The sequence below is a fragment of the Streptomyces sp. NPDC018833 genome (assembly GCF_044390825.1).
GTDB lineage: Bacteria > Actinomycetota > Actinomycetes > Streptomycetales > Streptomycetaceae > Streptomyces.
Genome location: NZ_JBIRZM010000020.1, coordinates 57002 through 113634, shown reverse-complemented (window position 1 = coordinate 113634; position 56633 = coordinate 57002). Strand labels below are relative to the sequence as shown.

The 56633-nt window shown below is 72.1% G+C and carries 49 protein-coding genes, 1 tRNA gene and 5 pseudogenes (2 of these 55 running past the window's edge); 24 read left to right on the top strand and 31 right to left on the bottom strand.

Features of this window, described 5'->3' with window-relative positions:
- Positions 1–487: the 5' end (the start) of a protein kinase gene (locus ACH5AF_RS30845; protein WP_398906200.1), read on the bottom strand. It extends 515 nt beyond the left edge of the window; the window shows 487 of its 1002 coding nt (coding positions 1–487); the start codon lies at positions 485–487; the stop codon falls past the left edge of the window.
- Positions 488–770: 283 nt separating this feature from the next.
- Here ACH5AF_RS30845 and ACH5AF_RS30840 point away from each other — a divergent pair, with 283 nt between their 5' ends.
- Positions 771–1034: a hypothetical protein gene (locus tag ACH5AF_RS30840; RefSeq protein WP_215186798.1), complete on the top strand. Its 264-nt coding sequence runs from the start codon at positions 771–773 to the stop codon at positions 1032–1034.
- 42 nt (positions 1035–1076) lie between these two features.
- Here ACH5AF_RS30840 and ACH5AF_RS30835 read toward each other — a convergent pair whose 3' ends face one another.
- The 4 genes from ACH5AF_RS30835 to hmgA form a co-directional block, all read right to left on the bottom strand.
- Positions 1077–2273, bottom strand: a complete 1197-nt coding sequence (locus tag ACH5AF_RS30835; RefSeq protein WP_398906197.1) for a CaiB/BaiF CoA transferase family protein — start codon at positions 2271–2273, stop codon at positions 1077–1079.
- Between the two features lie 304 nt (positions 2274–2577).
- A complete protein-coding gene (locus ACH5AF_RS30830; protein WP_398906195.1) occupies positions 2578–3798 on the bottom strand; it encodes a type ISP restriction/modification enzyme in 1221 nt (406 codons plus the stop codon).
- A gap of 14 nt (positions 3799–3812) precedes the next feature.
- Complete coding sequence (locus tag ACH5AF_RS30825) at positions 3813–4565, bottom strand: GntR family transcriptional regulator (protein ID WP_398906192.1); 753 nt, start codon at positions 4563–4565, stop codon at positions 3813–3815.
- Between the two features lie 24 nt (positions 4566–4589).
- The gene (gene hmgA / locus ACH5AF_RS30820; RefSeq protein WP_398906190.1) at positions 4590–5927 is read right to left on the bottom strand and encodes a homogentisate 1,2-dioxygenase; all 1338 of its coding nucleotides are present in this window, start codon (positions 5925–5927) and stop codon (positions 4590–4592) included.
- Between the two features lie 99 nt (positions 5928–6026).
- Between hmgA and ACH5AF_RS30815 the strand changes: the two genes are divergently transcribed.
- From ACH5AF_RS30815 to ACH5AF_RS30785, 7 genes and pseudogenes are all read left to right on the top strand, one after another.
- On the top strand, positions 6027–6659 hold the full coding sequence (locus ACH5AF_RS30815) for a TetR family transcriptional regulator (RefSeq protein ID WP_398906242.1): 633 nt from the start codon (positions 6027–6029) through the stop codon (positions 6657–6659).
- A 529-nt stretch (positions 6660–7188) separates the two neighbouring features.
- The gene (locus ACH5AF_RS30810; protein ID WP_398906189.1) at positions 7189–9435 is read left to right on the top strand and encodes a molybdopterin oxidoreductase family protein; all 2247 of its coding nucleotides are present in this window, start codon (positions 7189–7191) and stop codon (positions 9433–9435) included.
- 118 nt (positions 9436–9553) lie between these two features.
- Positions 9554–10969: a CitMHS family transporter gene (locus ACH5AF_RS30805; protein ID WP_398906188.1), complete on the top strand. Its 1416-nt coding sequence runs from the start codon at positions 9554–9556 to the stop codon at positions 10967–10969.
- Between the two features lie 70 nt (positions 10970–11039).
- Positions 11040–11673: pseudogene (locus ACH5AF_RS30800) on the top strand (MFS transporter); the annotation flags it as partial.
- A gap of 219 nt (positions 11674–11892) precedes the next feature.
- A complete protein-coding gene (locus ACH5AF_RS30795; protein WP_398906187.1) occupies positions 11893–13287 on the top strand; it encodes an aldehyde dehydrogenase family protein in 1395 nt (464 codons plus the stop codon).
- Between the two features lie 17 nt (positions 13288–13304).
- Positions 13305–14384 (top strand): zinc-binding dehydrogenase, encoded by a 1080-nt coding sequence (locus tag ACH5AF_RS30790; RefSeq protein WP_398906185.1) that lies wholly within the window; start codon positions 13305–13307, stop codon positions 14382–14384.
- Positions 14385–14754: 370 nt separating this feature from the next.
- On the top strand, positions 14755–16119 hold the full coding sequence (locus tag ACH5AF_RS30785; RefSeq protein WP_398906183.1) for an MFS transporter: 1365 nt from the start codon (positions 14755–14757) through the stop codon (positions 16117–16119).
- Here the strand turns inward: ACH5AF_RS30785 and ACH5AF_RS30780 are convergent.
- The 3 genes from ACH5AF_RS30780 to ACH5AF_RS30770 form a co-directional block, all read right to left on the bottom strand.
- On the bottom strand, positions 16040–17026 hold the full coding sequence (locus ACH5AF_RS30780; protein WP_398906181.1) for a DMT family transporter: 987 nt from the start codon (positions 17024–17026) through the stop codon (positions 16040–16042). The two genes, ACH5AF_RS30785 and ACH5AF_RS30780, sit on opposite strands and share 80 nt — an antisense overlap.
- A 162-nt stretch (positions 17027–17188) precedes the next feature.
- Positions 17189–17908: an ArsR/SmtB family transcription factor gene (locus tag ACH5AF_RS30775; RefSeq protein ID WP_398906180.1), complete on the bottom strand. Its 720-nt coding sequence runs from the start codon at positions 17906–17908 to the stop codon at positions 17189–17191.
- Between the two features lie 14 nt (positions 17909–17922).
- The gene (locus ACH5AF_RS30770) at positions 17923–18579 is read right to left on the bottom strand and encodes a TetR/AcrR family transcriptional regulator (protein ID WP_398906178.1); all 657 of its coding nucleotides are present in this window, start codon (positions 18577–18579) and stop codon (positions 17923–17925) included.
- 63 nt (positions 18580–18642) lie between these two features.
- Here ACH5AF_RS30770 and ACH5AF_RS30765 point away from each other — a divergent pair, with 63 nt between their 5' ends.
- The 3 genes from ACH5AF_RS30765 to ACH5AF_RS30755 all read left to right on the top strand — a co-directional run bounded on the left by ACH5AF_RS30765 (position 18643) and on the right by ACH5AF_RS30755 (position 20847).
- Positions 18643–19794: an acyl-CoA dehydrogenase family protein gene (locus ACH5AF_RS30765; RefSeq protein ID WP_398906177.1), complete on the top strand. Its 1152-nt coding sequence runs from the start codon at positions 18643–18645 to the stop codon at positions 19792–19794.
- 83 nt (positions 19795–19877) lie between these two features.
- Positions 19878–20165: a YiaA/YiaB family inner membrane protein gene (locus ACH5AF_RS30760; RefSeq protein ID WP_398906176.1), complete on the top strand. Its 288-nt coding sequence runs from the start codon at positions 19878–19880 to the stop codon at positions 20163–20165.
- Positions 20166–20220: 55 nt separating this feature from the next.
- Positions 20221–20847 carry a TetR/AcrR family transcriptional regulator gene (locus tag ACH5AF_RS30755; RefSeq protein WP_398906175.1) on the top strand — a complete coding sequence of 209 codons (627 nt, stop codon included), beginning with the start codon at positions 20221–20223 and terminating at the stop codon, positions 20845–20847.
- On the opposite strand, the gene ACH5AF_RS30750 is transcribed toward ACH5AF_RS30755, so the two are convergent.
- Positions 20835–21296: a MaoC family dehydratase gene (locus tag ACH5AF_RS30750; protein WP_398906173.1), complete on the bottom strand. Its 462-nt coding sequence runs from the start codon at positions 21294–21296 to the stop codon at positions 20835–20837. The genes ACH5AF_RS30755 and ACH5AF_RS30750 overlap by 13 nt on opposite strands.
- 108 nt (positions 21297–21404) lie before the next feature.
- Between ACH5AF_RS30750 and soxR the strand changes: the two genes are divergently transcribed.
- Positions 21405–21884 carry a redox-sensitive transcriptional activator SoxR gene (soxR, locus tag ACH5AF_RS30745; RefSeq protein ID WP_398906172.1) on the top strand — a complete coding sequence of 160 codons (480 nt, stop codon included), beginning with the start codon at positions 21405–21407 and terminating at the stop codon, positions 21882–21884.
- A 741-nt stretch (positions 21885–22625) separates the two neighbouring features.
- Here the strand turns inward: soxR and ACH5AF_RS30740 are convergent.
- The 5 genes and pseudogenes from ACH5AF_RS30740 to ACH5AF_RS30720 all read right to left on the bottom strand — a co-directional run bounded on the left by ACH5AF_RS30740 (position 22626) and on the right by ACH5AF_RS30720 (position 29103).
- On the bottom strand, positions 22626–23699 hold the full coding sequence (locus ACH5AF_RS30740; RefSeq protein WP_398906171.1) for an RNA ligase (ATP): 1074 nt from the start codon (positions 23697–23699) through the stop codon (positions 22626–22628).
- Between the two features lie 667 nt (positions 23700–24366).
- Entirely contained in the window at positions 24367–24978 is a 612-nt protein-coding gene (locus tag ACH5AF_RS30735; protein ID WP_398906170.1) for a hypothetical protein, read from the bottom strand.
- A gap of 114 nt (positions 24979–25092) precedes the next feature.
- The gene (locus tag ACH5AF_RS30730) at positions 25093–26385 is read right to left on the bottom strand and encodes a serine-threonine protein kinase (protein ID WP_398906168.1); all 1293 of its coding nucleotides are present in this window, start codon (positions 26383–26385) and stop codon (positions 25093–25095) included.
- A gap of 74 nt (positions 26386–26459) precedes the next feature.
- Positions 26460–27529: pseudogene (locus tag ACH5AF_RS30725) on the bottom strand (erythromycin esterase family protein).
- 332 nt (positions 27530–27861) lie between these two features.
- Positions 27862–29103 carry an exo-beta-N-acetylmuramidase NamZ domain-containing protein gene (locus tag ACH5AF_RS30720; protein WP_398906167.1) on the bottom strand — a complete coding sequence of 414 codons (1242 nt, stop codon included), beginning with the start codon at positions 29101–29103 and terminating at the stop codon, positions 27862–27864.
- A gap of 198 nt (positions 29104–29301) precedes the next feature.
- On the opposite strand from ACH5AF_RS30720, the gene ACH5AF_RS30715 reads away from it, so the two are divergent.
- Genes ACH5AF_RS30715 through ACH5AF_RS30705 form a run of 3 tightly spaced genes read left to right on the top strand, consistent with a single transcriptional unit; the run spans position 29302 to position 32344 of the window.
- Positions 29302–30066, top strand: a complete 765-nt coding sequence (locus tag ACH5AF_RS30715; RefSeq protein ID WP_398906165.1) for an SDR family oxidoreductase — start codon at positions 29302–29304, stop codon at positions 30064–30066.
- Positions 30063–31715: an AMP-binding protein gene (locus ACH5AF_RS30710; protein ID WP_398906163.1), complete on the top strand. Its 1653-nt coding sequence runs from the start codon at positions 30063–30065 to the stop codon at positions 31713–31715. The genes ACH5AF_RS30715 and ACH5AF_RS30710 overlap by 4 nt, the downstream gene beginning before the upstream one ends.
- Positions 31716–31750: 35 nt before the next feature.
- Positions 31751–32344, top strand: a complete 594-nt coding sequence (locus ACH5AF_RS30705; RefSeq protein WP_215186773.1) for a TetR/AcrR family transcriptional regulator — start codon at positions 31751–31753, stop codon at positions 32342–32344.
- A gap of 1109 nt (positions 32345–33453) precedes the next feature.
- On the opposite strand, the gene ACH5AF_RS30700 is transcribed toward ACH5AF_RS30705, so the two are convergent.
- From ACH5AF_RS30700 to ACH5AF_RS30660, 9 genes and pseudogenes are all read right to left on the bottom strand, one after another.
- Positions 33454–34668: an acyl-CoA dehydrogenase family protein gene (locus tag ACH5AF_RS30700; protein ID WP_398906161.1), complete on the bottom strand. Its 1215-nt coding sequence runs from the start codon at positions 34666–34668 to the stop codon at positions 33454–33456.
- Between the two features lie 7 nt (positions 34669–34675).
- Positions 34676–35695: a phosphotransferase family protein gene (locus ACH5AF_RS30695; protein ID WP_398906160.1), complete on the bottom strand. Its 1020-nt coding sequence runs from the start codon at positions 35693–35695 to the stop codon at positions 34676–34678.
- A gap of 178 nt (positions 35696–35873) precedes the next feature.
- Entirely contained in the window at positions 35874–36788 is a 915-nt protein-coding gene (locus ACH5AF_RS30690) for an MBL fold metallo-hydrolase (RefSeq protein ID WP_398906159.1), read from the bottom strand.
- Between the two features lie 87 nt (positions 36789–36875).
- On the bottom strand, positions 36876–37172 hold the full coding sequence (locus ACH5AF_RS30685) for a hypothetical protein (protein ID WP_398906158.1): 297 nt from the start codon (positions 37170–37172) through the stop codon (positions 36876–36878).
- Between the two features lie 137 nt (positions 37173–37309).
- Positions 37310–37606, bottom strand: coding sequence for a DUF202 domain-containing protein (locus tag ACH5AF_RS30680; RefSeq protein WP_398906157.1), 297 nt, complete (start codon positions 37604–37606; stop codon positions 37310–37312).
- Positions 37603–37992 (bottom strand): YidH family protein, encoded by a 390-nt coding sequence (locus ACH5AF_RS30675; protein WP_398906155.1) that lies wholly within the window; start codon positions 37990–37992, stop codon positions 37603–37605. Before ACH5AF_RS30675 ends, ACH5AF_RS30680 begins: the two co-directional genes overlap by 4 nt.
- 22 nt (positions 37993–38014) lie before the next feature.
- Positions 38015–38545, bottom strand: coding sequence for an NUDIX hydrolase (locus ACH5AF_RS30670; protein WP_398906154.1), 531 nt, complete (start codon positions 38543–38545; stop codon positions 38015–38017).
- A 60-nt stretch (positions 38546–38605) separates the two neighbouring features.
- Positions 38606–38782 (bottom strand): hypothetical protein, encoded by a 177-nt coding sequence (locus ACH5AF_RS30665; protein ID WP_398906153.1) that lies wholly within the window; start codon positions 38780–38782, stop codon positions 38606–38608.
- Between the two features lie 743 nt (positions 38783–39525).
- Positions 39526–40083 (bottom strand): annotated as a pseudogene (locus ACH5AF_RS30660) (M14 family zinc carboxypeptidase); the annotation flags it as partial.
- An 86-nt stretch (positions 40084–40169) separates the two neighbouring features.
- On the opposite strand from ACH5AF_RS30660, the gene ACH5AF_RS30655 reads away from it, so the two are divergent.
- Both ACH5AF_RS30655 and ACH5AF_RS30650 read left to right on the top strand, forming a co-directional pair.
- A complete protein-coding gene (locus ACH5AF_RS30655; protein WP_398906240.1) occupies positions 40170–40835 on the top strand; it encodes a molybdopterin-dependent oxidoreductase in 666 nt (221 codons plus the stop codon).
- Positions 40777–41439 carry a cytochrome b/b6 domain-containing protein gene (locus tag ACH5AF_RS30650; protein WP_398906152.1) on the top strand — a complete coding sequence of 221 codons (663 nt, stop codon included), beginning with the start codon at positions 40777–40779 and terminating at the stop codon, positions 41437–41439. The genes ACH5AF_RS30655 and ACH5AF_RS30650 overlap by 59 nt, the downstream gene beginning before the upstream one ends.
- Here the strand turns inward: ACH5AF_RS30650 and ACH5AF_RS30645 are convergent.
- Both ACH5AF_RS30645 and ACH5AF_RS30640 read right to left on the bottom strand, forming a co-directional pair.
- A pseudogene (locus ACH5AF_RS30645) lies at positions 41425–41567 on the bottom strand (gluconate transporter); the annotation flags it as partial. The gene ACH5AF_RS30650 and the pseudogene ACH5AF_RS30645 overlap by 15 nt on opposite strands.
- Before the next feature lie 320 nt (positions 41568–41887).
- The gene (locus ACH5AF_RS30640; protein ID WP_398906151.1) at positions 41888–42412 is read right to left on the bottom strand and encodes a gluconokinase; all 525 of its coding nucleotides are present in this window, start codon (positions 42410–42412) and stop codon (positions 41888–41890) included.
- Positions 42413–42562: 150 nt separating this feature from the next.
- Between ACH5AF_RS30640 and ACH5AF_RS30635 the strand changes: the two are divergent.
- Positions 42563–43191, top strand: a pseudogene (locus ACH5AF_RS30635) (FadR/GntR family transcriptional regulator); the annotation flags it as partial.
- 92 nt (positions 43192–43283) lie between these two features.
- Here the strand turns inward: ACH5AF_RS30635 and phsA are convergent.
- Positions 43284–45155 (bottom strand): O-aminophenol oxidase PhsA, encoded by a 1872-nt coding sequence (gene phsA / locus ACH5AF_RS30630; RefSeq protein ID WP_398906150.1) that lies wholly within the window; start codon positions 45153–45155, stop codon positions 43284–43286.
- 211 nt (positions 45156–45366) lie between these two features.
- On the opposite strand from phsA, the gene ACH5AF_RS30625 reads away from it, so the two are divergent.
- Positions 45367–46455, top strand: a complete 1089-nt coding sequence (locus ACH5AF_RS30625) for an S-(hydroxymethyl)mycothiol dehydrogenase (protein ID WP_398906148.1) — start codon at positions 45367–45369, stop codon at positions 46453–46455.
- On the opposite strand, the gene ACH5AF_RS30620 is transcribed toward ACH5AF_RS30625, so the two are convergent.
- Entirely contained in the window at positions 46456–47379 is a 924-nt protein-coding gene (locus ACH5AF_RS30620) for a pseudouridine synthase (protein WP_398906146.1), read from the bottom strand.
- Positions 47380–47560: 181 nt separating this feature from the next.
- Positions 47561–47648, bottom strand: a tRNA-Leu gene (locus tag ACH5AF_RS30615).
- A 184-nt stretch (positions 47649–47832) separates the two neighbouring features.
- On the opposite strand from ACH5AF_RS30615, the gene ACH5AF_RS30610 reads away from it, so the two are divergent.
- The 3 genes from ACH5AF_RS30610 to ACH5AF_RS30600 all read left to right on the top strand — a co-directional run bounded on the left by ACH5AF_RS30610 (position 47833) and on the right by ACH5AF_RS30600 (position 50514).
- Positions 47833–49158 (top strand): M20/M25/M40 family metallo-hydrolase, encoded by a 1326-nt coding sequence (locus ACH5AF_RS30610; protein ID WP_398906144.1) that lies wholly within the window; start codon positions 47833–47835, stop codon positions 49156–49158.
- A gap of 167 nt (positions 49159–49325) precedes the next feature.
- Positions 49326–49559 carry a chaplin gene (locus ACH5AF_RS30605; protein WP_398906239.1) on the top strand — a complete coding sequence of 78 codons (234 nt, stop codon included), beginning with the start codon at positions 49326–49328 and terminating at the stop codon, positions 49557–49559.
- A 139-nt stretch (positions 49560–49698) separates the two neighbouring features.
- Positions 49699–50514 carry a chaplin family protein gene (locus tag ACH5AF_RS30600; protein ID WP_398906142.1) on the top strand — a complete coding sequence of 272 codons (816 nt, stop codon included), beginning with the start codon at positions 49699–49701 and terminating at the stop codon, positions 50512–50514.
- 83 nt (positions 50515–50597) lie between these two features.
- Here ACH5AF_RS30600 and ACH5AF_RS30595 read toward each other — a convergent pair whose 3' ends face one another.
- Entirely contained in the window at positions 50598–50786 is a 189-nt protein-coding gene (locus tag ACH5AF_RS30595; RefSeq protein ID WP_215186758.1) for a DUF5703 family protein, read from the bottom strand.
- Positions 50787–50833: 47 nt separating this feature from the next.
- On the opposite strand from ACH5AF_RS30595, the gene ACH5AF_RS30590 reads away from it, so the two are divergent.
- A complete protein-coding gene (locus ACH5AF_RS30590) occupies positions 50834–51493 on the top strand; it encodes a hypothetical protein (protein ID WP_398906140.1) in 660 nt (219 codons plus the stop codon).
- A 165-nt stretch (positions 51494–51658) separates the two neighbouring features.
- Here ACH5AF_RS30590 and ACH5AF_RS30585 read toward each other — a convergent pair whose 3' ends face one another.
- Both ACH5AF_RS30585 and ACH5AF_RS30580 read right to left on the bottom strand, forming a co-directional pair.
- Positions 51659–53998: a helix-hairpin-helix domain-containing protein gene (locus ACH5AF_RS30585; RefSeq protein ID WP_398906237.1), complete on the bottom strand. Its 2340-nt coding sequence runs from the start codon at positions 53996–53998 to the stop codon at positions 51659–51661.
- Positions 53999–54534: 536 nt separating this feature from the next.
- A complete protein-coding gene (locus ACH5AF_RS30580) occupies positions 54535–55518 on the bottom strand; it encodes an aldo/keto reductase (RefSeq protein WP_398906138.1) in 984 nt (327 codons plus the stop codon).
- A 127-nt stretch (positions 55519–55645) separates the two neighbouring features.
- Between ACH5AF_RS30580 and ACH5AF_RS30575 the strand changes: the two genes are divergently transcribed.
- Positions 55646–56633, top strand: partial view of an LLM class F420-dependent oxidoreductase gene (locus ACH5AF_RS30575; RefSeq protein WP_398906137.1) — the 5' portion only. It continues 62 nt past the right edge of the window; the window shows 988 of its 1050 coding nt (coding positions 1–988); it begins with the start codon at positions 55646–55648; the stop codon falls past the right edge of the window.

Genomic DNA, 56633 nt, shown 5'->3' with positions numbered 1-56633 from the left:
CGGCGAAGCCGGTGAGCATCACCCGGCCGTCGTTGGCGATCAGGACGTTGGCCGCTCGTACGTCGTGGTGCACCACGCCCGCCGCATGCGCCGCGCGCAGGGCGGCCACGGTCTCGGCCCCGAGGTGCGCGGCCCGGGCGGGCGGCATCGGCCCTTCCGCCTCCAGTACGTCCGACAGGGCGAGACCGCGCACGAGCTCCATCACGATCCAGGGGCGGCTGTCGTCGGTGGCCACGTCGTGGACGGCCACCACGTTGCGGTGCGAGACGCGTCCCGCGGCCCGGGCGGCCCGCTCCAGCCGTCCGTACAGCTCACGCTGCGCCGTGGCGTCGAGACCGGCCGGGGCGCGGACCTCCTTGACCGCCACCTCGCGTCCCAGCAGTTCGTCGCGCGCCAGCCACGCCACGCCCGTACGGCCCTCCCCGAGCGGCTCGACCAGGCGGTAGCGCTCCGCAATCAGCCGGCCGGCTCCCGGCGGTCCGCTCATGCCGTGCCCCCTGTCCGCAATCGGCGCCCAACACGGTGAAAACCACTCGAAGTTAGCTCAACTGCCGGGCATATGACACTGGTTGATCGGCCATCAGTTCCGGCCAGGTCCACGTGGCCGGAAAAGGTCGATCCAACTCCCCCTGGAATCAGTCGCATTCGGAGAGTAATCGCCAACCCCCGTCCGAGTGCGGTGAATCATGCCGACGGGATACACGGGTGTCCCGCCGGGGAGATAGGGTTAATGTGCCCGGGCCGGGTGTCTTGTACGGGTGGGGAGTGACATGGATCAGATAACAGTTCGCAGCAGGGCTCGTGTGCCTGCCATCACGTGCGGAAGCGTAGAGACCAGTTCGCGTCTCGACCGCCACCTTTCGGTGCTCGGCGGCCCCGCCGTCCCGCAGCGCGAGGCCGCCGAGGCGACCCTGTTGATGCGTGAGCTGACCTCGCGCGACGTGCGGCACAGCCGCGCGAGCAAGAGCGCGCGCGTCTCGCTGTTCGCTCCGCTGCGGCGGCTGCGGCGTTCCCTGTTCGGCAGCCGCGGCTGACCAACCCCCCGGCCCGACCCCACCTCCTTCGCGCGGCCCCGCTCAGGCGACCACGCCGTCCCGGCGCAGCGCCGCCGCGGCCTCATCCGTCATCCCCATGGCCCGCAGCAGCGCGTCGGTGTGCTCGCCGAGTGAAGGGATCGCCCCCATCCGTGCCGGCGCCCCGCCCGGCAGCGTGATCGGGGGCAGCAGCGCCCGCAGTGGTCCGGCAGGCGAGTCGACCTCGCGCCAGCGGTCGCGGGCAGCCAGCTGCGGATGATTCGCCACGTCCGTCACGGTGTTCAGGCGCGCGCAGGCGATGCCGGCGGCCTCCAGCCGGTCGATCGCCTCCCCCGTCGGCAGCCTCCCCAGGGCCTCGGCCACCGCCGCGTCCGTCCGCTTCCGGTTCGCCGTCCGCGCGGTGTTGGTGGCGAAGTCCGGATCGAGCGCCAGCTCCGGCCGCTCCAGGACCCGTTCGGCGAGCCTGCGCCACTCGCGGTCGTTCTGGACGGACAGGAGCACCTGGCCGCCGTCGGCGGTGTCGTACGCGTCGTACGGGGAGATGACGGCGTGCGCGACACCCGTGCGCGCCGGTGCTTCACCTCCATGCATCCCGTGGTGCAGCGGATGCCCCATCCATTCGGCCAGCGACTCCAGCATCGAGATCTCCACCGGACCGCCGCGGCCCGTCGTACCGCGCCGCAGCAGCGCCGCCAGCACGCCCGAGAAGGCGTACATCGCGGCGGCGATGTCGGCCGCCGGGACGCCCGCCTTCACCGGCTCGGCCTTCGTCCCCGTCACCGAGACCAGACCGGCCTCGCACTGCACGAGCATGTCGTACGCCCGCTTGTGGGCGTACGGGCCGCCCGAGCCGTAGCCGGAGATGTCGACGGCGATCAGGCGAGGGTGCCGTGCGCACAGGGCGGCGGCGTCCAGGCCGAGCCGGGCCGCCGCGCCCTGGGCGAGGTTCTGCACGAACACATCGGCGCCCGCGACGAGCCGGTGCACGATGTCCAGTCCGCGCGGGTCCTTGAGATCGACGGCGATGGACTCCTTGCCGCGGTTGCACCAGACGAAGTGCGAGGCGAGCCCGCGGGCCGCGGTGTCGTAGCCGCGGGCGAAGTCACCGCCCTCCGGGCGCTCCACCTTGATCACGCGGGCGCCGAGGTCGGCGAGCTGGCGCGTGGCGAACGGCGCCGAGACGGCTTGTTCGACGGCGACGACCGTGATGCCGTCCAGGGGCAGTGGCTGTTGGCTCATAGGCCGTGTCTAATATGCAGCCACCATCTTTGTCACCCCTGAGGATCATGAAAACGGTCTCCGGCGACTTCGACGTCGTGTCCCCTTGACGAACCGTCCCGGTCCTGACGAGCCCTTTCCGGCCCTGGCCAGCCCTCCCTTCCGGACGAGACCATTCCGGCCCTGGTAACCGTCCCGGTCCTGACGAGCCCATTCCGGCCCTGGTAACCGTCCCGGTCCTGACGAGCCCTTTCAGTCCAACCGCCTGGTGATCGATTCGCTGGCCGGACCGGCCGGGCAGCCGAAGGGGCGCGGTGGAGGCGGGTCACAGCAGGGCGAACTGGCCCTCCGGGCCCTCCTCCGCATGGTCCAGTACCGACGCCGGCCGCCGCGCCGCTCCCGGCGGCGGCAGCACACCCGCCGCCCGCAGCTCCGCCGCCCCGATCCGCTTCCCCTCGGCCAACCGCCCCCGTTCCGGCTCAAGTTCAGCCAGCAGGGCCAGCACCGTGATCAGCTCCAGGAGCTCGGACGTCCACTCCTGCGGCCAGGCCGCAGGCCGCACCGCTTCGAGCGAGCCGGGCTCGCCCGCCGCCGTACGCCGTGCGAACCACTGCTCCAGTACCCGAACGCCGCCTGCCTCGAAGTCCCACGCCCCCCGCGGCACCGGCGCGACACGGCCGCTGTCCCCGACGGTCAGCACCTCCTCGGCGGCGTCGTACGCCAGCCCGTCCGGCCACGCGGGCAGGGCGGCCCGCACATAGGGGCGCCGGCCGCCCGGCAGCCTGGCGCGTTCCCCGCCGTGCGCGCCGCGCAACTGGATCCGCAGCGCCCGCCGGCCCAGCTCCACCCCCGCCGCCCAGGCCGCGGGCTCGGCGGGCAGCGGGACGACGCACCCCGCGGAGGTGACGTGGGCCGACGCCAGGGCCCAGCAGACAAGGTCCTGCGCGCCCACCCCGGACCCGTACCGCTCCGTGAGCAGATCCAACAGGCCCGGTGCGACGTTCGGCTCCCGGCCACCCGGCCTGCGGTACAGGGGACGGATCCGGCCGGGGCGGCCCGCCGGTGAGCGCCCGTCCGGCAGCAGCGCGGACACGACCAGCGCGGGACCCGCCGCCTTCGGCACATGACCCTGCTCGACGACGAAGAGCTGCCGTTCGTCGCGTACCCGCCACAACTCGGGCCGGGCGGCGTCGATCAGCCGGTTGTCCGGTATCAGCCACTGCTCGTCGAACGCGCCGTGCAGCACGCGCACCGGCTCGGGACAGCGACCGCTCTCGCGGGCGATCCGCCCGGTCCCGGTCGACTGCCCCGGCAGCTGCGCGACCGCACTGCGCGGCGTCCGCGCCCGGGTGGGCTCGAACAGCGCCTCGCGCCCGGCGTCGTCCGCCCGTACGAGAGCGTCCCAGCGGGCGCGCAGCGACGCGGCGTCCGGCGCCATCACCCAGCCCCGCCCCAGCCGCAGCGGCGCCACGGACCACGGCATGAGGTCGTCGAGCAGCGGCGCGTCCCCGGTCACGTCCTCGGTGAGAGCAGTCACCGTCCGCATGCTAGTGAAACGCCTCAGTCCGCGGCATCCACGCTCACCGAGAAGGAGAACCGGTCCCCGCGGTAGCGGATCCGGGCCACGTCCACGACCCGGCCGTCCTCGTCGTACGTCACGCCCGTGTAGTGCAGGATCGGGCTGAGCAGCGGCACCCGGAGCAGCTCCGCCGTCGGCGGGTCCGCGAGCCGCGCCTCCACCGTGTCCGTGATCCTGCTGATCCGGATGCCCAGCACGTCCCGCAGCACCTTCGTCATCGGCCAGCGCTCCAGGTCCGCGCACTCCACACGGCCCGCGAGGTCCGGGTGCAACGCGTTCTCCGCCCAGTTGGTGGGCTCCTCGCTGTCGCCGTCGTACCGCAGCCGCCGGAACACCACGACCTCGTCCGTGTCCGGGAAATACTCGGCCAGGTCGCCGGGCACCGGCTGCGGTCCGTGGCCGAGGACCGTCGTGCGCTCGCCCGACTGCTGGGCCACGATCGCGTCGATCGAGCCCAGCAGCCGCCGCGGCGCGCTCCGCCGAGCCCCCGGCTCGATGAAGGTGCCCCGCCGCCGGTGGCGGCTGATCAGCCCTTCCTCCTCCAGCTCCTTGAGCGCCTGGCGCATGGTGAGCACACTCACCCCGTAGTGCTGGGCGAGCTGTTCCTCGGTGGGGAGCCGCAGCGACGCCTCGGGCGCACGGCCCAGTATCGAGGCGCGCAGCGACTGCGAGACCTGGTACCACAGCGGCAGCTTGCGGTTCAGGACGAGCGAATCCGGGGCGAAGGAGGTCACGGCATCTCCGTACACGGCATCTCTTTACTGGGGCCGGAAGTGGCGCTCAAGACCCTGCCACACGCTGTCGTAGCCCTTCTGCAGGTGGTCGGCTTTCGCCGCCTGCCCGGTGGCGATCACCGGCCAGCGGGTCTCGAACATGAAGGCAAGGCCGTTGTCGACCTTCTGCGGCGTGAGCTCGACCGAGCTCGCCCGGTCGAAGGTCTCCCGGTCGGGGCCGTGCGCCGACATCATGTTGTGCAGCGAGCCGCCGCCGGGGACGAAGCCCCCTTCACCGGCTGCCTTGGCGTCGTAGGCGCCCTCGATCAGGCCCATGTACTCGCTCATCACATTGCGGTGGAAGTACGGCGGGCGGAACGTGTCCTCGCCGACCAGCCAGCGGGGTGCGAAGACCACGAAGTCGACACCGGCGAGGCCGGGAGTGTCGGACGGCGAGGTGAGCACCGTGAAGATCGACGGGTCGGGGTGGTCGTACGAGATCGAGCCGATGACGTTGAAACGGTGCAGGTCATAGACGTATGGGACATGGTTGCCGTGCCAGGCGACGACGTCGAGCGGCGAGTGGTCGTACGTCGCGGTCCACAGGTTTCCGCAGAACTTGTTGACCACCTCGACCGGGCCCTCGACGTCCTCGTACGCGGCGGCCGGCGCGAGGAAGTCACGGGCGTTGGCGAGGCCGTTGGCACCGATCAGGCCGAGATCGGGCAGCTGGAACGGCTGCCCGTAGTTCTCGCAGACGTAGCCGCGGGCGCTCTCGTCGAGCAGTTCCACGCGGAAGCGGACACCGCGGGGGACGAGCGCGATCTCGCCGGGCCGTGCGGGCAGCAGACCGAACTCCGTCACCAGCAGCAGCCCGCCGCGCTCAGGCACGATGAGCAGCTCGCCGTCGGCGTCGCTGAACACCCGCTCCATGGAGGCGTTCGCGTGGTAGAGGTGCACGGCCATGCCGGTGCGCTGCGTCACGTCGCCGTTGCCGCCGAGCGTCCACAGGCCCGCCAGCCAGTCCGTGCCGGGTGCCGGATCCGGCAGCGGGTTCCACCGCAGCCGGTTGGGATCGGGGGCCGTCTCGGTGAACGGGGCCGTGCGAAGCCGGCCGTTGTCGGTGCGGACGTACGCAGGGTGTGCGGCGGAAGGGCGGATGCGGTACAGCCAGGAGCGGCGGTTGTGGGCACGGGGCTCGGTGAACGCCGTGCCGCTGAGCTGTTCCGCGTAGAGGCCGAGCGGGGCGCGCTGCGGTGAGTTCCGCCCGTGGGGGAGGGCGCCGGCCACCGACTCCGAGCTGTGCTCGTTGCCGAAGCCGGACAGGAAGGACTCCTCCGTGAGTCCGTCCACAAGTTTGCGCCTCTGGTCGATACCGCTCATCGCCCGCTCCTGGTGCCGAGGGATTTCCGTTCCCGTCCCATTCCTATGGACAACCGTAGGATTGCAGTGACCTCCCCGTCAACGGCACCGGACGGCATCATGGGCCGCGTGTCCCAGCATCCTCTGCGTCGTACGCCCGTGCAGCAGCGCAGCGCCGACCGGCTCGCGCGCATCCTGGATGCCTGTGCCGAACTCCTCGACATCTGCGGTTACGAGGAGCTGTCCACCCGGGCGGTGGCGCAGCGAGCGGGCGTGCCGATCGGCTCCCTCTACCGTTTCTTCGGCAACAAACGCGCGCTCGTGGAGGCGCTCGGACACCGCAACCTCGACCGGTACACCGAGCGGATCGCCGTCCGGCTCGCCCCCCTGGCGGCGGGCGACTGGCGCGGTGCGGTCGACGTCATGCTCGACGAGTACCTGGCGATGAAGCGCACCGCCCCCGGCTTCGCCCTGATCGACTTCGGCGGCCAGGTCCCGGTCGGTGCGCCCGTCGCCGACCCCAACGACGAGGTCGCGGACCGGCTGGTCCACCTGTTCTCCGTCCATCAGGGGCGTGCGCCGGACGCGGACCTGCGGCGCGCGGTCCTGGTCGCGGTCGAGGCGGCGGACGCGTTGCTGCAACTTGCCTTCCGTTTAGGGGAGTCGGGGGACGAAGGGATCGTGGAGGAGGCGCGGCGGCTGCTGCGGGCGTATCTCGCCCAGGTGCTGGACGCGCCTACGGCACAGCCGTGAAAGGTGTCCCGAAAGGCGTGCCGGTGGGGCCCCCGTGAATCTCGCAGGGCATGAGCGCCGGGCACCCGGCGAGTCTCGGCGGCGTGATGCCGGGCACCCCGGCGAGTCTCGGGCGGCGTGATGCCGGGCACTCCGCGAGTCTCGGGCGGCGTGATGGCGGGCACCCGGCGAGTCTCGGCGGCGTGATGGCGGGCACCCGGCGAGTCTCGGCGGCGTGATGGCGGGCACCCGGCGAGTCTCGGGCGGCGTGATGGCCGGGGGAGCCCGCGAGTCTCGGGCGGCGTGATGGCCGGGTACCCCGCGAGCTTTGGGCGGCGTGATGCCGGGCAGCCGGCGAGCCTCGGACGGCGTGAGGGTCAGGGGAGCCCACGAGTCTGGAATGGCGTGAGGGTCGGGGAGCCCGCCGGCCTCGAAAGGCCTGGGGCCGGAAAGTCCCGGTTTCCGGCCCGGCCAGACCCTCCCGCACGTGCATACCGGTCGGTATGCTCGGGGTCGTAAACGCGTCACCGCTGCCGCCCCCGGAGGACCCGTGTTCCGTACCGCACCCGACAGCAGTACGACCTCGCCGCCCACGGCCGGCGACCGCACCGCACTGCGCATCTGCCCCCTGTGCGAGGCCACGTGCGGCCTCACCCTCACCATCGAGGGGACCCGCGTCACGCGTGCACGCGGCGACCGTGACGACGTTTTCAGTGAGGGCTTCATCTGCCCCAAGGGAGCCTCTTTCGGCGAGCTCGACGCCGACCCCGACCGGCTGCGCACCCCGCTCGTGCGCGAGAACGGCCGGTTGCGCGAAGCCTCCTGGGAGGAGGCGTTCGGCCTCGTCGCCTCCCGCATCCGCCCGCTGGTCGAGGAGCACGGGCCGAACGCCGTCGGCGTCGTCCTCGGCAACCCCAATGTGCACACCATGGCCGGCGGCCTCTACCCGCCCGTCCTGCTGTCCACCCTGGGCACGCGCAACATCTTCAGTGCCTCCACCCTCGACCAGATGCCCAAGCACGTCTCCAGCGGACTGCTCTACGGCAGCGCCGTCGCCATCCCGGTCCCCGACCTGCACCGCACCGGGCATCTGCTCCTCCTCGGCGCCAACCCGCTCGAGTCCAACGGCAGCCTGTGCACCGCCCCCGACTTCCCCGGCAAGCTCAAGGCCCTGCGCCGCCGCGGCGGCACGCTCACCGTCGTCGACCCGCGCCGCACCCGCACCGCCCGGCTCGCCGACCGCCACGTCGCGATACGGCCGGGCACCGACGCACTGCTGCTGGCCGCCCTCGTCCAGGTGCTGTTCGAGGAGCGGCTGACCGATCTCGGCGCTCTCGCGGAGCATGTGGCGCAGCTCGGCGACGTCGAGTCCGCGACAAGGGACTTCACCCCCGAAGCGGTGGCCGCCGCCTGCGACATGGACGCCGAGGAGATCCGTACGATCGCCCGCGAACTCGCCGCCGCTCCGAGCGCCGCCGTCTACGGGCGCATCGGCAGCTGCACCGTGGAGCACGGCACCCTCGCGAGTTGGCTCGTCGACGTCCTCAACATCCTCACCGGCAATCTCGACCGGCCCGGCGGCGCCCTCTTCCCCCTCGCCGCCACGGACAAGGCCCCACGCCCGGCCGCCCCCGGCAAGGGCTTCGCGCTCGGCCGCTGGTCGAGCCGCGTCGGCGGACACCCCGAGGCCAAGGGCGAACTTCCGATCGCCGCACTTGCCGAGGAGATCGAGACGCCGGGTGACGGGCGGATCCGCGCCCTCCTGGTCATCGCCGCCAACCCGGTGCTCTCCGCCCCCGACGGCGACCGTCTCGACCGGGCGCTGAGCGACCTGGACTTCATGGTCAGCATCGACCCCTACCTGAACGAGACCTCACGCCACGCGGATGTGGTGCTGCCCCCGCCGCCCCCGTCCCAGAGCGCACACTTCGACTTCGCCTTCAACGCCCTCGCCGTACGCAACCAGGTCCGCTACGCCCCGGCCGCCGTCCCCCTGGAGTCGGGGCGGATGGACGAGTGCGAGATCCACGCCCGGCTCATCCTCGCGGTCGGCGGCATGCACGGCGCCGAGCCGTCCGCCGTCGACGACATGGTGATCCAGGGCTCCCTCGCCAAGGCCGTCGCCGACCCGCACTCGCCCGTCCACGGACAGGACCCGGCCGAACTCGCCGCCGAACTCACCGGCAGCAGCGGAGCCGAGCGCCGCCTGGACATGATGCTGCGCCTCGGCCCGTACGAACTCACCCTCGCCAAGCTCCTGGAGAACCCGCACGGCATCGACCTCGGCCCCCTCCAGCCGCGCATCCCGCAGGTACTCAGGACCCGCAGCGGGCGAATCGAGCTGCTGCCAGCGCCGATCGTCGCCGATCTGCCCAGGCTCCGCAGCGCCCTCGACAGCCGTCCCGACGGGCTCGTCCTGGTCGGCCGCCGCCATCTGCGCTCCAACAACAGCTGGCTGCACAATGTGCCGGCACTGGGCGGCGGGTCCAACCGCTGCACCCTCCACGTCCACCCCGAGGACGCGGCCCGCCTCGGCCTCACGGATGGCGCGACCGTCGCGATCACGGCGGACGGCGGGCGGGTGGAGGCGCCCGTGGAGATCACCGACGACATCCGCCCGGGCGTGGTGAGCCTGCCGCACGGCTGGGGTCACGACCGGCCGGGCACCCGGCTCTCGGTGGCCGCCACCCGTCCCGGCGTCAACGTCAACCAGCTGCTCGACGGCTCCCGGCTGGATCCCCTGTCAGGCACGGCGGTGCTCAACGGATTCCCCGTGGAACTGACACCAATCCGCTGACCTGGGGTTTTGCTCGTATTGCTCACGCGTCAACACCTTGTTAACAGCTTTTGACGGCACCTAACGTCATCCGAACCGCCGCCCCGGTGGAGTTCAAGGATGAACGTTAGGTGTCCCCATGCTGACAATCCTCGGCTTCGCCATGATCGCGACCTTCCTGGTCCTGATCATGATGAAGAAGATGTCGCCGATAGCGGCGCTGGTCCTCATCCCCGCACTTTTCTGCGTCATCGTCGGAAAGGGTGCGCATCTCGGGGACTACGTCCTCGAGGGCATCGGCAATCTCGCGCCCACGGCCGCGATGCTGATGTTCGCCATTGTCTACTTCGGCGTCATGATCGACGTCGGCCTGTTCGACCCGATCGTCCGCGGCATCCTGCGTTTCTGCAAAGCGGACCCGCTGCGCATCGTGATCGGTACGGCGCTCCTGGCCGCCATCGTCTCCCTCGACGGCGACGGCTCGACGACCTTCATGATCACGGTCTCGGCGATGTACCCGCTCTACAAGCGCATGAAGATGAGCCTGGTCGTCATGACCGGCATCGCGGCCACCGCGAACGGCGTCATGAACACCCTGCCCTGGGGCGGTCCCACCGCCCGGGCGGCGACCGCGCTCAAGCTGGACGCGGGCGACATCTTCGTCCCGATGATCCCCGCCCTCGGTGTCGGTCTCCTGTTCGTCATGGTCCTCGCGTACGTCCTCGGCCGCCGCGAGCGCAAGCGCCTCGGCTACCTCTCGCTCGACGAGGTCCTTCAGCCGCGGAGCGAGACCGTGCTGGTGAAGACCGGCGGAGACGGCACGCAGCCTGCGGCGGGTCAAGGCTCCGAAGCGGGCGCGGGTTCAGCCGACGCGGCTCGTGGTGACAAGGGCGCCGCCTCCGCCGACGAGGGCTTCCAGGGGCTCGACCCCCACCGTGCCACCCTGCGCCCGAAGCTCTACTGGTTCAACGCCGGGCTCACCCTCGTCCTCCTCACCTCCATGATCACGGAGCTGCTGCCCATCCCCGTCCTGTTCCTGCTCGGCGCAGCACTCGCCCTCACGGTCAACTTCCCCAGCATGACCGACCAGAAGGCCCGTATCGCCGCCCACGCCGACAACGTCCTCAACGTCGCCGGCATGGTCTTCGCCGCCGCCGTCTTCACCGGCGTCCTCACCGGCACCGGGATGGTGGAGCACATGGCCGACTGGCTCGTCGGTGCGATCCCCGAGGGCATGGGCCCGCACATGGCCGTCGTCACGGGCCTGTTGAGCCTCCCGCTGACGTACTTCATGTCCAACGACGGTTTCTACTTCGGCGTCCTGCCCGTCCTCGCCGAGGCCGGCGCGGCCCATGGCGTCTCCCCGCTGGAGATCGCCCGCGCCTCCCTCGTCGGCCAGGCCCTGCACATGTCGAGCCCGCTGGTGCCCGCCGTATACGTCCTCGTCGGCATGGCCAAGGTCGAGTTCGGCGACCACACCCGCTTCACGGTCAAGTGGGCCGCGCTCACCTCCCTGGTGGTCCTCGGCGCGGGGGTCCTCTTCGGGATCATCTGAGGTGGCATCCTCCCGGAGTCGGCTGCTGCGCCTCGTCATCGCGTTCTCCCTGGCCCAGGGCTCGGCGTCGATGGCGCGGCCCGCCGTCTCCTACCGGGCCCTGTCCATGGGGCGCGGACGCGCGGGCCATCGGCGTGATCGCCGGTGTCTATGCGCTGCTTCCCCTGTTCGCCGCCGTACCGCTGGGGCGCAGGACGGACCACGGGGCCGTGCGCACCCCTGGTGCCCGTCGGCGTCGTCCTCATCTCCGGGGGCTGCGCCCTCAGCGGCACGGCGGATTCCCTCGCGGCGATGGCCGCATGGAGCGGCGAGCGAAGCGGCTGGGCCTCCCCCCGGCCGCAGGCTGGGGAGAGGGGCTCGGCCACCTCTCCTTCGTCATCGGGGCCCAGTCGATCGTCGCCCGGCAGTCCGCGCCCGCCGAACAGGACCGCGATTACGGCCACTTCACCATCGGCGCCTCGCTCGGCCAGCTGGTCGGACCGATCGGTGCGGGTGCGGTGATCGGCGCCGACCTCGCCCGTACGAGCGGACTCGCGCTGCTCGCGGCGGCGGTCGTGGCCGCCGCGTCCCTCACCTCGCTGTGGCGCATCGAGCACCGCACACCACCCCGGCCGCGCGCCGAACGGACGACGGTGCCCGTACGGGGCATCCTGCGGGCCCGCGGGGTACCCGCCGGGATCTTCATAAGCCTGGCGGTGCTCTCGGACGCACCTCGCGTGACCCGCGGACGCTGTCCGGTCAGGCCACGCCCCGACCCGTGACCACGCCGCGCGGTCTGTGGACGCCACCCCTTCACAGGCCGTGCGCCCCCGTCGACCATGTCTCCCGGTAATCTCCGCCACGCCCCCGGGTGCCCTCTGGCGTCTGAAAACTAACAGCGCTAGTTTGGGTCGCGGATCGACCGCGAAGCGTGGAGGAGAGCGATGAAGGCCCACGACGGCATATACATCGGCGGCCAGTGGCGGCCCGCCGCCGGCACGGACACCATCGCGGTGGTGAACCCCGCCGACGAGCAGGTGATCGCCCACGTGCCGGCCGGCACCCCCGAGGACGTCGACGCCGCCGTACGGGCGGCCCGCGCGGCGCTGCCGGCCTGGGCGGCCACGCCGCCCGCCGAGCGCGCCGCCCTGCTCACGGCCCTGCGCGACGAACTGGCACGCCGCCAGGACCTGATCGCGCAGACGGTCACCGCCGAACTGGGCGCGCCCCCGGGGCTCGCCCGGGCCGTGCACACGGGCTTGCCGCTGATGGTCGCGGGCTCGTACGCCGACCTCGCCGCCACGTACTCCTTCGAGGAGAGGATCGGCAACTCCACCGTCCTCATGGAGCCGGTCGGCGTCGTCGCCGCGATCACGCCCTGGAACTATCCGCTGCACCAGGTCGTCGCCAAGGTGGCCCCCGCGCTCGCCGCCGGCTGCACCGTCGTCCTCAAACCCGCCGAGGACACTCCGCTGACCGCGCAGCTCTTCGCCGAGGCCGTCCACGACGCGGGCGTACCCGCCGGGGTCTTCAATCTCGTCACCGGCCTCGGGCCGGTCGCGGGCCAGGCGCTCGCCGCCCACGAGGACGTCGACCTCGTGTCCTTCACCGGCTCCACGGCCGTGGGCAGGCAGATCGGCGCGACGGCCGGCGCCGCGATCAAGCACGTCGCCCTGGAGCTCGGCGGCAAGTCCGCGAACGTCATCCTGCCCGGTGCGGACCTGGCGAAGGCCGTGGCCGTCGGCATCGCCAACGTGATGTCCAACTCCGGCCAGACCTGCAGCGCCTGGACCCGGATGCTGGTGCACAAGGACCAGTACGACGAGGCCGTCGCGCTGGCCGCCGCCGCGGCCGCAACGTACGTGCCCGGCGACCGGATCGGCCCGCTCGTCAACGCCGGGCAGCAGCAGCGGGTCCGCGGGTACATCGAGAAGGGCATCGCCGAGGGCGCGCGCGTCGTCGCCGGCGGCCCGGACGTACCGCTGGAGACCGGCTACTACGTCCGTCCGACCGTGTTCGCGGATGTGACGCCCGGCATGACGATCGCCCAGGAGGAGATCTTCGGCCCGGTCGTCTCGATCCTGAAGTACGAGGACGAGGACGACGCGCTGGCCATCGCCAACGGCACCGTCTACGGCCTTGCCGGCGCGGTCTGGGCGGCGGCGGACGAGGAGGCCGTCGCCTTCGCCCGCCGTATGGACACCGGTCAGGTCGACATCAACGGAGGCCGGTTCAACCCGCTGGCGCCCTTCGGCGGTTACAAGCAGTCCGGCGTCGGCCGCGAGCTCGGTCCGCACGGCCTCGCCGATTACCTCCAGACCAAGTCCCTCCAGTTCTGAGCCGGGAGACAACCATCGTGGTCCGCGCCGCAGTCCTGCCCGCTGTCGGATCTCCCCTGGAGGTCGCCGAGATCTCGCTGCCCGAGCCCGGCCCCGGCCAGGTCCGGGTCCGCCTCGCCGCCGCCGGGGTCTGCCACTCCGACCTGTCCCTGTCCAACGGCACCATGCGCGTGCCCGTCCCGGCCGTCCTCGGCCACGAGGGCGCCGGCACCGTCGTCTCCGTCGGCGAGGGCGTCACCCGTGTCGCCCCCGGCGACGGCGTCGTCCTCAACTGGGCGCCATCGTGCGGTAATTGTCACGCCTGCTCGATCGGGGAGGTCTGGCTCTGCGCCGACGCCCTGACCGGCGCGGGCCGTGTCCACGCCGTCACGGCGGACGGCACCGAGCTCCATCCCGGCCTGAACGTGGCCGCGTTCGCCGAGGAGACCGTGGTCGCGGCGGACTGCGTGCTGCCGGCCCCCGACGGCGTCTCCCTGACCGACGCGGCACTCCTCGGCTGCGCGGTGCTCACCGGATACGGGGCCGTCCACCACTCCGCCCGCGTCCGCGAGGGCGAGTCGGTCGTCGTCCTCGGCGTCGGCGGGGTGGGCCTCGCCACGCTCCAGTCGGCCCGGATCGCGGGCGCCGGCACCGTCATCGCGGTCGACGTCTCCCCCGAGAAGGAGGAACTGGCCCGCCGGGCCGGCGCCACCGAGTATGTGGTCGCGTCCGACACCACCGCGAAGGAGGTCCGCAGGCTCACCGGCGGGCACGGCGCGGACGTCGCGATCGAGTGCGTGGGCCGCGCGGCGACGATCCGGACCGCCTGGGACTCGACCCGCCGCGGCGGCCGCACCACGGTCGTCGGCATCGGTGGCAAGGACCAGCAGGTCACGTTCAACGCCCTGGAGATATTCCACTGGGGCCGCACCCTGTCGGGCTGCGTCTACGGCAACTCCGACCCGGAGCGGGACCTCCCGGTCCTGGCCGCCCACATCCGCGAGGGTGCGCTCGACCTGGGGGCGCTCGTGACGGACCGCATCGGGCTGGAGGACATCCCGGTGGCATTCGCGGCGATGCGCGAGGGCCGGGGCGGCCGCTCCCTGGTGGTGTTCTGACCTTCCCTCCGTAACCGAGGGCTCCGCCCGGACCCCTACCGTGCCTCACGGGGATGTCGTCGATCTCCGGACGGGCTGCACAACAGCCCCGCGGGGGCCACTTCCCCGGATTCGCCAGGGGGATCCCCACCTGCGACCGCCGGGCCGTAGGGCGAGTTCGAGGCGCGGGGGTCTGGGACGCGCCCCTGGCCAAGGCGAGGGAGAAGTCCAGCCCGGAGGGCCACCGCCCCCCGGGCCCTTCGGGCTGCCCGCTCCCGCAGCACCCCATCGCCCACCCCCGGGAAATCCCCGCTGCGCAACCCGTTGACTCCATACCCACCGGTCGGTATGTTCCCCGCACTCCTCGTCCCCGCACCTCTGGAGTGCACGCATGGACACCGCACCTCCGTCCCCCGCCGCCCCGGCCACCGGATCGGCGCCGAACCGCAGGCGCGTCGCCACCGCAGCGGCCCTCGCCTCCGCCGTCGAGTGGTACGACTACTTCGTCTTCGGCATCGCCGCCGCCCTCGTCCTCGGCGATCTCTACTTCCCCGCAGGCAGCTCCTCCGCCGGCGTCCTCGCCGCCTTCGCGACGTTCGCCGTCGGCTTCCTCGCGCGCCCCGTCGGCGGCATCATCGCCGGGCAGCTCGGCGACAAGCGCGGGCGCAAGCCCATGCTGGTCCTCGCGCTGACCCTGATGGGCGTCGCCACCGCCGGGATCGGGCTGCTCCCCACGTACGAGACCATCGGCATCGCCGCCCCCGTCATCCTGGTGCTCCTGCGAGTCGTCCAGGGCATCGCCGTCGGCGCGCAGTGGGGCGGCGCCATGCTGATGGCGACCGAGTACGCCCCCGAGGGCAAGCGCGGTCTGTACGGCAGCCTCGTCCAGCTCGGTGTCCCGATCGGCGTCGTCACCGCCAACACCGTCTTCCTGGTCGCCGGTTCCCTCACCAGCGAGAGCGCCTTCGCCTCCTGGGGCTGGCGCGTCCCGTTCTTCGTGGGCTTCCTCGTCCTCGGCCTCGCCTGGTACATCCACACCCGCGTCGAGGAGACACCCGCCTTCCGCGAGGCAGAACGCGCTCTGGCGGCGCAGGAGAAGTCCGAACGGCGCTCGCCGCTGCGCACCATCCTGCGCAGCCACCTCGGCACTGTCTTCCTGGCCGGCGGCTCCTTCGCCGTGAACACCGCGACGTTCTACATCATCATCACCGGCGTGCTCGACTACGCGACCCGCGAACTCAAGATGGAGCGCCCCGCGGTCCTGGCCGTCTCGCTCTGCGTCAGCCTCACCCAGCTCGTGCTGATACCCGCGGCCGCCGCGCTGTCCGACCGCATCGGACGGCTGCGCATCTACGCGGCGGGCGCGATCGGCCTGCTGCTGTGGGCGGTTCCGCTGTTCCTGCTCATCGACACGGGTTCGCTGCTGTGGCTCGGCGTCGGCACGTTCGTCACCAGCTGCTTCCTCAGCATCATGTACGGGCCCCAGGCCGCTCTGTTCGCCGAGCTGTTCACCGCCGAGATGCGCTACACCGGCGCCTCGCTCGGCTACCAGATCGCCGCGGTGTTCGGCGGCGGCCTGGCGCCGTTCATGATGGTGCTGCTGCTGGAGGCCACCGGCACGTCGATGGCCGTCTCCGCCTACATCATCGGTCTCGCCGTGATCGCGCTGTTCTCGATCAAGGTTCTCGCCGCCCGGGCCGCGAAGGCGGCCGCGTCGGCGGAGCCTGCCGTGAAGGAACCCGCGCCTGCCGAATGACGTCCTCGCCCCCGGCCGCGGATCCCTTCCGCGGCCGGGACCGCGACACCGACACCCCCGCCAGGCACAGCGCACCGCCCGCCAGCGTCAGCGGCGCAGGCACCTCGTCCAGCGCCAGCCAGGACATCAGCACCACCAGGGCGGGCACGGCATACGTGGTGGCGCCCATCCGCCCCGCGGTCGTACGCGCCAGGGCGTAGGCCCAGGTCGTGAAGGCGAGCGCCGTCGGGAACACACCCAGATACAGCATGTTCAGCGTCGCCGGCAGCGGGGCGCGCGCCGCCTGGTCCACCAGTTGGCCCGCGAAGGGCAGGCACGCCACCGTTCCCACCAGGCACCCGAACGTCGTCACCTGCAACGCGCTCGCGTGCACCAGCGCCGGCTTCTGCGCCACGACCCCGCCCGCGTAGCCCACCGCCGCCAGCAGGCACAGCAGGACGCCCAGCGTGGAGGCGGTGCCCTCGCCCGACATCGACAGCCCGACCGTGACCGCCCCCGCGAACGACACGGCCATCCCCGCCAGCAGGCGCGGCGGCAGGGCCTCGCCCAACAGCCGCGCGCCGAGCAGCGCGATGAGGACGGGCCCGATGTTGACGACCATCGCGGCCGTACCCGCGTCGGCCTCCTGCTCACCCCAGTTGAGCACCACCATGTACACGCCGAACCAGAGCAGCCCGGACACCGCGATCCCGGGCCACGCGGCCCGCGGCGGGAGTCCCTCGCGGCGGACCAGCAGGACGCAGCCCAGCGCCAGGGACCCCGCGAGCAGGCGGCCGAGCGCGAGGGCGCCGGGGGAGTAGGCCTCCCCCGCGCTGCGGATCGACACGAAGGCGGAGGCCCACAGCACGACAGTGACGCCCGCGGCCACCAGGGCGGGCCACCGGGAGTTGCGTATCGGGTTCGTCATGGGCCGACCGTACGGCGCGGATCCTTCGGCGCTCACCGCAATATCCCCCGCGCCGGGAACCCGGAGCCCTGGATCGAAGCGCCGGGGACCTGACCGCAGTAGCCCTGGATCGAAGCGCCGGGGACCTGACCGCACCAGCCCTGGATCGAAGCGCCGGGCATCTCACCGCAGCAGCCCCGGCTCGATGCCGAGCAGACGGTCGAGGGCCCGCTCTCCCTCCTCGGTCACCTTCACCGCCCGCTCCGAGCCGATCCGTACGCACCATCCCGCGTCCAGTGCGTGGCGGCACAGCCGCGCACCCGCGAGTCCCGCGAGGTGCGGCTTGCGCTCCGTCCAGTCCAGACAGCCCCGGACCAGTGGGCGCCGCCCGGTGTGCTCCAGTGACACCCCGAGATCATGGAACCACCGTGCGCCCCGCTCGGTGAGGGCGAATCCGGCCTCCTGGCTGAGCAGGCCCCGCACGGTCATCGCCCGGGTGATCGTGATGCCGAGCCTCCCCGCGAGATGGTCGTAGCAGGTGCGGCCGCGTGACATGGCGGCGGCGGCGCCCGCCTCGCGCAGACCGCGCGGCGGCCGTGCGGTCCCCTCGGGGGCGGCGTACGCGGCCAGCTCCTCGACGAGGTGCGCCACGCGGTGCCCGGCGAGCCGCACATAGCGGTGCCGACCCTGGCGTTCCTCGGTCAGCACCCCGCCGGCGACCAGCCTGCCGAGATGCTCGCTGGCTGTCGAGGGGGCGACCCCGGCATGCCGGGCCAGCTCTCCGGCGGTCCAGGCCCGCCCGTCGAGCAGCGCGAGGCAGATCCCGGCGCGGGTCTGGTCGGCGAGCAGCGCGGCGAACGCGGCGAGGTCGCGGGAGGTGGTCATGGGGGTCACGGGGGTCATCACCCCAGGATGCGTCAGCGACGGTTCGGCGGCGGTCGAAGTGTCTCGTACTGGAGCGCGAGACCGTCGAGCAGGGCGCGCAGCCCGGTCTCGAACGCTCCCTCGTCGACCTTCTCCTGGCGGTCGGCCAGCAGGTGGGCCTGGCCAAGGTGCGGGTAGTCGGCCGGGTCGTACGCCGCCGCGTCGTCGACGAAGCCGCGGGCGAAGGACCCGAGCGCCGAGCCGGTGATGAAGTACCGCATCAGCGCGCCGATGTGCGTGGCCTGGGCCGGGGGCCAGCCCGCGCGGACCATGGCGCCGAAGACGGCGTCGGCGACCCTGAGCCCCGCCGGACGGCGGCGGGGGCCGTGCGCGAGCAGGGGAACGGTGTGGGGGTGGGCGGTCAGCGCGGCACGGTAGGAGACCGCGTAGTCGTGCAGTGCGGTGCGCCAGTCGCGGGCGTCGTCCTCCACGAACATCGACAGATCGACCTGGGCGCTGACCGCGTCGGCGACGGCGTCGAGGATCTCGTCCTTGTTGCGGAAATGGTTGTACAGCGATGGGCCGCTGACGCCGAGTTCGGCCGCGAGGCGCCGGGTGGAGACCGCGTCGAGCCCCTCGGCGTCCACGAGTGCGCTCGCCGTCTCGACGATGAGTTCTCTGCTGAGGAGGGGCTTGCGCGGTCGGGCCATGCGGCACATAGTAGGGCTGCGGAAGAGAAACTAGCAGTGATAGTTAAAGTGGGGTGGTCGCAGATGAACCTGGAACTCGGCGAGGAGCGGACGGCCGTACGGCAGCTCGCCAGGGACTTCGTCGCCCGCGAGATCACCCCGCACGTCGTCGCGTGGGACCGCGCCGAGAGCGTCGACCGGGGCATCGTGAAAAAGCTCGGCGCGCTCGGCTTCCTCGGGCTCACCGTCGACGAGGAGTACGGCGGCTCCGGCGGCGACCACCTCACGTACTGCCTGGTCACCGAGGAGCTGGGCCGTGGTGACTCCTCGGTGCGCGGCATCGTCTCCGTCTCGCTCGGCCTGGTCGCCAAGACCGTCGCCGCACACGGCACCGAGGAGCAGAAACGGCACTGGTTGCCCCGCCTGACCGCGGGCGAGGCCGTCGGCTGCTTCGGCCTCACCGAGCCCGGGACCGGCTCGGACGCCGGGAACCTGAGCACCCGGGCCGTACGCGACGGCGGCGACTATGTGATCAACGGCGCCAAGATGTTCATCACCAACGGCACCTGGGCCGATGTGGTGCTGCTCTTCGCCCGCACCGGCGACGCTCCCGGCCACCGGGGCGTGTCCGCCTTCCTGGTTCCCGCCGACACGCCCGGACTGACCCGTCGCACGATCCACGGAAAGCTCGGACTGCGCGGCCAGGCCACCGCCGAGCTGGCCCTCGACGACGTCCGGGTGCCTGCCGGCGCCCTGCTCGGGCCCGAGGGCAAGGGCTTCTCCGTCGCCATGTCCGCGCTCGCCAAGGGCCGGATGTCGGTGGCCGCGGGCTGCGTCGGCATCGCGCAGGCCGCGCTGGACGCCGCGGTCGGGTACGCGGGCGAGCGCGAGCAGTTCGGAAAGCCCATCGCCCACTACCAGCTGGTCCAGGAGCTGATCAGCGACATCGCCGTCGACGTGGACGCCGCCCGGCTCCTGACCTGGCGGGTCGCCGACCTCATCGACCGCGGCGAGGACTTCGCCACCGCCGCCTCCAAGGCGAAGCTCTTCGCCTCCGAGGCCGCCGTCCGTGCCGCCAACAATGCCCTCCAGGTCTTCGGCGGCTACGGCTACATCGACGAGTACCCGGTCGGCAAACTGCTGCGTGATGCCCGGGTGATGACGCTGTACGAGGGCACCAGCCAGATCCAGAAACTGATCATCGGCCGCGCGCTGACCGGCGTCTCCGCCTTCTGACCTGGGCCGCGGACGGTGGGTGAGTACACAAGGTGAGTACGAGCGCCCATGCCGAGGGCCGGCGCGGGCGCGACGCTGTGCGCATGAGTGAGACACCGGTCAAGCAGCAGAACACCGCGGCGTACTACGGTCAGGCCGTCGCTTCCTTCGCCATCGCGATCGGGGCGGTCGCCGTGGGGATCTTCAACATGGAGGCCGACGCCTGGGTGCGCGCCTTCCTCGGCATAGCCGTCCTGTACCTGACCACGTCCGCCTTCACGCTCGCCAAGGTGGTCAGGGACCGGCAGGAGGCCGGGCAGATCGTCAGCCGCGTCGACCAGGCCCGGCTGGAGAAGCTGCTCGCCGAGCATGACCCCTTCCACAAGATCTAAGCGATCGCTCACCGTCACGGTATGGTGTTCGTCCTGACCAGGGAAGGGGCGAGCGATGAGTGCGGCGGACCAGACGGCCGACGAGGACAGGCCGTGGGACGAGGTCACCCCGGAGGCAGCCCGGAAGTTGCTGGTCGCCGCGGTCGAGGCGTTCGCCGAGCGCGGCTACCACGCGACCACCACACGTGACATCGCGGGCAGGGCCGGTATGAGCCCGGCCGCGCTCTACATCCACTACAAGACCAAGGAAGAGCTGCTCCACCGGATCAGCAGGATCGGCCACGACAAGGCGCTGGAGATCCTCTCCGCCGCCTACGAGGCCGACGGCACGCCCACCGAGCGGCTCGCCGGCGCCGTACGGTCCTTCGTCCGCTGGCACGCAGGCCGGTACACCACGGCGCGGGTGGTGCAGTACGAACTGGACGCGCTCGGCGAAGCCCACCGTGCCGAGATCATCGAGCTGCGCCGCGAGACGGACGCCGTGGTGCGCCGCCTCCTCGAAGAGGGCGTGGCTGCGGGCGAGTTCGATGTGCCGGACGTGCCCGGTACCGCCGTCGCCGTGCTGTCGCTCTGCATCGACGTGGCCCGCTGGTTCAACACCCAGGGGCGGCGGACGCCGGACGAGGTCGGTGTGTTCTACGCCGACCTCGTCCTGCGGATGGTGGACGCTCAGAAGAAGTAGCGGGACACGGACTCCGCCACGCACACCGGCTTGTCGCCGCCCTCGCGCTCGATCGTGACGAGGGCGGTCACCTGCACGCCGCCGCCCGCCTCCTCGACGCTCTGCACCACGGCCGTGGCGCGCAGCCGCGAGCCGACCGGGACGGGGGCGGGGAAGCGCACCTTGTTGCTGCCGTAGTTGATGCCCATCTTCATGCCCTCGACCCGCAGCACCTGCGGCACCAGGGCCGGCAGCAGTGACAGCGTCAGATAGCCGTGGGCGATCGTCGTGCCGAAGGGGCCGCTCGCCGCGCGCTCCGGATCGACGTGAATCCACTGGTGGTCGCCGGTGGCGTCGGCGAAGAGGTCGATCCGCTTCTGGTCGACCTCCAGCCAGTCGCTGTGCCCGAGCTGCTCGCCGACCCCGGCGCGCAGCTCCTCGGGGGAGGTGAAGATCCTCGGCTCTGCCATGTCCCTGGTCCCTGCCTCTCGCATTTGTCGTACGCCCATGTCTAAGCGCTTGCTCAGAATGGTGGGCGGGGGCGCTCCTGTCAACGGACGGCCGCTAGGGTTCGAGGAGTGCCACAGATTCCTGAGAAGATCCACGAGCTCACGGTCGGCCAGCTCTCCGCGCGCAGCGGCGCGGCCGTGTCCGCCTTGCACTTCTACGAGTCCAAGGGCCTCATCAGCAGTCGCCGCACCGCCGGGAACCAGCGCCGTTACAGCAGGGACGCGCTGCGGCGCGTCGCCTTCGTACGGGCCGCACAGCGCGTGGGCATCCCGCTCGCCACCATCCGGGAGGCGCTCGCCGAGCTGCCGGAGGAGCGCACCCCTGATCGCGAGGACTGGGCCCGCCTGTCGGCGGCCTGGCGCGGCGAACTCGACGAGCGGATCAAACAGCTCGGCCGGCTCCGCGACCACCTGACCGACTGCATCGGCTGCGGCTGTCTGTCCCTGGAGACGTGTGTGCTCTCCAACCCGGACGATGTCTTCGGCGACCAACTGACCGGCTCCCGCCTGCTACCGGAACGACGCCGCGCGCGGCGGACCGGTCCCTGAGCCGGACGACGCCCGGCGGAATCGGGTGCGCCACGTCCGGGCGGGGCGGTGTGCTCCACGGTCCGTGCGAGGCACGGACCGCACCGGGCGCGGCGGACCACGTCGCCTGCCGCCCGTCGGGGTGATGCGACTCGCGGACCGTTCGGTGCCCCTGCGGGTCGCGTCCGTATCGGCGGCGTCAGCGGGATGGTGCGTCCGCGGGTTGGGGACGAGGTGCGGGCCGCATCCGTGTCGGCGGCGTCAGCGGGATGGTGCGTCCGCAGCCGCGACCGCGTCTGCGTCCGCGTGCCGGGCTGCGTCCGCGGGTTGGGGACGAGGCGCGGGCCGCATCCGTATCGGCGGCGTCAGCGGGATGGTGCGTCCGCGTGCCGCGTCCGCGTCTGCGTGCCGTGCTGCGTCCGCGGGTTCGGTGGGACGTGCGGACGGTGCCCGTGCCGGGGGCCGGCGGGATGGCGCGGACGGCGACCGCGAACCGTGTCGTTCGGTGCCGCGTCCGCAGGTCGGGTGCGTGATGCGGGCGGCCACATCCGTGTCGGCGGGATGGTGCCTCCGCGGACCGTGGCCGCGCGTCGGCGGTGCCTTCGACGGGCGTGGCCGCCGCGCCCATTCCGGGCGGTGCCTGCGCACGACCGAGCGCCGGGTGTCGGCCGGGCCCTGGCCACAGGGTCTCACCGCAGGGCGTCCGCCGGGCGGGCCCGGCCCCCGGCCCCGCCCGCTCCTCTCAGGGCCCGCCCCCGCCGGCTACTCGAACTCCGTGCCGCCCTTGCGGGTCAGGTACGCCGCGCTCACCGCCTTGGCGATCGCCCGGCCGCCGACCACCGGGCTGTAGCGCTCCACCGCCGGGCGGATCACCACGCCCTCGCGCAGGTGCAGCTCGCGCCCCGAGACCGTCTCCCGGCCCGTCGCCAGGCGCAGCACCTCGTCGGTGTCGTACGGGCCCTCGTACAACCTTGGTACCAGGGGCAGTTCGCCTGCCAGCAGCGCGGTCGCGTCCAGCCAGTGGAGCCGCCCGTCGATCTCCGCCGACACGTCGAACACGGCGTAGCCGAGGCCGTCTTCGGCGCGGGCGTTCGCCCCATAGGAGAGATCCTGGACCCCCGCCCCGTACACCTCGCCGAAGACGCCGACCCGGCTCGCACCCAGCTTCTCGGCCAGGCGCGCGGCGGCCGACGGGACGTCGTGCGTCAGAACGGCCCGCCAGTACAGGTTGCTCGGGTTCTGCGTGATGGCGAGGCCCTTGGCGCCGAAGCCCTTGGACGAGACCTGCACTCTTCCGCCCTCGGCCGCTGAGTACGTCAACAGGCAGGCCGAGCCGTGCAGTTTCTCCGTCAGCACGACCGGCTCACCGGGCTCGAAGATGCCCGGGTAGCGCTGCAGGTTCTCGATGTCCACCCACGGCAGCAGGTCCGGTGCCGCCTCCACGTCGCCGCCCATCCGGGGCGGGATCGGCGGCGCCCACTTGGTGATCGCGAGCCGCTCGGCGAAGTCCGTGCCGTCCGCGGCCGCCTGCGCCAGGTCGACGTCCGCGAGCGCACGCGGCCGGCAGACGATGCCCTGCGACAGTTCGCCGCGCAGCCGGACCGCCTTGACCCGGTTGGCCTCGCCGCCCGCGAGCCGGCCGGTCAGGCCGAGCTCTTCGATCAGCCCGGTCGGGAGCACGGCCTGCTCGGGGATGTACAGGGCGGTGTCACCGGTGCGATAGACGCCCTTGGCGACGACGGCGCGGTACAGGCCCACCTGGGCCAGCTCCAGGGCGTCGGCGTTCGGGTGCTCGTGCACGGTCAGGACTTCGGCGGTGACGCGCAGCGTCGACATCAGGGCTCCTCGGTCGTGTTCCTGTTCGCCCCCTACTGTCGGCCCCGTAATCCCGCTGGGCCACGGATTTGACCTCTGGTAGCGTCGGGATCTTCGGCCGCCCGGGCCGCGAGCCGCAGCCCTCGGCCGGGACATGGCGGCACATGGCCTCCCCAGCACTCACCGCGGCGGTGGACCGCATCCGCACGGCCCTCGCCGGCATGACCAGCCCTCACGAGACGGGCCGCGGCCGCTGTCATCTCCCTGATGAGACGGCGATGTTGCACGTGGGGGGCGCGGAACTGCCCGACGAAGTCCCGCGCGGATGCACACACGAGTGGCCGGACCACTTCGACGACCAGCCACCGCGATGCGCCGTATCCTCCGCAGCTCGCGGCGCAGTTGGCCGTGCGCCGGTGAGCCGCATGCGCGCCTCCTGCCTGACCGGCCTCGGACGGGCCGGCCGGCGGAACCGGTCGGCGGAACCGGCCGACGCGATCCTCGGGCCGCGTGGATCCTTCAGCACACCCCGGACCGGCTGCGCGCCCAAGGCGCCGACCCGCCGCTCCTGTTCAGGACCGGCCCGCCGGCCGTGCCGTACGAGCAGCGGTGAACCGACGCCGGTGCGACGCCGCACGGCCGCGCGCTGACGGAAGGTCCGGGCCCCCGACCCGGAACCCCGTGTCCCTCAAGCGACCGACGCGAGCTCCCGGGACCCCGCGCGCTTCGCCGCGGCCACCGCCTCCGGTGTCAGGACGGGCTGCGGCACCACGATGCCGCAGTCGGTGCAGACCGGGCCGAACCACGGCTCGTGCTCCAGGTCCTGGCGCCACACGATGTGCGTTCCCCTGCACACCGGGCAGGCATCCCCGGGTTCCGTCTTCAGCGCGCCGATCAGGCGGCGCAGCACCTCGTCCAGCGGCTCCGAGGGATGCGTGGCGGGGCTGTCGCAGCGGGCGACCCCGTTCCCGCCCCAGGTCCGGCGATGCCAGTCGTCGATGTGTCCGGGTCGCCGCAGCCCCTCGTGCTTCTCCCGTTTGCGGCGGTCCGCGAAGTTCTCCTCGTATGCGAGCCACACGGCGCGCGCCTGTTCCAACTCCTCCAGCGCGGCCACCAGCCGCGCCGGATCGGGGGCCCTGTCCTCGGGCTCGATGCTGTGCCTGGCGCACAGATGATCCCAAGTGGCCCTGTGCCCATAAGGGGCGAACCTCTCCAGGCACTTGCGCAGTGAGTAGCGCCGCAGCGCCAGGTCACAGCGCGCGTCACGCACCTGTCTCGCAAGACTTCGGAAACCGGCCATCGCGTCGACACCTCCGTCGCTGGTACATCGGCGTTGAAGAATGGACGTAGGAGTGCCCGTTTCGGCTCCATCCAAAATCGCGACCCGTGAGGTCGGCCGGAACACGCCCCCGTCTCAGCGGCCGACGCGGCCCGCCGCCAGCACCACCCGGGCCAGTTCCTCGTGGCAGATGTCGCTGTGCGCACCCGCAGGCGGGCCACCGCGGCGCACCACCTGCGCCGCGTCGACGCTGACGCATCCCGAGTCCGGCAGGCCGTCGCGCAGCGCCTCCTCCAGGGTCAGCCGCGGCGAGCCGCCGACGGCCTGTATGCCGTCGTGGCCCATCGCCCACCACCGCCGGTCGCTGCCCACCGCCGATGCGGAGTCCCCGGCCAGGGCGGACGCCAGCGGGTAGAACACGCCGAGCGCGCTGTCGTGGCGTGAGTAGCAGGCGACGACCGGCCCGTCGACCCGCTCCTGCACGGCGGCGAGCGCGCCCGCACTGTGCGGGGCGTGCGGCAGCCCGCACGCGAACGCGTAGTGGGACAGGGCCCCTTGCAGCAGCGTCACCGACTTCACGTTGTCCGCGCCCTCCGGCAGACCGCGCAGCGCGAACGCCACCAGCCGCGCGCCCTGGCTGTGTCCGACGAGGTGCACCCGCAGCCGCGGCGCCGAGCGGGCCAGCCGGCCGAGCAGCGGGCCGAGCCCCAGCTCGCCGACCGTCCCCGCGCGGCGCTTCATCGCGTAGTAGGTCGTCTGCCGCAGCAACTCCTTGGCGCCCCGCCACGCGGAGCGCAGTCCGCCGCCGAACGGGATCGCGCCGTACAGCGAGCCGGACTCCGCGTCCAGCGCGGCGGCCAGCCTGCGGCACAGGGTGAGCGTGTCCTCGTACAGCACCGCGGGCGGGCTCTGCTCGTCATGGGGCAGGTCCTCGGCGAAGCCCGCCTCCAGACCGCCCGGGGGAGCGGCCGCCAACTGCCGTGCCAGCGTGCCGAACTCGGCGAACGCCGCACGCGACTCCGGCTGTTCGTCCAGCAGCAGCGCCAGTCTGTCCACGGCGTCGCGATGCCCGGGGAACAGCTCCGCGAGCACCGCACGCGTCGCCCCGTCCAGGCCGGGCCCCGACGGCTGGGCGCCCGCGGCCGGTGGCTCGACGTCGGGGATCGGCTCGTCCGAGAACCGCATGGAGGGCCAGACGACACCGGCGTACCCCAGCCGCGCCTGCGGGGTCTGGGCCACCAGCTTGGGGAAGGGCGCGAAGAACGACGCGTAGAGCCGCCGGGCCGTGCCCGGAGAGTTGTTCCATCCGTGGGCGAACATCACCAGGTCCGTGACGTTCTGGTCCACGAGCCCGCCGTACGGCCCCAGTACATCGCCGTCCGCGTCGAAAGTGATCTCCCGGTACGGCCGCACACCCGTCCCCGACATGCCTGCCCCTCCCCGTGGCCCCTGACCACCCAGGATCCTGCGCAAGGGCAGAAACGGCCATACCCCGGAAGCGGTCAGAGCCTGTCGGCCGCCGTGACCCGATGCAGATGGACCAGGAGGTCATAGGACGTGACCAGGCGTACGGGTTCGGGCTCGGCCGGCCACGCGTTGCCGATGTCCCGCGTCGGACGGGTCACTCCCAGCCACTCGCGGGCCGCCCGGGGCGCGCTGCGCATGTCCAGGTAGTAGTCCTTCCGCGCCACCTGCCGCAGCGTGTCCTCGTTGCTCCCGGGCTCGGGCGCGCCCACCGAGAAGGTGCGCAGCGGTTCGGCGGGGTCGGTGGTGTCGAGCGCGTTGAACGATCCCCGGCCGAAGGTGAAGCCGACACTGACATAGGCGTCGCCGACCATCTCCCGCAGGAACGTGCCCTGGACCTTCGGGTACTGCTGCGGGTTGGTCGTCACCAGCCGGACGTGCCCGTTGTGGGCGGACACCAGCATCCGGTGCCCGGTGTGCCGCTGCCACCACACGGTGTTCTCGGCCATCACCTGGTCGCGGTAGCGCATGGCCGCACCCACCTGCGCCGGGTCGAACAGGTCGTACGAGAACTCCGTGCCGGTCTGGGCGATGGCCCGGGCATGCTGGACCACCCAGGCGTGCCGCTCGCGGTCCGGCCCGGGCCGCTGCCGCTCCAGTAGCGCCAGCGCCCGCCGTACGTCTTCGGCCATGGCCTTCCGCTCCGGCAGCGGCCGGAACAGATAGCTCTTGATGGTGTCGTGGACACTGCCGGTGGGCCGGGACGCCTGGTACAACCGCTCGAACTCGGGCAGCAGTCCCGGGTAGTGCTCGCCCACATAGCCGGTCACCTCGTCGAAGAGGCGCGGTCCCGCGTAGGCGAGGTCGTTGCCCATGAACTGGACGGGGCGGTGCGGATGACGGAGGTTGTACTACGCATCCAGCGGATCAGATCCAGGTACTCGCGGGTGTGCCAGATCAGGTACGACTCCTGGAACTCCTCCCGCATGATCGTGCGCGGGTCGCCCTTGCCGTGCAGCACATAGTCGTTGAGCCGCAGGCCGGTGCTCCAGTTCGCCTCCAGTGCGTACGTGGTGAAGCCCTTGTGCTCGACGAGGTGGCGGAACATCCGGTGCTTGGTGGTGAAGAACTCCGCGGAGCCGTGAGTGGCCTCGCCCGCGCCGACGATGGTCGCGGAGCCGACCATGCGCTCCAGCGGCCGCAGGTCCGAGAGTGGTTCGGCGCCTCGCGCGAGCGCGCGGACCGGATCGTCGGTGTGCTGCTGGGCCCGGGCGGGCGCGGTGACCGTGATGGAGGCAAGGGCCATGACGAGCAGCAGCACATGCCGTAACGGAAGACGTTCGGGGTGAGTCATGGATCAAGCCTGTCCGCGCACCCGGGGGCGCGGCCAGCCTGCCGGCCCCCGCTTCCCGGTGGGGCGAACCCCACCGACGACGGTGCTCAATACCGCAGGTACCGCCGCCGTACGGCGCAGAACGCGGCGAGTTCGTCCCGCCACGCACCCACCACCTCGTCGGTGTCCGCGCCCGCGTCGATCAGTGTGCGCACCTTGGTGGAGCCGGTCAGCTTGTCGATCCAGTTGTCGGCGCGCCAGGCGAAGCCGCTCCAGCTGCGCTTCGCCGTCACCAGCAGGGCGATGCCCGTGCGGACGGGGTCGTATGACTCCCGGTCGTGGACGTGGAGTTGGACCCCCCCGACGGTCTTTCCCTGGAACTTGGAGAACGTCGGCGCGAAGTACGCCTCACGGAAGCGGACGCCCGGCAGGCGCAGTTCGCCTGCGGCCTCGGCCCAGCGGCGGTCGATGCCCTCGGCGCCCAGCAGTTCGAAGGGGCGGGTCGTGCCCCGGCCCTCGGACAGGTTCGTGCCCTCAAACAGGCAGGTGCCGGAGTAGACCAGTGCGGTGTCGGGGGTGGGCATGTTGGGGCTCGGCGGGACCCAGGGCAGCCCCGCCGCGTCGTAGAAGTCGGAGCGGCGCCATCCCGTCATGGTCACGGTCGTCAGCTCGACCGGCCGCGCCAGGAACTCCCCGTTGAAGAGCAGGGCCAGCTCGGCGACGGTCATGCCGTGCGCCTGAGAGATCGGCTCGCGGCCCACGAAGGTCGCGAACGCCTTGTCCAGCACGGGCCCGAGAGCCGCGCGGCCCGTCACCGGATTCGGCCGGTCGAGCACCACGAACCGCTTGCCCGCCAGCTCGGCGGCCTGCATGCAGTCGAAGAGGGTCCAGATGTAGGTGTAGAAGCGGGCTCCGGCGTCCTGGATGTCGAAGACGATCGTGTCGACGCCGGAGGCGCTGAAGATGTCGGCGAGCGGCCGGCCGCTCTTGAGATACGTGTCGTACACCGGCAGACCGGTCGCCGGGTCGTCGTAGCGGCCCTCGGAGCCTCCGGCCTGCGCCGTGCCGCGGAAGCCGTGCTCGGGTCCGAAGACCGCGACCAGGTTCACCTGGTCGTCGGCGTGCATGACGTCCACGATGTGCCGTACGTCGCGCGTGATGCCGGTCGGGTTGGTGACCACGCCGACCCGCTCGCCGGCGAGGAGGGCGTACCCGTCGGCGGCCAGCCGTTCGAAACCGGTGCGGACCCGGCCGCGGGCCGTGTGTGCGGCGGCGGGTGCCGCGGATGTCGCGGACAGTGCCCCCACCGCGCCGCCGGCGGCCAGCAAACCCCGTCTGGACAGGCTCATCGAGCTACCTCCGTGATCGCCGTCTGTCATGACCACGCAGGCTAGCGCTCCTGACGCCCGCCGGGAACGACCCGGGCGCGACCGTTGCGCCGCCCTCTTCCGCAGGGGAAGAGGACCGTTGCGCCGCCCTCTTCCCCTGGCACATACCGACCGGTTAGTCTGCCCGCACGGCCGGGACGCTGCGAAAGGCGGAGCTTGATGAGTACGGTGCGGGGCGCGCGGGTTGTTGTCACGGGCGCGGGCGGCGGCATCGGCGCCGCGCTGGCCCGCCGGTTCGCCGCCGGGGGCGCCCGGGTGGTGGTCAACGACATCGACGCGGGCAAGGCCAAGGCGGTCGCCGACGAGATCGGCGGCACCGCCGTGCCCGGCGACGCCTCGGTTGTCGTGGACGAGGCCCGTGACGCGCTCGACGGCGTCATCGACGTCTACTGCGCCAACGCCGGTCTCGCCTCGCCGGGCGACGCCTTCGCGGACGAGGACATCTGGGCCTCGGCCTGGGACGTCAACGTCATGGCGCACGTCCGGGCGAGCCGCGCCCTGCTGCCGGACTGGCTGGAGCGCGGCAGCGGCCGCTTCATCTCCACCGTCTCCGCCGCGGGACTGCTCACCATGATCGGCGCCGCCCCCTACAGCGTCACCAAGCACGGAGCGCTCGCCTATGCCGAGTGGCTTTCCCTCACCTACCGCCACCGCGGCCTCAAGGTCCACGCCATCTGCCCGCAGGGCGTACGGACCGACATGCTCGCCGCCACCGGATCGGCCGGCGACATCGTCCTTCACCCGACCGCGATCGAGCCCGAGGACGTCGCCGACGCCCTCTTCGACGCGATGGACGCGGACCGCTTCCTCGTACTGCCCCACCCCGAGGTCGCCGGCTACTACACGGCGCGGGCCGGCGAGCCCGACCGCTGGCTCGAGGGCATGAACCACCTCCAGCGGAAGTGGGAGGAGACGCGCCGGTGAGATCCGTGTACGCCGCACAGCCCTGGCTCGGACAGCTGACCGAGGCCCAGCGCGCCCCGGTGACCCCGGCCGCGACCGTCGTGCACTCCTTCCGTGCCGCCGTCGCCCGTGCCCCGGAACACCCCGCGCTCGCCTACTTCGACGCCCGGCTCAGCTACCGGGAGACCGACGCGCTCTCCGACTCCGTCGCCGCCCACCTCGCGGACCGCGGTGTCGCCCGCGGCGACCGCGTCGCGATCATGCTCCAGAACACCCCGCACTTCGTGCTCGCCCTGCTCGGCGCGTGGAAGGCCGGCGCGACCGTCGTCCCGCTCAACCCGATGTACAAATCGGGCGAGGTCGCCCACGTCCTCGCCGACTCCGAGGTCGCGGCGCTGATCTGCTCCGACCGGGCGTGGGAGGCGTATCTGCGCGACTGCGCCGCGGGTTCGTCCGTGCGCATCGCGATCACCGCCTGTGAGCTCGACCTCCAGACCCGTCACGACGAGCGGGTCCTCGCCTTCGAGCGGCTGCCACAGGCGGCCGACGCCGACGACCTGCTCACCGTCGCCCGCCGGGGCCTCCCCGCGCCCGCCGACCGTGAACTCGGCCCGGCCGACGTGGCGTTGATCAGCTACACCTCGGGCACCAGCGGCACCCCCAAGGGGGCGATGAACCTCCACGGCGGCATCACCTACAACGCCGAACGCCAGCGAACCGGTCATCCCGTACCCGAGGGCGCCTGCTACTTCGCACTCGCGCCCCTGTTCCACATCACCGGCATGGTCTGCCAGCTCGCCGTCTGCGTCGCCAACGCGGGCACTCTCGCCCTCGCCTACCGCTTCGAGGCGGGCGTCGTCCTCGACGCCTTCGCCGAGCACCGGCCGGCGTACACGGTCGGCCCCTCGACCGCTTTCATGGCGCTGGCCGCCCATCCCGCCGCCACCCGCGAGCACTTCGCCTCCTTCGACGTGATCTCCTCGGGAGGAGCGCCGGTGCCGCCCGCGCTGGTGGAGAAGTTCCGCGCCGGGTTCGGCCCGTACATCCGCAACGGCTACGGGCTCACCGAGTGCACCGCGCCCTGCGCCTCCGTGCCCCCCGAGAAGGAGGCGCCGGTCGACCCGGCCTCCGGCACCCTCTCCGTGGGCCTGCCGGGACCGGACACGATGGTGCGGATCATCGACGAGAACGGTGACGACGTGCCCCTCGGCGAGCAGGGCGAGATCGCCGTCCGCGGCCCCCAGGTGGTGCCCGGCTACTGGCGCATGCCGGAGGCGACGGCCCAGACGTTCCCCGACGGCGAGCTGCGCACCGGCGACATCGGCTTCATGGATCCCGACGGCTGGCTCTACGTCGTCGACCGCAAGAAGGACATGATCAACGCCTCCGGGTTCAAGGTCTGGCCCCGTGAGGTGGAGGACGTCCTCTACACGCACCCGGCGGTCCGTGAGGCGGCCGTCGTCGGCGTGCCCGACTCCTACCGCGGCGAGACCGTCAAGGCGTACGTCAGTCTCCGCCCGGAGGCGTCCGTCGGGCCAGACGAGCTCTCCGCCTACTGTGAGCGGCGGCTCGCCGCCTACAAATACCCTCGGGAAGTGACGGTCCTGCCGGAGCTCCCGAAGACCACAAGTGGGAAGATCCTCAGACGGGAACTGCGTTCCCAGGTGTAGGACAAGGAAACTCTGCGGGAAGGCGGGTGTCGGCGATGGCCAGGACGACGGACGGGGAGGCGACCCCCGTACCGCAGAGGCTGCTGGCCGCCGCCACCCGCCTGTTCGCCGAGCACGGTTACGACCGCACCTCGGTCCAGGAGATCGTGGAGGCGGCGGGCGTCACCAAGGGTGCGCTCTACCACTACTTCGGCTCCAAGGAGGACCTCCTGCAGGAGGTCTACGCGCGGGTGCTACGCGTCCAGCAGGAGCGGCTCGACGCCTTCGCGGACGCGGATGAGCCGGTGGAGGACCGGTTGCGCGGAGCCGCCGCGGACGTCGTCGTGACCACCATCGACAACCTGGACGACGCCGCGATCTTCTTCCGTTCCATGCACCACCTCAGCCCGGAGAAGCACAAGCAGGTGCGTGCCGAGCGGCGCCGCTACCACGAGCGGTTCCGGGCACTGGTGGAGGAGGGGCAGAAGAGCGGTGTCTTCTCCACGGCGACCCCGGCGGATCTTGTGGTGGACTACCACTTCGGTTCGGTGCACCACCTGTCGACGTGGTACCGCCCGGACGGGCCGATGACCAAGCAAGAGGTGGCGGACCACTTGGCGGACCTCCTGCTGAGGGCGCTGCGCCCGTAGCCCGGGGGCGCCGCGCCTCGAACGCCGGCGCGTCCGCGTTTTCCGGGGCGCCTGCCCCGTGCGCCCGCCGCCAGGATCCTTGTCCGTGACGCCCCTGTTGGGGCTCCGCCCCAAGCCCCGCGTCTCAAACCCCGGCGGGGCTGTGTTGCCTGGGGCTCTGGCCGGTGTGCCTTCGCGTCTCAATCGCCGTCTGGGCTGAGCTTTCCCGGGCGCTGGCCCCGTCCTTCGCCGGCTCAATCGCCGTCGGCGGGGCTGGGTGTCCGGGCTCCGCCCGAGGCTTGTGCCTCGATCGTCGGCGGGGGCTGAGTTTTCGGGGGCTCTGGCCGTGCATCCGCCCCAAACGCCGACGCTGTTGAACTTGCCCGGGGGCGCTGCCACCGTGCCTTTGCGCCTCGATCGCCAGCGGCGCCTTTGGCCGGGCGTGCTGGCCTCGTCCTTCGCCGGCCCAATGGCCGTCGGCGGGGCTGGGTGTCCGGGCTCCGCCCGAGGCTTGTGCCTCGATCGTCGGCGGGGGCTGAGTTTTCGGGGGCTCTGGCCGTGCATCCGCCCCAAACGCCGACGCTGTTGAACTTGCCCGGGGGCGCTGCCACCGTGCCTTTGCGCCTCGATCGCCAGCGGCGCCTTTGGCCGGGCGTGCTGGCCTCGTCCTTCGCCGGCCCAATGGCCGTCGGCGGGGCTGGACATCCGGGCTCCGCCCGAGCCCTGCGCCTCGATCGCCGGCCGGGCTGAGTTGCCAGGGGCGATGGCCCCGTGCCTCCGCGCCTCAACCGTCAGCGGGTGGATGCCCGGGCTTCGTTCGAGGCCGCGGATCAGTCGTCGGCGGGGCCGGGCTTCCGGGGCACTGCCCCGTCCTTGGCCGGCTCAATCGCCGTCGCCCGGGGCTGGATGTCCGGGCTCCGCCCGAGACCCGCGCCTCGAATGCTCGGCGGGATGAGTTGCGTGGGGCTCTGGCCCCCGTGCCCCACGCGCCCCAATCGCCAGCGGCGCCGCTGGATGTCCGGGCTCCGTCCGAGGCCGCGGGGCGAGGTGCCGGTGCGCCGGGGGCCTGGGGGCGGAGCCCTCAGTTACGGGAAGGGGCGGGGTGGGGAAAGCCCCCCGCGCCCCCCGCCTCACACGTACTTCTTCAGCTCCCGCCTCGCCAGCGACCGCTGGTGCACCTCGTCCGGTCCGTCCGCCAGCTTCAGCGTCCGCGCCGCCGCCCACAGTTCCGCGAGCGGGAAGTCCTGGCTCACGCCGCCCGCGCCGTGGACCTGCACCGCCTTGTCCAGGATGTCCACGACCGCGCGCGGTGTCGCGATCTTGATCGCCTGGATCTCGGTGTGCGCTCCCCGGTTGCCGACCGTGTCCATCAGCCACGCGGTCTTCAGCACCAGCAGCCGCAGCTGCTCCACCGTGACCCGCGCGTCCGCGATCCAGTTCTGCACGACGCCCTGCTGGGCGATCGCCTTGCCGAACGCCTCGCGGGACACAGCCCGGCGGCACATCAGCTCGATCGCGCGCTCGGCCATGCCGATCAGCCGCATGCAGTGGTGGATCCGGCCCGGCCCGAGCCGTGCCTGGGCGATGGCGAAGCCGCTGCCGACCTCGTCGATGAGGTTCGACGCGGGCACCCGGACGTCGGTGAAGACGACCTCGGCGTGGCCTCCGTGGGAGTGGTCCTCGTAGCCGTAGACCTGCATGGCGCGCCGGACCTCGACGCCCGGGGTGTCGCGCGGGACCAGGATCATCGACTGCTGGCGGCGGATGTCGTCGCCGTCCGGGTCGGTCTTGCCCATCACGATGAAGATCTTGCAGTCCGGGTTCATCGCGCCGGAGATGTACCACTTGCGGCCATTGATGACGTAGTCGTCGCCGTCGCGGTCGATCCGGGTCCGGATGTTCGTCGCGTCGGACGAGGCGACCTCGGGCTCCGTCATGGCGAAGGCGGAGCGGATCTCACCCGCGAGCAGCGGCTCCAGCCACTGCTTCTTCTGCTCGTCGTTCCCGAACTGCGCCAGGACCTCCATGTTCCCCGTGTCGGGGGCGGCGCAGTTCAGCGCGGTCGGCGCCAGGTGAGGGCTGCGGCCGGTGATCTCGGCGAGCGGCGCGTACTGCAGGTTCGTCAGGCCGGCGCCGTGCTCCGCGTCGGGCAGGAAGAGGTTCCACAGGCCCTGCTTGCGTGCCTCGGCCTTCAACTCCTCGACGATCGCCGGTGTGTCCCACGGGGACGCCAGCCGCGCGCGCTGTTCGTGCTCGATCTGCTCGGCCGGATAGACGTGCTCGTCCATGAACGCGAGCAGCTTGGCGCGGAGGTCTTCCGTGCGGGCGTCGAATGCGAAGTCCATGAGGTTCTCAGCCTTCCTGCAAAGTGGTGAGCCCGTGCTCGATGAAGAGGGGGACGAGATCGCCGATGCGATCGAAACCGGCTCCCACGGTCTGGCCGAGGGTGTAGCGGTAGTGGATGCCCTCGAGGATCACGGCGAGCTTGAACCAGGCGAACGCCGTGTACCAGGCGATCCCCGACGCGTCCCGGCCGGAACGCGTCGCGTAGCGCTCGATCAGTTCCTCGGGAGACGGATGGCCGGGGGCGGCCGCCGTGGTGCTGATGGGGGAGCCGGGCAGGTCCAGCCGGTGGCTGTACATCACCAGCAGTCCGAGGTCGGTCAGCGGATCGCCGAGCGTGGACATCTCCCAGTCCAGCACGGCCGTGATCCGGTCGTCCTCGCCGATCAGGACGTTGTCGAGGCGGTAGTCGCCGTGGATGACGGTGGCCGCGGGCGAGTCCGGCAGCGCGCGGCCCAGCGCGGAGTGCAGCTCGTCGATGCCGGGCAGCTCCCTGTTGCGCGAGGCGTCCAGTTGCTTGCCCCAGCGGCGCAGCTGCCGGTCGAGGAATCCCTCGGGCCGCCCGAAGTCGCCGAGGCCGACCGCGTCGGGGTCGACGGCGTGCAGGTCGACGAGCGTGTCGACGAGCGAGAGCACCGCGTCACGGGTGCGGGCGGGGCCGAGAGCGCCGAGCTGGTCCGCCGTGCGGTAAGGCGTGCCCTCGACGAACTCCATCACGTAGAACGGCGATCCGATGACCGACTCGTCGTCGCACAGCAGCACCGGCCGGGGGACCGGCACCCCGGTCGGTGCGAGCGCGCTGATCACCCGGTGCTCGCGCTTCATGTCGTGGGCGGTCGCCAGGACATGGCCCAGCGGCGGCCTGCGTACGACCCAGCGGCCGGTGCCGTCGGTGACCGCGTACGTGAGGTTCGAGCGGCCGCCCTGGATCAGTCGTGCGCTGAGCGGTCCGGTCACCAGCCCCGGCCGCTCGCGGTCAAGATGTCCGCGCAGCTGCTCGGGATCGAGGCCCTGTGGGGCTGGGCTCATGGTGCGTACCTCCGGAGGCGGTCCTGGTCGTCGTCCTGGCGATCGCGTTCATGATGACCGACCAGTCGGTATGTCGTCCAGTGCGCCCGCGGAACCGATGTGTGGATCACATGCAAAGGCGCGCCCGGCCCGGGGGGTGCATGCCCGGGCCGGGCGCGTCCGGCCAGGCCTGGGCCGGTCAGGCGTGGCAGGCCACCGCCACCCCGCCGTTCATCGCCGCCATGTCCGCGAAGACGGCCACAGGATCGAGCGGCGAGCCCTCCGGGAGCCCGTCGAGCTCGGCGTAAGCCCGGTGCAGATTCGCCACCAGCCGCTCGCTCTCGCGCAGTTCGGCGAACGCGCCCAGATCGGCCCCGCGTGCGGTCTGCAGCGGGGTGAGTCCCTTGGAGCGTCCCTCCTCGGCCAGCTCGGCCACGAACCGGAGGTAGCGCTCGGTCGCGTCGTACGCCGACGGGTCGGTGATCGGGCCGTGTCCGGGGACGACCGTCTCCGCGTCGAGGGAGCGCAGCACGTCGAGGGAGCGCAGAGAACCGCTCAGCGACCCCATGGGGATGAACGGCGTGCCGCCCTGGAAGATCAGGTCGCCGGTGAACACCACTTTTCGCCCGGGCAGATACGCGACCGTGTCGCCCGGTGTGTGGGCGACACCGCCCGGGTGGATCAGCCGCACCTCGATATCCCCGACATGGACGGTGAGCCGGTCGCGGTAGGTCACGGTCGGTGCGGTGATCCGGATGTCGCCGAAATCGGTCTGCGGCCAGATCAGATGCAGCTGACGGCCGGCGGCCAGCACTTCGCGGCGGCAGGCGTCGTGCCCGATCACCACGGCCTCGGGCAGGAAGACCCCGTTGCCGTAGGTGTGGTCGCCGTGGTGGTGGGTGTTGACGACGGTACGGGGGAGCGGCGCACCGGTCGCGAGCAGCGCATCCCGCAGGGCATGGGCACGCCGCTCGGTGGCCGCCGTGTCGACGAGGAGGGTCGATTCCCCGTCGCTGACGAATCCCGCGTTGTTCAGGCACCAGCCCCCGTCGGGCTGGACGTAGGCGTGAACCTCTGGTGCGAGCTGGACGGTGTACGGCTCAGTGGCAGGCAACCCTGGACCTCCAGTCGGACTGATCAGGTCGAAGTGACGTTCAGAGCCTGCCAGTCGGCGCCCGTCCGGGGAACAGCCGGTCGCCGGTCAGTGATCGTCCCAGTGGCCGTCGTGCTCGGCGTGCCGGTGTCCGTCGTGGATGTAGTCGACGTGGTCCCCGTGCACCACGGCGGGATGCCCGCAGCCTGCGCCGTGCTCATGGGTGTGGCCGCTGTGCGCGACGTGCTCGCCGGGCTCGCATTCGTCCCAGTGTCCGGAGTGCTTGCGGTGCAGATGTCCTTCGTGCGCGTAGTCGACGTGGTCGCCGTGCGGCACCTCGGTGTGTCCGCAGGACGGCCCGTGCGTGTGCTCGTGGGTGGGGTGCTCGTGGTGGAGGACGGTCATGGCGCTCCCCTTGAAGTCCGGTTTGCGGTGATCTGTGCATTCCAGGCTAGTCTCCGACCCCCGCCTGGGGCGGACACCGGGCCGTACGTATGTGTCTCCGACCCCCGCCCCGGCCGGACATCATGTGCCCCGGCCCGTCAGGTCACGATCGCGACGGCGAACGCGGCCAGCGCCAGGACGCACCCCACCGCGGCGACCGCGCCCCGCAGCGACAGCGCGGGCGGCCGGGCCGCGTCCATCGCGTCGATGCGCCGGTGCGCCACCGCCAGGAAACCGAGCCATGCGGCAACGCTCAGCCCGACCGCCGGCCATACCTCCCCGGTGGCCTGCCGGGCAGCGAGGACCGCCACCACCGTGCAGGCCAGGGTGGTCCGCCGCCACGCCAGGCGGGTCCGCTCGGGCTGCAGCCCCGGATCCCGCTCAGGGGCCGTCACACGTCGCCCCAGGAGACCACCACCACCATGGCGAGGGACACGACCGCGACCAGCAGCGCCAGCAGCGCCGGGAAGCGGGACACCGGTAGGTCCTCGCCCCGGCGCATCGCCCGCTCGCAGCGCACCCAGTGGTTCACGGCGCGCACGGCGCACGCTGCGCCCGTCCCGATCAGCGCGAGCGCGAGACCCGCCCGGACGCCCCAGCGCAGATCCGGCAGGAACTGGTCGACGGCGAAGCCGCCGCCGATGAGCGCCAGGGCCGTGCGGATCCACGCAAGGAACGTCCGCTCGTTGGCGAGCGAGAAGCGGTAGTCGGGCGTCTCGCCCTCCTCCCGTATCCGCCGGGGCGCCAACCACAGCCGCAGGCTCTGTACGAAGTCGCTCACGCTCGGCACCCTACCCGCGGTGTCACGCCGCCTGGTGGGCCCTGAGCCGCTCGTACGCGGCGAGGCCGTCCGGCACCCACTCCCACTCGCGCAGGCGTGCCTCCAGCTCGGCGTCCGTGAGGAAGCCGTGCCAGGCGACCTCCTCCACCCGCGGATTCACCGGCAGCGTGCACCGCACCTCGTAGACGTGTGACCACCAGGTCCGCACGGGGTCGCCGGACCCCTCGTACAGGAACGTGAGCACCGGTACGGGGCGCGGCAGGCCGCTCACCCCGAGCTCCTCCTCGGCCTCGCGCAGCGCGGCGTCGTCGTACGTCTCACCCGCGCCCACGACACCGCCGACGAACATGTCGTACAGGGAGGGGAAGACGAGCTTGCCGGCGGTGCGCCGGTGCACGAAGATCCGCCCGTCCCCGTCCCGTACGAGGACGAACACGCACCGGTGCCGCAGGCCCCGCGCGTACGCCTCGCCGCGCGGGGCCCGGCCGATCACCCGGTCCTGTTCGTCGACGATGTCGAGGATCTCTTCCGCGGGAATTTCTGCCGGAGCCATGGCGCCATCCAAGCACTGCGCGGGGCCGCACCGGTGCGGCGGTGCGGCCTCGCGGGGACGTCAGCGGAAGGTGGCCCGCACCGTGTCCCGGGCGGTTTCCGTACCCTGCTCGACGAGGCGGACCACGATCGTCCGGTGACCGGCGCCGTACGCGGCGGTGGCCAGCGGGAACGACCAGTCGGTCCGTCCCTCGGCCGGTCGCCAGGCGCGGGGGTCCACGGGCCCGTTGCGCTGCACGACCTGCCACTCGACCCGCGCTGTCCGGCATCACCCGGAACGCCGACGCGGCCACCTGCGAAGGCGTGCCGTCGCGCACCGCGCGGGCGTACAGCACATGCCCGCCGACGCCGAGCCGGCCGAGCTCCGCCCGCCAGCTGCCCGTGGCCTGGTCCAGCTCCGCGGAGACCGGCGAGGCGAAGGTCTCGTCGTCGACCGAGAGCTGGACGCGCCGGGTCGCCGGCCTGTCGCCGACGCCCTCCGGGTCGGAGCCGAGGTCCGGGAACGCGTACCGGCCGCCTGCGACGATGGTCGTCCCCTCCGCCGCCTCGGCGCCGTCCGCCGGGGACACGATCGTGGCGCCGAAGTCGAGCCCCGAAGGCGGCAGCGGGGCGGGGTCGAGCGTCACCTTCGAGGCATGGCCGTCCTCGTACCCCACCTCGGCGAGCGCGGTCGTGTCGGACAGCAGCTGCACGGACAACTGCTCGCCCGTGCGGGCGTGCCGCGCCGTCTCCCACTCGATCGTGAACCGCGCCCAGCCGCCGGTGACCGGTCGGCTCGCCGCCCTGCCGCGGCCTGTCTCCCGATCGGTCGCGAGGAGCACGACCGTCGGCGCCACCAGGGCGGCAGGGGCACGGGTGCGCACATACAGCTCCGCCCTCACCCGCGATCCGGCGGCGAGCGGTTCGCAGCTCCCAGCTGTGCTGGCTCGTGTAGCCGTTCTGGGCGGCCATCCGGTCGCCGAGCTCCATGAGCGCGGGGTCGTCGGGCGGATTCCCGACCGGCTGTCCGTCCGGGCTGACGGTGTCGGGCGCCAGCCCGCCGGGGCTCGGTACCAGGTTGGAGAACGTGTGGTTGGTGATCAGCCCGGTCACCTGCCGCGTGCTGAACAGCTCCCGGACGTTCTGCGTCTCGGGCTCCGAGAACGGGGCCGCGCCCCGGTAGGTGGCCTGGACGGGCTCGTCCGCCGCGCCGGGACCGCCCCAGAACCCGCCGTAGTTGCGGTTGAGGTCGACGCCCGCGCCGAAGCCGCCGGGGCTGCTCGCGAGGCCGCACTCGCCGGCGAGCGGGGCGAGGCCGTCGACGATCCGGCCTTGCGCTTGTACGCGTTCCCCGGTGTGGCGAGGATCGATCCGGTACCGCCCTCGTCGACTGAGCGGAGGTTCCTGCTCCGGGCGGCCGGGAGGCGGCTCTCCCGTACCCTCCGCGCGGCCGACCCGCCACGCCCCGGCCGACCGGGGGAGTGTGACGGAAGTCTGACGTACCGCATGATCCCCTGGCCCCTGGGCGCGCGACGTGCTCGAATCGAAAGGTGACCACACACGAGGGGGACACCGATCGCGCCCGGGCCGGCGAGGACGCCGACGGCACGACGGGCACGCCTGTCGGGCGCCGCCTGGTGCTCGGCATGCTCGGCCTCGGCGCCGCGTCGGTCGCCGTCGCGCCCCAACTCCAGCGCGGCCTCGAATCGTTCCTCGGCTCCGCGGCCGACAGGGACCCCACCGGTCTCACCCAGCTGCTGCCCAACGGCGGCGGCTTCCGCTACTACTCGGTCGCTTCCTCCGTCCCCCACAGGGACGGCACCGACTACCGCCTCACCGTCGACGGCCTCGTCGAACGCCCGACCACTTACACCCTCGCCGGCCTGCGGGCCCTGCCGCAGACCCGGATCGTGCGCGATGTGCAGTGCGTGACCGGCTGGCGTGTGCCCGACACACCGTTCGAAGGCGTGCGGCTGTCGCTGCTGCTGGAGGCGGCCGGGGTCCGCCCGGAGGGCAGGGCCGTCCGGTTCACCTGCTTCGACGGCACGTACAGCGAGAGCCTCACCCTCCCGCAGGCCCGCCGCGACGACGTGCTGGTCGCCCTGCGCATGCAGGACAAGCCGCTCAGTCATGCACACGGCGGCCCCGCCCGCCTCTATGTCGCGCCGATGTACTTCTACAAGTCGGCGAAATGGCTCTCCGGGATCACCGTCACCTCGCGTGTACGGCCCGGCTACTGGGAGGAGCGCGGCTATGACGTCGACGCCTGGGTCGGCCGGTCCAACGGCCGCAGCGACACCCCCACCGGCTGAACCACCCGTCCGTGTACGCCGGTTCACCCGCGCCGAGCGCTGGGTGCACCGCACCACCGCCGCGCTGATGCTCACCTGTGTCATGACCGCCGCCGCCCTGTACGTGCCGCAGATCGCCGAACTCGTCGGCCGCCGCCACCTCGTGGTCACCGTCCACGAGTGGGCGGGGGTCCTGCTGCCCGTGCCGTTCCTGCTCGGCCTCGCCTCGGCCGCGTTCCGCGCGGACCTGCGCCGGCTGAACCGCTTCGGCCCGCACGACCGCACCTGGCTGCGCGCCGTACGCCGCCGGGACCGCAGGTCCGCGTCCCGCCCGGCGGGGAAGTTCAACGCCGGACAGAAGATCTACGCGGCCTGGATCGCGGGCGCGATCCTGGTCATGCTCGGCACCGGACTTCTGATGTGGTTCACCGACCTCACCCCGCTGGTGTGGCGCACCGGCGCGACGTTCGTGCACGACTGGCTGTCGCTGGCGGTCGGTATCGCACTTGCCGGACACATCGCGATGGCGCTCGCCGACCCGGAGGCACGCCGAGGCATGCGCACCGGGTCGGTCGAGCGCCGGTGGGCCCGCGACCACCACTCCAGGTGGCTAAAGGACGAGTGACAGCAGCGGGACGAAGACGATGCCGACGACCGAGACGATGGTCTCCATCACCGACCAGGGCTTGATCGTCTGGGCGACGGTCAGCCGAAGTACTCCTTCACCAGCCAGAAACCGGCGTCGTTGACGTGGGGCAACCTCTCGGCCGCAGGCGGCCTGGGGTATGGCTCAGCCGTCTACACCTCGTCGCGCTCCCGACTACCCCCTACGGCAGGGGGTCACGGGTCGCATCTACCGGGCGTGGCTACGCCGGGGCCGGTACGGGCGCGTTGACGAGCACCCGCGCCGAGCGTGCACGGTCGCGCACGTTGACCCCGGCGGCGACATCGGCAGGGCCGGCGAGCCCGCACCGACGACAGCGGAGTGTTCACGGCGTCCGGAGTGGTTGTCCCCGTCCGAGGTGGTGGCCAGATTCACGATCCCGCGGTCCGCTCCAATCCCGGTCAACACATCACCCGCAGGAGTGACTCTGACCGAGTCGGCGCAGCGCGGCGAGAGCCCGCTCAGTGACTTCCTCGGGGGTTCCGCCGGCATCGACGGCGATGCCCGCCTCGTCCCGCTCGAGCGGCTGCAAGGTGGCGAACTGTGACTCGAGCAGCTCGGCCGGCATGAAGTGGCCCTTGCGCTGACGCATCCGCAGCTCGATCAGCTCACGGTCGCCGGTGAGGTGGAGGAAGACGGCATCCGGGGCGGCGGACCTCAGCCGGTCCCGGTGGGCCCGCTTGAGCGCGGAGCTGGAGACCACTCCGCCCAGGCCCGCCCTGCCGTGCGCCCACTGCCCGATCGCGTCGAGCCAGGGCTCCCGGTCCGAGTCGTCCAACGGAACACCGGCCGACATCTTGGCGATATTGGGCTCGGGGTGGAAGTCGTCGCCCTCGGCGTAAGGAACGTCGAGCCGTTCGGCGAGCAGACGCCCGATTGTGGTCTTGCCGGTCCCTGCCGTGCCCATCACCACAACCACATGGGAAGTGCTCATGGGTGCCTCGCTGTCTTCATCGGCATTGCGTCAGTGAAACCCTTGAAACACGACATATTCAAGATCCTGAGACTTGGGCATCACCCTTCTTGTCCCGGGCGTCCGTACCCGCTCCCCGTGATCGCAGAAGGCCCAGGGCTTCACACGCAGGTGCTCGACGCCCTCGGTCTGGCGATCACCGCGGGCGAATGCCCCGGGGGCGTCCTGTGCACGGACGAGGTCGTCCAGCGCTTCGACGTCTCGCGCACCGTCGTCCGGGAAGTGGTCCCGGGTCCTCGAAACCATGCGCCTCGTCGAGTCACGGCGCCGTGTCGGCGTGACCGTACGGCCCACCGAGGAGTGGAACGTCTGTGACCCGCGGGTCATCCACTGGCGCCTCGCGGGTGCCGACCGCCCGCGCCAGCTGCGCTCCCTCACCGTGCTGCGCTCGGCGATCGAACCGGTGGCCGCCTCCCTCGCCGCAGTCAACGCCACCCCCGAGCAGTGCGCCGCCCTCACCGAGGAGGCCATCGGCATGGTCGCCACCTCACGCGGCCCCCAACGGGAGGGCCACCTCGAGCACGACATCTCCTTCCACCGGATCGTGCTCAATGCCTCGGGCAACGAGACGTTCGCCCGGCTCGGTGACCTCGTCGCCGAGGTCCTGGCCGGCCGGACCCACCACCACGTGATGTCCGACGGCCCCGATCCGAGGGCCGTGACGCTCCATGTGCGGCTCGCCGAAGCCGTTCGCGAAGGCGATGCCGCCCGGGGCGGAGAGCCTGACGAGAGAGATCGCGCGTCGGCAGCATTGCCGCCGAGCGCTAGTTCGTGCCGCAAATGAAGGCCGGGCCCCTCTGGACATCCCGCGGGGCCCGGCCTTCGCCGTACCTCAGCCGTGGTGGCCGCCGTGGCCCGCGCCGTGGTCGAACCTCAGTGCCTCCTTGGGCATGACCACGAACGGGCGCATCATCCCCATGTCCTCGTGCTCCAGCAGATGGCAGTGGTACATGAACCGCCCGTGTGCCCCGTCGAACCGGCCCATCACCTTCACCAGCTCCGCCTCCGCGACCCGGAAGACGTCCTTCCAACCCTGCTCGTTCGCGGGTACCGCGAGCGTGCGGTCCGGGTCGGGCGCGACCGGCGTCCGCGTACCGCCGATCTCCGGGTCGAAGCCGTCCACCCGGTACGCCTCCCGGCTCATGACCTGGAAGTCGGCGAGGTGGATGTGCATCGGGTGCACGGGCGCGCCCAGGTTGAGGAACGACCACTGCTCGTACGAGCCCTCGCCGATCGTGAAGCCGAGCGCGTCGTTGAACGTCCGCGAGGTGCGCCGGTAGGTCCGCACCGTGCCGTCCGGGCCCCGGAGCTGGATCACCCCCTCCGCCGGCACCCGGACGCCGGCGCCCTTCACCTCCGTCATCTCCCAGATCTCCGGATGACCGCCGCCGCCCGCGGTCTGCGGCGGCGTCAGCACGATCAGCCGGTGCCCGTGGTCGACCAGATCGTGGTCGAACCGGCGGAACGACCCGGACAGCACCGGCGGCAGCACGAACGGATCCGGCTCGCACGTCTCACGCACCCGGAACTCCATCACCTGCGGATACGGCACGCTGTCGGCCAGATCCGGCACGCCCGCGGGCGCGTTGCGCCCCTTGTTCACCAGCCGCACCCGGCGTCCGGCCAGCGCCCGGAAGTCGATCAGCAGGTCGAACCGCTCCGCGGGGGCGATGGTCAGCGGCTGCCCGCCCGGGAAGTCCACCGGCACCGGTCGCGGCAGCAGTCCCCCGTCGCTGCCGATCTGCCGCACCACGCCGGGCACCGGACGGTCGTGCTCGTCCACCAGCACCAGGTTGTAGATCCGGGCGTTGGAGGCGTTCACCAGCCGGAAGCGGTACCAGGCGTCGTCCACGTCGAGGTGCGGCCAGATCGTCCCGTTGACCGTGGAGTACGGCCCGAAGAACGGCAGCGACACCGGCTTGCCCGTCTCCGGATGGCTCGCGATCAGCACCGAGGTCTTGTGCAGCAGGCGGCCGTTCAGCCGCCCGTCCTCGTCCGTGTCGAGGTTGCGGTCGGCGAGGATCAGCGGCACCTCACGCGCGCCGGACGGCAGCCCCAGCGCGTCCTCCTCGTCGTCGCGGACGAGGTACGTGCCCACCAGACCGGCGTAGACGTTCCACCGGGTGATGTTCATGGCGTGGTCGTGGTACCACCACTGCGCCGCGTGATGGTCGTTCGGGTACTCCGACAACTGCGCGTCCCCGTAGGTGACGGCGTTGTCCGCCCAGCCGTCGTTGCCGCCGCCGGTCTGCGCGCCGTGCAGATGCGTCACCGACCACGCGGGCAGGGCCGCCACGTTCTCGTCCGGCTTCACGCCCTCGCGCCCCGGCCGGTTGTGCGGCAGCGGCTGTCCCGCGGGCGTCGGGCCGACCTCCACCGCGGTGACCGGGTACTCACTGCCTGGCGGAATGCGGTTGGTCCAGGCGATCCTGATCCGCTGCCCGCGCCGCACCTCGATGGTGGGCCCCGGGACGCTGCCCTCGTATCCCCACATCAGCGTCGGCGGCAGCTGGGAGTGCATCCGCACCCAGGTGGGACGCAGCGCGATCTCGATCTCCTGACGGACATCTGCCACGTCGGGCCGCAGCACCGGCGGAATCGTCAGCGGATCGGCGTAGGGCGTCAGCGCGCCGGGCCGGCCGGGACGGCGCCCGGCCTCCTCGATCGCTTCGGCCGCGGCGGCGCGCTCAATGATCTCGGTCAAGGTTCTCTCCCCCGTACAGCTCTTCCGTGCGGAACCCCTCCTGCACCCGGTAGGACTCTGCCCCTTCCTCCGTAGTTGCCGTATCCGTGTCCTCTGGCCGAAATCGCCCTCTTGGGCGGCGTCTTCGGCATACCGTTCGAGCCATCGCGGCGCGCCGCCGTGACAGGCCGCGGCGGTAAGGACGCCACGTCGAGGAAGGGCAGGTCCAGCGATGCCCCAGCAGGTGCAAGGCGTGATCGCACCCGGGAAGAACGAGCCGGTGCGGGTCGAGACGATCACCGTCCCCGACCCGGGGCCGGGCGAGGCGGTCGTGAAGGTGCAGGCATGCGGCGTCTGCCACACCGATCTGCACTACAAGCAGGGCGGGATCAACGACGAGTTCCCCTTCCTGCTCGGCCACGAGGCGGCCGGAGTCATCGAGTCGGTCGGCGACGGTGTCACCGATGTCGCGCCGGGCGACTTCGTGATCCTCAACTGGCGGGCCGTGTGCGGCCGGTGCCGTGCATGCCTGCGCGGCAGGCCCTGGTACTGCTTCGACACGCACAACGCCGGGCAGCGGATGACGCTCACCGCCTCCGGCACCGAACTGTCCCCCGCCCTGGGCATCGGCGCCTTCGCCGAGAAGACCCTCGTCGCCGCCGGCCAGTGCACCAAGGTCGACGCCGCCGTGTCCCCGGCCGTGGCCGGACTGCTCGGCTGCGGCGTCATGGCGGGCATCGGCGCGGCCGTCAACACCGGCGCGGTCGGCCGCGGCGACACGGTCGCCGTCATCGGCTGCGGCGGCGTCGGTGACGCGGCAGTCGTGGGCGCACGGCTCGCGGGCGCGGCGAAGATCATCGCGGTCGACATCGACGACCGCAAGCTGGAGACCGCGCGGACGATGGGCGCCACCCACACCGTCAACTCCCGCTCCACGGACCCGGTCGAGGCGATCCGCGAACTCACCGGCGGTTTTGGCGCGGATGTCGTGATCGAGGCCGTCGGCCGCCCGGAGACGTACCGGCAGGCCTTCTACGCCCGTGACCTGGCCGGCACGGTCGTCCTCGTCGGCGTGCCCACCCCCGACATGATGCTGGAACTGCCCCTGCTGGACGTCTTCGGCCGCGGCGGCGCCCTCAAGTCGTCCTGGTACGGCGACTGCCTGCCCTCCCGGGACTTTCCCATGCTCATCGACCTGCACCAGCAGGGCCGCATCGACCTCGGGGCGTTCGTCACCGAGACCATCGGCATCGGCGACGTCGAGGCGGCCTTCGCCCGGATGCATGAGGGCGATGTCCTGCGTTCGGTCGTCCTGCTGTGATCACCAGGCTGACAGCCGCAGCCCGCTCTCGAAACGGCACGGCTCACCCGTCACCGGATCGGTGAACTCCAGGCTGCGGGCGAGGAGCTGAAGCGGCCGGGAGTAGTCCTCGGGCCCCGGGCGCAGCACCTGTGGATAGACCGGGTCGTACAGGAGGGGCAGGCCCAGGGCATTCATGTGGACCCGCAGTTGATGCGTGCGGCCGGTGGCCGGCAGCAGCCGGTACCGGCCGAGCGTGCCGCGCACCTCCATCAGCTCGATCCGGCTCTCGCTGTTCGGCTCGCCCGGCACCTCCCGGGCGGCGATCACCCCGCGTTCCTTCTCGATCCGGCTGCGTACGGTGCGGGGCAGGGCGACCCCCGGGTCGTACGGCGCGATCGCCTCGTACTCCTTGCGCACCCGCCGGTCCCGGAACAGCGCCTGGTAGGCGCCGCGGTCCCCGGGCCGCACGACGAACAGCACCAGCCCCGCGGTCAGCCGGTCGAGCCGGTGCGCGGGCTGGAGCTCGGGCAGCCCCAGCTCCCTGCGCAGCCGGGCCAGCGCGGTCTCGGTGATGTGGCTGCCGCGCGGGACCGTGGCGAGGAAGTGCGGCTTGTCGGCGATCACGATGCGTTCGTCGCGGTGCACGATGCCGACCTCGAAGGGGACCCGTTCCTCGGCGGCGAAATCCCGGTGGAAGAACAGATACCGCCCGGCCTCGTAGGGCTCGTCGGCCGTGACGGGGCCGTCCGCCGAGACGATACGGCCCTGGTCGAGCATGGCGTCGACCTGCTCGGCGCCGATGGCGTTCGCGTACCGCTCCACGAGATGGTCCCGCACGGTGGCCCACAGCCCGTCCGGATCGGCGGGCAGCCGCAGCCGCACCGGGTCGATGCCGTCGCGCTGCGGCAGCGGCGACGGCGGGGCCTTGTGTCTGCGTCTCACCGAGAGACTGTATGCCCACGCACCGCCTGCGGTGCCGCCCCGCCGACCTGGCACCACGGCACCCGTGAGATCCCGCGGCACTCGGGAGATCCCGCGGCACTCGGGAGATCCCGCGGCACTCGGGAGATCCCGCGGCGGAGCGGGAAACAAAGATCCCCACGGCGGACCGTGGGGATCTTGCTGGTGTCCGAGGGGGGACTTGAACCCCCACGCCCGATAAAGGGCACTAGCACCTCAAGCTAGCGCGTCTGCCATTCCGCCACCCGGACAAGGTGTCTGTCTCTCGGCCCTGGGCCGTTCCGACGTGGAAAACCATAGCAAACATTCGGCCCCCCTCGATCACACCCCTGGCCCTGTGAACGCCCCATGACGTCCGTAGCCGCCCTTGGGCAATGAGCAACGGGGCGGGAGGATGAGGACGGACCAGCAGCAGCGACAGTGGGAGGAATCAGCGTGAGCGAGTCCAACACGGGCCGGGCCGTCTCTGGTGAGGACGAGGTCGTCGACCTCTGTCGTGAGCTGATCCGGATCGACACCAGCAACTACGGCGACCACTCGGGACCCGGTGAGCGCGCCGCGGCGGAGTACGTCGCCGAGAAGCTCGCCGAGGTCGGCCTGGAGCCGCAGATCTTCGAGTCGCACAAGGGCAGGGCCTCCACCGTGGCCCGCATCGAGGGGGAGGACCCGTCCCGGCCTGCGCTGCTCATCCACGGACACACCGACGTCGTCCCCGCCAACGCCACCGACTGGACGCACCATCCGTTCTCGGGCGAGATCGCCGACGGCTGCGTCTGGGGCCGGGGCGCGGTGGACATGAAGGACATGGACGCCATGACGCTGGCGGTCGTCCGCGACAGGCTGCGCAGCGGTCGCAAGCCGCCGCGCGACATCGTGCTGGCGTTCCTCGCCGACGAGGAGGCCGGCGGCACGTACGGCGCCCGCCACCTGGTCGACAAGCATCCCGGCCTGTTCGAGGGCGTCACCGAGGCCATCGGCGAGGTCGGCGGCTTCTCCTTCACCGTCAACGAGAATCTGCGCCTCTACCTGGTCGAGACGGCGCAGAAGGGCATGCACTGGATGCGCCTGACCGTCGAGGGCACGGCGGGACACGGCTCGATGACCAACAACGACAACGCCATCACCGAACTCTGCGAGGCCGTCGGCCGGCTCGGCCGCCACCAGTGGCCGGTCAGGATGACCAAGACCGTCCGCAGCTTCCTCGACGAGTTGTCCGACGCGCTCGGCACCCCGCTCGACCCGGAGGACATGGACGCCACGCTCGCGAAGCTCGGCGGCATCGCCAAGATGGTCGGCGCCACCCTGCGCAACTCGGCCGCCCCCACCATGCTCGGCGCCGGCTACAAGGTGAACGTCATCCCCGGCCAGGCGACCGCTCACGTCGACGGGCGCTTCCTGCCCGGCTACGAGGAGGAGTTCCTCGCCGACCTGGACCGGCTGCTCGGCCCCCGGGTCCGGCGCGAGGACGTCCACGGCGACAAGGCGCTGGAGACCAGCTTCGACGGCGCCCTCGTGGACGCCATGCAGGTGGCACTCAAGGCCGAGGACCCGATCGCCCGTGCCGTGCCGTACATGCTCTCCGGCGGCACCGACGCCAAGTCCTTCGACGACCTCGGCATCCGCTGCTTCGGCTTCGCGCCGCTGAAGCTGCCGCCGGAGCTGGACTTCGCGGGCATGTTCCACGGGGTCGACGAACGGGTTCCCGTCGACGGCCTGAAGTTCGGCGTCCGTGTGCTCGACCGATTCCTCGACCACTGCTGAATGCGCGGGAACCGGGTCGATCGAGGGACGGTGCCATTAATCGTCAGCATGTGCACTCCTGACCGGAAAGAGTGAATGGGGGTTTCGGCTCGTAGCCCCCCTGCTCCCTCCTCGTTACAGGTGATGCGGTCCGCGGCTGGGATCGTATTTGCCAACAAGGAGGAATGATGATCAAGAAGGTCGTCGCTGCTGCGGCTGCCACCGGTGGTCTGGTGCTGGCGGGTGCGGGGGTGGCCATGGCCGACGCCGGCACCCTGGGCACTGCCACCGACTCCCCGGGCGTGCTCTCGGGCAACGTCGTCCAGGCGCCCGTCCACGTGCCGTTGAACCTGTGCGGCAACACGGTCGACGTCATCGGGCTGCTGAACCCCGCCTTCGGCAACACCTGCGCCAACGCGTGACGTTCTGACCCGACCTGCGAGGTCCGGGTTTGATCCGGGCGGCTCCCGAGTGCGCACGCACTCCGGAGCCGCCCGATGCTTCCACCCCGGGGAAACACGCCGGGGCATTCCTGAAAGCTGGAAGGCAGGGCATCAAGACATGCGACAGGTCACGCGTAAAGGCCTGATCACCGTGGCGGCGGCGGGCGGCGTGCTCGCGCTCGGCGGGGGCTACGCACAAGCGGAATCAGGCGCCACCGGTGCGGCTTCGAATTCGCCCGGCATTCTGTCCGGGAATTCGGTGCAGGCACCCGTGCACGCCCCGGTGAACCTCTGCGGGAACACCGTGGACGTCATCGGACTCCTCAATCCCTCCATGGGCAACAAGTGCACCAACGTGTCCGGGTCGGGCTCCGGGTCGGCCGGCCAAGCGGGCGGCTCGCAAGCCGAAGGCGGCGCGAGCAACTCTCCCGGTGTGGCCTCGGGCAACCAGGTCCAGGCGCCGGTCGACCTTCCCGTCAACGCCTGCGGGAACAGCGTCACCATCGGTGGGCTGCTCAACCCGTCGTTGGGCAATGGCTGCGGGAACGGGACGGGCGGATCGACGACGCCCGATACTCCGGACAACCCTGATACTCCGGACAACCCGGGGACCCCCGACAACCCGGGGACCCCCGACAACCCGGGAACCCCGGACAACCCGGGGACTCCGGACACCCCCGGCACTCCGACCAACCCGGGGACCCCGGAGACCCCCACGGTGCCCGGCACCCCCAGCACGCCCGAGACGCCGGATAGCCGGAACACTCCGCAGACCCCGGACTCGAACACCCCCGGTGCGCAGACCGTCACACCGTCCACGGGCGGCGAGCTGGCGGAGACCGGAGTCGACGCGCTCGGCCTGCTCGCGCCGACCGGGGCCGGCCTGCTGCTCGGCGGTGCCCTGCTCTACCGCCGCGCGCGAGCGGCGGCATAAGCCGGCACAGCTCCGGTGCATGGAAGGAGCGGGCCCTCGCGATCGGGGGCCCGCTTCTTTCCCGGTGAGCTCGGCGTGCGAGCTCACCAGGTGGCGCGTACCTGGCGGATGATGCGCCGACGCAACCGCACGCGGCGGCTTCCGTCCCGGTGCAGCGTCAGTCGGTCCAACTCCCAGTGTCCGTACTCGGCATGGTCGGTCAGCAGACGGGTCGCGTCCTTGCGGGAGACCCCGCGCGGGACGTACACGTCGACAAATTCGTATTCCGGCATCGCATCTATTGTGCGTGCAGCGGCCCGGTACGGATAGCGTCTGCACTATGTCTGATGCTGCGCAGCCCACCGCTGCCGAGGTACGTGCCGCCGCAGAGGCGGTCAAAGCCGCGCTGGACCGCCACCTCGAGGCGGTCGAGAACCGCACGGGAGAGGACGACCCGGCCGTCTACGACGCCTTCAACGCGCTCGCTGCGGCGGCGGAGGCGTATGACGAGCGGCTCTACGACCGCTACGACGAGGTGACACCGTTCGAGATCCCGGGGGCGGACGACTCACTGCCGCCGTACGCGGGCCCTGAGCAGCCGAACGCCGTCAGCGTGCTGATCCGGCGCGACTACGCCGTGGTCGAGTCGCAGCGGCTGCTCGCCCAGGCACAGCGCATCGCCGATCTCGACCCCGACGCGGCGGACCGGCCCGAGAACGCGCCGAACGTCGGCGCGAGCGTGCATGCGGCGCTCGGCGTGCTCTTCGGGGAGTTCGAACCGGACGAGATCGCCTCTCGGCACAAGGAGTTCGGCCTTGCGGAGGGGGACTCCACACTTTGGGTGTCCGCCGCGGACGAACTGCCCGAACCGGGGGAGTGGCTCAGCGCCCCCTTCGACCAGGCCGACCCCGAGCGGGTCGTCTGCCGCTTCGATGTCAGCTCGGTCTTCGACGAGGAGGATCTCGCGGAGGAGCTGGAGGACCTCGACGAGGAGTCGTGACGGCGGCGGTCCGGGCGCCGGTCGCCCGAAGCTGCGCGGCTTCGCGCCGCCGCCCGGCCGACGCCCCTGCGCCCGCACTGACGCTGCTGGGCCGAGCGATGAGGCTCTGGCAGGCCGATACGGCCCTGGACGATGCCATCGCGTCGTCCAGGGCCGTAGCCGTTCCTACGGCGCGGGCGCCAGCAGCCCCTCCAGCAGCGAGCGCAGCCGGGTGGTGCGCTCCGTACCCGGCGCCTCTCCCACGGCACGGGCGAGCGCCTGGTCGACGCCGTGCACCACGGACAGATGGCGCTCGGCGCGCCCGAACGCGGTGTACACCCACGGCCGGCTCAGCACCTGCGCCGCGTCCCCCGGCAGCACCACGACCACGGCCGGCCAGCGCATGCCGGCGGCCTGGTGCGCCGTGAGGGCCCAGCCGTGGCGGACCGCCGACTCGACCCGCTCCCTGGGCACGACCGTGCTGGTGCCCTCGCAGTCCAGCTGCAGACCCTCCGTGTCCGCCGAGACCACGGTGCCGGTCAGCGTCCGGCCGAGTGCCGGGGCATAGGCGACACGGTCGCCCGGGTCGAAGCCGCCGAACCGGCCGGGGCCAGGGTTCAGCCGCTGCTTGAGCGCCGCGTTGAGCGCGCGGGTGCCCGCCGAGCCGCCGTGCCCGACGGTGATCACCTGGGTCTGTTCGGCCGGTACGCCGATCGCCCGCGGCACCGAGTCGGCGACGAGCTGCACGGTGCGGTGGACGGCCTCGCCCGCGTCCCGCACCGGGACGATGACGATCTCCCTGTCCGGCGCCGGCACCTGGGCCAGCTCGCCTGCGCCGATACCGGACACCAGCTCGCCGAGCGGACCCGGGTCGGGCCTCCGCGAGGCGATCTGCGGACACACCCGGGCGGCCATGACGTCCCCGAACACCCGACCCGCACCTGCCGACCCCAGCACCGCGGGGTCACCGCTGAGCACGAGGCGGCTGCCGTCGGGCATCGACTCGACCAGCATCGCGGCAGTCTCCACATCGAGCTGCGGCGCGTCGAGGACGACCAGGACATCGAGCGCCAGAGCGCCGCCATCGTCCCGGCCGGGCCCGGCCACGCCCGAGAGCAGCGCCGCAACCGTGACGGCACCCGCTTCGGCCCCGAGTCTGCGGCTGCCGTTCTCGGAGTGCGTGGCCACGACCGCGCGCAGACCCATCTCGCGAGCCCGTGCCGCAAGAGCGACCGGCTCGGCGCGGGCCGCCTCGCCGCCGGTGTGCACGACGAGCCCGTGCGCACCCGCCGCCCGGACCAGCTCGGGGCCCTCCCAGTCGTCGGCGGGGCCGGTCCTGACGAGCCGGGCCAGCCCGTCGGCCAGGCTCTCCTCGGCCATGGCGTACCGGTCGAGCCCGAGAAGCACGGTCACCGGCTCCGTGGCCTCCTCCTCGGCCACGCCCTCCTGGAAGACCAGTACGGCTCCGTCGGCGACGGCCTGCTGGACGGCCTCGTCGGGATCCGGGACCTTCCACTCGGCCAGCGCGGCGCGCACAGCGGATGCGTCCTGGGCGGTGTGTCCCTGGAGCGCTGCCCGCTCCAGCAGCCAGCTCACGAGCGCCGACGTACGCCGCTCGTCCGCGGGTCCGCACTCGTCGCCGAACAGGGCCCGCGCGAAGCCGTCCGCCTGCTCGGGCCGGACGCCCGGCACGGACAGCAGCTGCCAGGGGTCGTCCGCGAGCAGATCCGCGGCGGACTCGCCGAGAACCTCGGCGACCTGACCGGCGCGGGCCTCGGGCGCACCGCCCCTGGCGAGCACCGCCCGCACCGCGGCCACGGTCTCGGGCGAGACCTCCGGCGCGCGCGCCGGGGCCCGTACGGGGGCGGGGGGCGCGGCCGCCGGTGCGGGCCGCCGGGGCTCGGGCGGCGCCGCGTCGAAGAACGCCGACCCCTGGGCGTCGCCGCTCTCCACGGCGCGCACGGCGGCGAGAAGGTCCGCCGCCTTCCCACTGAGCTTGGCCCCGCTCTCGATGGGCCCGCCCCGCTCGGACTTCCGCTGCTCGATCCGCGCCCGCAGCTCCCGCTGCGCGGCGATCTCGGCCTCGGCCTCACTGCTCTCGGGGGTGGCCCCGTCCCGCCCGTCTGCGACCGCTGCCGCGTCGCCGACGGCGCCCTCGCTCTCGTCGCCGGCTGCGGCGCCCGGCGGGCCCTGGGCGTCGCGCTCGTGCGCCGAACCCTCCGCCGGTCCGTGGTCGTCGCCGCCCGTGTCGCCTTCGGCGGTTGCGTCGTCCACTTCGTGGCCGCCGTCCGCCGGGTCAGGGCCTTGTGCCCGTTCGGTGTCGTCGCCCGTCCCGCCTGCGGCGCTGTGGCCGCCGTCCGCCGGAGGGCCCTCCGGCTCCTGCGGCTCGCCGGCCGGGCCCTGAGAGTCATCCGCTTGCGCCGAACCCTCCGCCGAGCCGTGGTCGTAGCCGGTTGCCGCGCCCGTCGCGTCGGCGGCCGCGCCGTCCACCCCGCGGCTGGCATCCGCCGTGACGGGGTCTGCGATCTCCGGTCCCCCGGCGCCGTCAGTGGCGGCTGCCGAGCCACGTGTCGGCGCGCCCGCGCCACCCGCACCACCGACGCCACCCGCGGCGGTCGCCGGGTCGGCGGCCGCGCCGTCCGCCCCGCGTCCGCCGTCCGCCGGAGGACCCTCGCCCGCCGGGCCTTGCACGTCGCGCTCGTGCGCCGAACCCTCCACCGGGCCGTGGTCGTCGTAGTCCACCTCGTGGTCGCCATCCGCCGAGTCAGGGGCCTGTGCCCCTTCGGCGGCCGCGCCGTCCACCCCGCGGCTGGCATCCGCCGTGACGGGGGCTGCGATCTCCATCCCCCCGGCGCCGCCGGTGGCCGCCGCCGGCCCACCCGTCGCGCCAGGGGCCTGCGCCCCAGCGGCGTCGTCGCTCGCCGTGGACGTCCCGCGCGCCGGACCCTTGGCCTCACGCGCGTGCGCCGAGCCGTCCGCCGGGACCGAGGGGTGCGGGCCCGCGGCGTCGGCGGGTGGGGCGGCGGGTGGGGAGCCGGGGGGCGTCCCCGGTGTGGGCGCGGTCACAGCGTGCTCCAGTCCTGGTCGGGATAGCGGTGCACGGGCGCCGACACGTCGTCCAGCGCCTGGCAGATCTCGTCAGGAAGACTAAGCGCCTCCACCGACAACGCCGCCGTGAGCTGCTGCGCGGTGCGCGCGCCCACGATGGGGGCCACCACGCCCGGCCTGTCCCGCACCCACGCCAGCGCCACCTCCAGCGGCGTCGCCGCCAGACCGTCGGCCGCCGTCGCCACCGCGTCCACGATGCGGCTCGCCGCCTCGTCGAGGTACGGCTCCACGAACGGTGCCATGTGCTGCGACGCGCCACGGGAGTCGGCGGGCGTGGCCGTGCGGTACTTGCCGGTGAGCACACCCCGCCCCAGCGGGGAGGACGGCAGCAGCCCCACGCCGAGGTCCAGCGCCGCCGGCAGCACTTCCCGCTCCACTCCGCGCTGCAGCAGCGAGTACTCCATCTGTGTGCTCGCCAGCCGCGTCCGCACGCCGGGCACCGACATCTGCCAGGTCGCCGCCTTGGCCAGCTGCCAGCCGCAGAAGTTCGACACGCCCGCATACCGCGCCCGACCGCTCGCGACCGCGATGTCGAGCGCCTGGAGTGTCTCGTCCAGCGGTGTTCCCGGGTCGAAGGCGTGGACCTGCCAGAGGTCCACGTATTCCGTCCCGAGCCGCTCCAGCGACGCGTCGAGCGCGGCCATGAGATGCCCGCGCGATCCGTCGAAGCGCCGGTCCGGGTCGGGCACGCTGCCCGCTTTCGTGGCTATGACCAGCTCCCGGCGCGGCACGAGCCGCTCCACCAGCCGGCCCAGGAGATACTCCGCGTCCCCGCCGCCGTACACATCGGCCGTGTCGACGAGTGTCCCGCCCGCTTCCCAGAAGACCTTCAACAGGTCGGCGGCGTCGTGCTCGTCGGTGTCCCTGCCCCACGTCAGGGTGCCGAGTCCGATGCGGGACACGCGCAGGCCGGTGCGGCCGAGATGCCTCTGCTCCATGGGCGCTGAGATTAGTGGCCACGGGCCCACGCCGAGAGAGCCTGTGGACAACGTCCTCTGCCGGATCCCAAGTACCCGCGTTAGAGTCCCGGGAACAGGCATTACTGATCAGTAAGAGGGAGCGGTTATGCGGCTCGGCATCAACCTCGGCTACTGGGGTGCGGGGATGGACAGTGACAACCTCGCCGTCGCGCAGGAGGCCGACAGGCTCGGCTACGACGTCTGCTGGGCGGCGGAGGCGTACGGCTCCGACGCCCCCACCGTGCTCAGCTGGGTCGCCGCCCAGACCGAGCGCATCGACGTCGGTTCCGCGATCCTCCAGATCCCGGCCCGCCAGCCCGCCATGACCGCGATGACCGCCGCGACCCTGGACTCGCTGTCCGGCGGCCGTTTCCGCCTCGGCCTCGGCGTGTCCGGGCCGCAGGTCTCGGAGGGCTGGTACGGCGTCAAGTTCGACAAGCCCCTCGCCCGCACGCGCGAGTACGTCGAGATCGTCCGCAAGGCGATGGCCCGCGAGCGTCTGACGTACGAGGGCGAGCACTGGACGCTCCCGCTCCCCGACGGTCCGGGCAAGCCGATCAAGCTCACCGTCCACCCGCAGCGTGAGCACATCCCGGTGTACATCGCGGCGATCGGCCCCAAGAACCTTGAGCAGACGGGCGAGATCGCCGACGGCGCCCTGCTGATCTTCCCCTCCGCGGACCATCTCGAGGAGACAGCGCTCAAGCACCTCCGCGCGGGCCGGGAGAAGGCCGGCAGGACGATGGACGGCTTCGACGTCTGTCCGACACTGCCGCTCGCGATCGGCGACGACGTCACCGGACTCGCCGACATGTTCCGCCCGTACACCGCGCTGTACGTCGGCGGCATGGGCAGCCGGAAGCAGAACTTCTACAACCAGCTCGCCCAGCGCATGGGCTACGAGAAGGAAGCCGCCGAGATCCAGGACAAGTACCTGTCCGGCGACAAGGCGGGCGCGGCCGCGGCGGTGCCGCACCAGTTGATCGACCAGACGGCGCTGCTCGGGTCCGTCGAGCGGATCGCCGACCGGATGGCCGCCTACGCCGCGGCCGGCGTCACCACCCTCACCCTGTCCCCCGCCGGCTTCACGCTCG

Bases quoted from the DNA above. Each gene is read 5' to 3' on its own strand.
- ACH5AF_RS30840 (WP_215186798.1), top strand. From the start codon at position 771: ATGGATCAGATAACAGTTCGCAGCAGGGCTCGTGTGCCTGCCATCACG.
- ACH5AF_RS30835 (WP_398906197.1), bottom strand. From the start codon at position 2,273: ATGAGCCAACAGCCACTGCCCCTGGACGGCATCACGGTCGTCGCCGTC.
- ACH5AF_RS30830 (WP_398906195.1), bottom strand. From the start codon at position 3,798: ATGCGGACGGTGACTGCTCTCACCGAGGACGTGACCGGGGACGCGCCG.
- hmgA (WP_398906190.1), bottom strand. From the start codon at position 5,927: ATGAGCGGTATCGACCAGAGGCGCAAACTTGTGGACGGACTCACGGAG.
- ACH5AF_RS30815 (WP_398906242.1), top strand. From the start codon at position 6,027: ATGGGCCGCGTGTCCCAGCATCCTCTGCGTCGTACGCCCGTGCAGCAG.
- ACH5AF_RS30805 (WP_398906188.1), top strand. From the start codon at position 9,554: ATGCTGACAATCCTCGGCTTCGCCATGATCGCGACCTTCCTGGTCCTG.
- ACH5AF_RS30795 (WP_398906187.1), top strand. From the start codon at position 11,893: ATGAAGGCCCACGACGGCATATACATCGGCGGCCAGTGGCGGCCCGCC.
- ACH5AF_RS30785 (WP_398906183.1), top strand. From the start codon at position 14,755: ATGGACACCGCACCTCCGTCCCCCGCCGCCCCGGCCACCGGATCGGCG.
- ACH5AF_RS30780 (WP_398906181.1), bottom strand. From the start codon at position 17,026: ATGACGAACCCGATACGCAACTCCCGGTGGCCCGCCCTGGTGGCCGCG.
- ACH5AF_RS30775 (WP_398906180.1), bottom strand. From the start codon at position 17,908: ATGACCCCCGTGACCCCCATGACCACCTCCCGCGACCTCGCCGCGTTC.
- ACH5AF_RS30770 (WP_398906178.1), bottom strand. From the start codon at position 18,579: ATGGCCCGACCGCGCAAGCCCCTCCTCAGCAGAGAACTCATCGTCGAG.
- ACH5AF_RS30765 (WP_398906177.1), top strand. From the start codon at position 18,643: ATGAACCTGGAACTCGGCGAGGAGCGGACGGCCGTACGGCAGCTCGCC.
- ACH5AF_RS30760 (WP_398906176.1), top strand. From the start codon at position 19,878: ATGAGTGAGACACCGGTCAAGCAGCAGAACACCGCGGCGTACTACGGT.
- ACH5AF_RS30755 (WP_398906175.1), top strand. From the start codon at position 20,221: ATGAGTGCGGCGGACCAGACGGCCGACGAGGACAGGCCGTGGGACGAG.
- ACH5AF_RS30750 (WP_398906173.1), bottom strand. From the start codon at position 21,296: ATGGCAGAGCCGAGGATCTTCACCTCCCCCGAGGAGCTGCGCGCCGGG.
- ACH5AF_RS30740 (WP_398906171.1), bottom strand. From the start codon at position 23,699: ATGTCGACGCTGCGCGTCACCGCCGAAGTCCTGACCGTGCACGAGCAC.
- ACH5AF_RS30735 (WP_398906170.1), bottom strand. From the start codon at position 24,978: ATGGCCGGTTTCCGAAGTCTTGCGAGACAGGTGCGTGACGCGCGCTGT.
- ACH5AF_RS30730 (WP_398906168.1), bottom strand. From the start codon at position 26,385: ATGTCGGGGACGGGTGTGCGGCCGTACCGGGAGATCACTTTCGACGCG.
- ACH5AF_RS30720 (WP_398906167.1), bottom strand. From the start codon at position 29,103: ATGAGCCTGTCCAGACGGGGTTTGCTGGCCGCCGGCGGCGCGGTGGGG.
- ACH5AF_RS30715 (WP_398906165.1), top strand. From the start codon at position 29,302: ATGAGTACGGTGCGGGGCGCGCGGGTTGTTGTCACGGGCGCGGGCGGC.
- ACH5AF_RS30705 (WP_215186773.1), top strand. From the start codon at position 31,751: ATGGCCAGGACGACGGACGGGGAGGCGACCCCCGTACCGCAGAGGCTG.
- ACH5AF_RS30700 (WP_398906161.1), bottom strand. From the start codon at position 34,668: ATGGACTTCGCATTCGACGCCCGCACGGAAGACCTCCGCGCCAAGCTG.
- ACH5AF_RS30695 (WP_398906160.1), bottom strand. From the start codon at position 35,695: ATGAGCCCAGCCCCACAGGGCCTCGATCCCGAGCAGCTGCGCGGACAT.
- ACH5AF_RS30685 (WP_398906158.1), bottom strand. From the start codon at position 37,172: ATGACCGTCCTCCACCACGAGCACCCCACCCACGAGCACACGCACGGG.
- ACH5AF_RS30670 (WP_398906154.1), bottom strand. From the start codon at position 38,545: ATGGCTCCGGCAGAAATTCCCGCGGAAGAGATCCTCGACATCGTCGAC.
- ACH5AF_RS30655 (WP_398906240.1), top strand. From the start codon at position 40,170: ATGCTCGGCCTCGGCGCCGCGTCGGTCGCCGTCGCGCCCCAACTCCAG.
- ACH5AF_RS30650 (WP_398906152.1), top strand. From the start codon at position 40,777: ATGACGTCGACGCCTGGGTCGGCCGGTCCAACGGCCGCAGCGACACCC.
- ACH5AF_RS30640 (WP_398906151.1), bottom strand. From the start codon at position 42,412: ATGAGCACTTCCCATGTGGTTGTGGTGATGGGCACGGCAGGGACCGGC.
- ACH5AF_RS30625 (WP_398906148.1), top strand. From the start codon at position 45,367: ATGCCCCAGCAGGTGCAAGGCGTGATCGCACCCGGGAAGAACGAGCCG.
- ACH5AF_RS30605 (WP_398906239.1), top strand. From the start codon at position 49,326: ATGATCAAGAAGGTCGTCGCTGCTGCGGCTGCCACCGGTGGTCTGGTG.
- ACH5AF_RS30600 (WP_398906142.1), top strand. From the start codon at position 49,699: ATGCGACAGGTCACGCGTAAAGGCCTGATCACCGTGGCGGCGGCGGGC.
- ACH5AF_RS30595 (WP_215186758.1), bottom strand. From the start codon at position 50,786: ATGCCGGAATACGAATTTGTCGACGTGTACGTCCCGCGCGGGGTCTCC.
- ACH5AF_RS30590 (WP_398906140.1), top strand. From the start codon at position 50,834: ATGTCTGATGCTGCGCAGCCCACCGCTGCCGAGGTACGTGCCGCCGCA.
- ACH5AF_RS30580 (WP_398906138.1), bottom strand. From the start codon at position 55,518: ATGGAGCAGAGGCATCTCGGCCGCACCGGCCTGCGCGTGTCCCGCATC.